The following is a 43205-nucleotide window of genomic DNA, read 5'->3' on the forward strand; positions in this document are numbered from 1 at the left end:
GACTTGCTCTACGTGCCTGGCGGCACTGACGTTCTGGAGGGCGGTATGAATGCCGTCTCGCTGGAAGCCGGTGCGGGCAATGACGTGCTGCGCGGCGGCAAGGGCTTCGATTCGATCGTTGGCGGCGATGGCGACGACACGCTGTATTCCGGGCTTGGCCAGGACACGCTGACCGGCGGCTCGGGGGCGGACGTGTTCGTGCTGCGCGGCGCGGATGCCAACTTCCCCGGCGCGCTGAAGACGCCGACCATCACCGACTTCGTGGCCGGCAGCGACCGTGTCGCCATCGAGGGGGCGAGCGATGCCGACATCACCACCGCGCTGGCGGGGCAGACCACGGTCGAGGGCGGCGTATCCTTCACGATCGCGGGGGCGACCATCACCGTGAAGGGCAGCGGCCTGACCACGCTGAGCACGGCCAATGTCGTGACCACCGCTACGGTGGACCAGGCGCCGGTCGCGGGGCAGACGCTGACGCTGACGACGGCGACCGACGTGATCACCGGCGGCGAGGGCAATGACACCATCATCGGCGAGTTCACCGGCACGACCACGGTGAACGCGGCCGACCAGATCGATGGCGGTGCGGGCACCGACACGCTGAAGCTCTATGGCACGCCGGGCAACTTCCCGGCCGGTACGAAGAATATCGAGGTGCTGAACTACGTCACCCCGGGCAACAACGACATCAATCTGGGCACGGCGAGCGCGCCCTCGGGCGTCACCCGGGTGCAGGTCGACCAGGTGAATGCGACCGGCGGCAAGTCGATCACCACGACCGGCTATAATGGCGTGACGCTGGACCTGGCGACGCTGAACAATGGCAGTGCGGGTGGCGCGCTGACCTGGGCGGCCAGCACCACCGACACGACGCTGAACCTGGAGCTGTCGGGCTACAGCAACGCGACGGCGCAGAACCTGACCATCACCGGGGCGGCGGCGACCACGCTGAACGTCACCACCGACACGGCGGCCAGCAAGATCGCCACGCTGACCGGTCCGGCGACGGCCACCACGGTGAACCTGACGGCGGGCTCGGGCGCCACCCTGTCGGTCACCTCGCTGGCGGCCTCGGCGGCCAAGACGGTGAATGTCTCGGGCGCGGGCAAGGCGACGATCTCCGGCTCCGACCTGGCGGCGACGGTGACAGTCGATGCCTCGGCCAACAGCGGCGGCGTTGCCTATACCGGCGAGGCCGGCTCGACCCTGACCTTCAAGGGCGGCTCGGGGTCGGACCAGGTGACGGCGGCGGTTGCCGACCTGACCACGGCGGACGCGCTGGATGGCGGGGCGGGCAGCGATGCGCTGGCCCTGTCGACGGCGGCGACGCTGACCTCCAAGTCTGCTGCGGCCGGCGTGAATGATGCGGTGAACTTCGAGAGCCTGGTCGTGACCACCGGCAACAACCAGGTCGATGTCGGGTTCATCACCAATGGCATCGCCAACTTCAAGACCAGCGGCAATGCCACGCTGACGGCGACCAACTCGCTGTCGACCACGACCTATACCGTCGATAACAGCGCGGGCAACACCGGCACGGTGTCGATCGGCAACAAGGTGGGCGAGATCAGCACCGCGATCACGCTGGATGCGGGCTCTGCGACGGCGGCGAAGACGCTGACCAACCTGACGCTGTCGGGGGCGACCAGCGTGTCGCTGGTGTCGACCGGTACCGGCACGGGGGCGGCGAACGTGATCACCACGCTGGCCAATGCCGACAACTCGGTAATCACCATCACCGGCTCGAAGGATCTGACGATCACCAACGCCATTGCCGGCACGGCGACCGGCTCGAAGGTGGATGCGTCTGCCTTCACCGGCAAGCTGACCCTCACCGGCTCGGCCCAGGCCGATGTGATCACCGGCGGCACCGCGGCGGACTCGCTGCTCGGCGGGGCCGGCGACGACACGATCAGCAGCGGCGATGGCAGCGACTATATCTCCAGCGGGGCCGGTGCCGATGTGATCACCACCGGGGCGGGCAATGACCTGGTGGAGCTGACGGCGAATGCGGCGGTGCTGACCTTCGCGACGGTGACGGACTTCGCGGCGGGCGATGCGCTGTCCTTCGCCAACAAGGGCACGGAGACCTTCAACAGCGCGGCGGTCAGCCTGGGCGGCGGCTCGACGCTGACCGACTATATGAACGCGGCGGCGGCCGGCAATGGCGGCACCAACGGCATCGTCCGCTGGTTCCAGTTCGAGGGGAACACCTATGTCGTGCAGGACCTCTCGGCCGGCGCCACCTTCGTGGCCAACACCGACCGCGCGATCAAGCTCACCGGCCTGATTGACCTCTCCACCGCCACACTCTCCACCGCCAACAACACACTCACAAACGGCAGCAGCAACACCGGCACCACCGCCCTCATCGTCAACCAGACCATCACAGGTACCGCAGGCGCCGACAACCTCAGCGGCGGTGCGGGCAACGACACCATTACCGGCCTTGGCGACAACGATACGCTGAGCGGCGGCGACGGCAATGACAGTATTGACGGCGGCACCGGGAATGATTCGATAAGCGGCGGCGATGGCAATGACACCATCATCGGTGGTGCCGGGATCGATGATATGAATGGCGACACCGGCGTCGACACCTTCGTCTATACGGGTGTGGACCAGGGCGGTGCCGTGGGTGCCGGCGGTGTGTTCGCGAACGGTGATAGCATCAGCAGCTTCACTGCCAGCGGCGCGGCCGGGGCGGTGGACCGGCTCGACTTCACCAACATCACGAACATCCAGAATGTGGTTGCCGGCCAGGCCTCGTTCGAATCGGTTGCCTCCGGCTCCGCGACGGGCACCAACACGGTCATCTTCATCAATAACGCCACCGCTGCTGACCTGACCAATACGGGCAACGTCATCGCCGCCATCGGCAATTTCAGCGGCAATGCGGCGGGCTTCGGGGCGGGCGATGTGCATATCTTCATCGTCGGCAATGGCGCCGGCACCCAGTTCGGCATCTATGCCTATACGGAAGCCGACGGCGCCGCGACGAACGACCAGTCCGACTACCGTCTGCTGGGTACGGTAAATAACAGCGTCGCCGGCTTCGACGGCGACAACATCGTCTAAGCGGTTTCCGTAAGGCTGGTTACACGAAGCGACGAAAGACGATCCCCGCCTCCTTGCCGGAGGCGGGGATTTTCTTTTGCAGAAAGCCTGCCTGTAGTTCCGCGCCCTTCCCTGAACCGGCGAAAGGGGCTAAGAGCGTTCGCACAGAACGACGCCAGAGGGAGCAACCAGACATGCGCCAGTACAAAATCGCCGCCATTCCCGCCGATGGCATCGGGCCGGAAGTCATCGAGGCCGGTGTTGCGGTGCTGCAGGCGCTGGCGCAGCGCGCGGGCGATTTCGCGCTCGCCGTCGAGAATTTCGACTGGGGTTCGGACTATTACAAGAAGCATGGCGTGATGATGCCGGCGGACGGGCTGGACCGGCTGAAGCCGTTCGACGCAATCTATTTCGGCGCGGTCGGCGCGCCTGACGTGCCGGATCACATCACCCTGTGGGGGCTGCGCCTGCCGATCTGCCAGGGCTTCGACCAGTACGCCAATGTTCGCCCGACGCGCATCCTGCCGGGCATCGCCTCGCCGCTGCGCAATGCCGGGCCGGGGGATCTGGACTGGGTGATCGTGCGCGAGAATTCGGAAGGCGAATATTCCGGCCATGGCGGGCGGGCGCACAAGGGCCTGCCGGAAGAGGTCGGCACGGAGGTTGCCATCTTCACGCGCGTCGGTGTGACCCGTATCATGCGCTATGCTTTCAAGCTGGCTCAGGCACGGCCGCGCAAGCTGCTGACCGTGGTGACCAAGTCGAACGCGCAGCGCCACGGCATGGTGATGTGGGATGAGATCGCCGCCGAAGTGGCGAAGGAATTCCCGGACGTGACCTGGGACAAGATGCTGGTCGATGCGATGACCGTGCGCATGACGCTGAAGCCGCAGAGCCTGGACACCATCGTCGCCACCAATCTGCATGCCGACATATTGTCCGATCTGGCGGGCGCGCTGGCCGGCAGCCTGGGCGTGGCGCCGACCGCGAACATCGACCCGGAGCGGCGCTTCCCCTCCATGTTCGAGCCGATCCACGGCTCCGCCTTCGACATCACCGGCAAGGGCATCGCCAACCCGGTCGCCACCTTCTGGACCGCAGCACAGATGCTGGAGCATCTGGGTGAAGGCGCTGCCGCCGCGCGGTTGATGACAGCGGTGGAGCAGGTCTGCGCGGCCGGCATCCTGACGCCGGATGTCGGCGGCAAGGCCACCACGCGGGAGGTCACCGACGCGGTGATTGGCGCGATCCGCGGGGCGAATGCCTGAGAAGGAGTAGCTTTCCTTCTTTTCTGTGACACTTGGTCACTCGGAATGCCAATGACTTGCACTTTCGTCGCGGCGGGTGCTATTCGGCAGGGGTAGGGCAGGCATCGGCCTGCCGTCCCGTCTTTCCAGGACAACCGCAAGTGACAGAAGGCATCGCGCCGGACCGGATCGTCCCCACCAGCACCCTTGCGCCGCAGGGCCGCACGGGACGGCTGCGCGGTAGCCTGTCGGTATGGCCGGTGATCTCGGTCGTGATCGCGCTGCTGGTGGCGGTGCCGGTTCTCGTGGTCGGCGGGCATGTGTTCCAGCCGGCCGGCGATGTCTGGCGGCATCTCGCCGATACCGTGCTGTGGGATTATGTGCGCAACACGCTGGTGCTGCTGCTGGGCGTCGGCGCCGGCGTCGCGGTGATCGGCGTCGGCACGGCCTGGCTGGTCACCATGTGCCGCTTCCCCGGCGGACGGCTGTTCGAGTGGCTTCTGCTGCTGCCGCTGGCCTTTCCCGCCTATGTGCTGGCCTATGTCTATACCTACCTGCTGCAGTCCGGCGGGCCGGCGCAGGTGGCGCTGCGCGAGATGACCGGCTGGCGCTATGGCGATTACTGGTTTCCGGAGGTCTATTCCATCGAGGGCGCCATCGCGATGTTCGCGCTGGTGCTCTACCCCTATGTCTACCTGCTGGCGCGGGCCGCCTTCCTGTCGCAGTCGATCTGCGTGCTGGAGGTCAGCCGCACGCTGGGCTGCGGGCCGTGGCGCAGCTTCTTCCGCGTGGCGATTCCGCTGGCACGGCCGGCGATCATCGGCGGCGTCACGCTGGCGCTGATGGAGACCATGGCCGATTTCGCCACGGTGCAGTATTTCGCGGTGAACACCTTCACCACCGGCATTTACCGCACCTGGTTCGGGCTGGGCGACCGGGTGGCGGCGGCGCAGCTGTCGGCGGTGCTGCTGGCGCTGGTGCTGGGGCTGCTGCTGCTGGAGCGGCTGTCGCGTGGCGAGGCGCGCTATCACCACACCTCGGGCCGTTACACCCATATCTCGCCGGTGTCCTTGCGCGGCTGGAAAGCGGCGCTGGCGATGCTGGCCTGTGCCCTGCCGATCCTGCTGGGCGCCGTGCTGCCGGCCGCCGTGCTGCTGGAGATGCATCTGTCGGTCGGCGACCCCTATTTCGGCAGCCGCTTCATCGGCTATGCCGTGAACAGCTTCGTCGTTGCCGGCCTGGCGGCGGTGCTGGCGGTCATGCTGTCGCTGCTGATCGCCTATGGCCAGCGCCTGAAGCCCTCGCCGTTGGTGCGCGGTGCGGCGCGGGTGGCCGCACTGGGCTATGCCGTGCCGGGGTCGGTCATCGCGGTCGGCATCCTGATTCCGCTGGCGACCTTTGATAATGCGCTGGATGGCTGGATGCGCTCCTCCTTCGGCCTTTCGACCGGCCTGCTGCTGAGCGGCACCATCGCGGCCCTGCTCTATGCCTATGTGGTGCGCTTCCTGGCGGTGTCGCTGAATGCGGTGGATGCGGGGCTGGCCAAGGTGACGCCCAGCATGGACCAGGCTGCGCGTACGCTGGGCAAGGGGCCGGGGCGCACGATCTGGCAGGTGCATGTGCCGATGATCAGCGGCAGCGTGCTGACCGCCGGTCTGATCGTCTTCGTCGATGTGATGAAGGAACTGCCGGCGACCCTGATCATCCGGCCGTTCAATTTCGATACGCTGGCGATCCGGGTCTATAATCTGGCCTCGGACGAGCGGCTGGAGCAGGCCTCCACCGGGTCGCTCGCCATCGTGCTGGTCGGCATGGTGCCTGTCATCCTGCTCAGCCTGATGATCGCCCGCTCCCGGCCCGGACAGCGGTAGGAAGACAAAAGAAAAGGGCGCGTCCCTGAGGACACGCCCTTTCCGGTACCGCAAGGATGGTAGGTTACTTCCAGCCGGCCTGATCGGTGATCTGCAGCGCCTTGGTGTTGTTCATCGCGAAGACATCGGCGTTCAGCTTGTCCTGCTTGAACTCGCCCCAGCTCTTCAGCGTGTCGTTCCAGGCCACACCCGGGACCGCGGGGTACTCGTAATTGCCCTCGGCGAAGTACTGCTGGGCTTCCGCCGTGGTCAGGTACTCCAGGAACTTGATGGCGTTTTCCTTGTTTGGCGCGGTCTTCACGACACCGGCGCCGCTGATGTTCACATGGGTACCGCGACCGTCCTGGTTCGGGAAGATCACGCCAACCTTGGAAGCAGCTTCCTGATCCTCAGGCTTGCCGTTGATCATCTGGCCCAGATAGTAGGTGTTCGAGACCGCGATGTCGGCTTCACCTGCCGCCACGGCGCGGATCTGGTCGCGGTCGCCGCCCTTCGGCGCGCGCGCCAGGTTGGCGACGACACCCTTCGACCATTCCAGCGTCTTTTCCGGGCCGTGCGCGGCCAGCATCGAGCCGACCAGCGACTGGTTATAGATGTTGGTAGAGGAGCGGATCGCCAGCTTGCCCTTCCATTTCGGGTCAGCCAGATCCTCATAGGTGCTGATATCCGTCGGCTTCACCCGGTCCTTGGCGTAGATGATGACGCGGGCGCGCGTGGACAGGCCGAACCAGTGGCCCTGCGGGTCGCGCAGATTGGCGGGGATCGCCTTCTCCAGCACCTCGGACTTGATCGGCTGCAGCACGCCGGCTTCCTCGGCACGGACCAGGCGACCGGCATCGACGGTGATCAGCAGGTCGGCCGGGCTGTTCTGGCCCTCGGCCTTGATGCGCTCGATCAGCTGGTCGGCCTTCGCCTCGATCAGATTGACCTTGATGCCGGTCTGCTTGGTGAAGTTCTGGTACAGCGCATCGTCGGTATCGTAATGCCGCGCGGAATAGACATTCACCTCGGCGGCCTGCGCCATGGACGGAACGAACCCGGTTCCCAGCGCAACGATGCCGACGCCGGCGCCCAGCGCCAGCTTGTGGAAGAGAGTACGCATGTGGCAGACCTCCTAACGTCTCGTCTGTCACCCGCAGTTTGCGAGTGACTTTCACTACCCTATAAAGGCGCAGCAAATACCAGTGCAAGCGCTATTCACTTGCGTTCTCGATTTCTGTCATTGCCCTCATTCCGGCGCATTCCCATCTCAGAAAATGACGGCACGGATTTTCCGTTCGACAGCAGGGGGATGGAGGCAGCATGCAGCGCCGGTTCCGGTTCTCTAATACCGTTCACATTTTCGTGATCACCCTGCTGGTGGGGCTGGCGGGCTGTGCCTCGACCGGCCCGACGGACAATCCGCTGCGCCGCAGCCTCACCTGGTTCAGCTATCTGGGCGGTGACGATCTGCGCACCACATGCCAGCCCGGATCGCCGGAGCGCTACCGCTTCGTCTATAACGCCCGCGCGGAAGAGCAGATCCGGACCTATGACATCATCGTCGGTCCGTCCGGTGCGGGGCGGCTCGAATCCCATGTCCTCACCAATGGCGATCTCGACAGGCTGTCGGTGGTCGATCCGCTGCGTCCCTGGCGCGGCGAGGAGGCGGAGGTGATGGTCGGCACGGCGGAAATCAATGCCCTGCGGTCGGCGCTGACGGCCAGCGGCTTCGACCAGCCGGCGCCGCGCGGGACCTTCCTGCGCTCCGACGATTTCTACTGGATTGTCAGCGCCTGCCGGGATGGCGCCTTCCGCTTCAACGCCTATCGCCGCGACATGCCGTCCTTTGAGGCCATCCGCTTCGATGCGCCGCTCTTCGCGATGGACCCGCTGACGCGGCAAGTGGCGGTGAACCCGCCGCGCGAACTGAATCTCGCCCCGTTCCTCAGCGCCCAGCAGAAGTCGCGCCTGGCGCCGGGCGTGCACGGCTCGCCGCCCTGGCAGGTGCAGGTTGGCGAGAACGGTCTGAAGACCGGGCTGTTCGATTAGGCTTGTGAATCTGAAAGGTCGCGCATCCGGGGCATGCAGCGGGAGGGGTTCGACAGGATAGGGCTTTTGCGCTATCGCATCCCTCGTGCCTGATTCATCTTCCGATAGTTCCGCTGCGGCGGAAACCCAGTACCGGCCCTTCGGCTCTGGTGCGCGTGCCTTCCGGGGCGGCGCCATCGATGCGCTCGGCTTGCCGGCGCTGGTGCTGGGGGCCTCCTATCTGGGCTTCGGCTCACTGGTGCGCGAAAGCGGCTACAGCCTGACCCTTGGATTGTTCTCCACCATGACCGGCTGGGCGCTGCCCGGTCAGGTGGTGCTGATCGAGCTGATGGCGCTGGGCAGTTCGCTGTTCGCCATCTGCCTTGCCGTGGCGATGACCAACATGCGCCTGCTGCCGATGGCGGTAACGCTGACGCCGGTGCTGCGCGTGCCGGGGCGGGCCAGTTGGCGCTATTACCTGGCGGCGCATTTCTGCGCGGTGACGGCCTGGGTGTTCACCATGCGGCGCGCACCCTCCCTGCCGCCGGAGGAGCGGCTGTCCTATTTCCTGGGCTTCGGGGCCATGGTGTGGGCGGCCTCCATGATCGGCACGGCGACGGGCTATCTGCTCTCTGCCACGGTGCCGATGCAGGTGTCGCTGGGGCTGGTGTTCCTGAACCCGATCTATTTCATGCTGATGTTCATGGGCGATCTGGGCCAGCGTTCGCGCGTGCTGTCGCTTCTGATCGGCGTTGCCGCCGGGCCGCTGCTGTTCCAGATCGATGCCGACTGGGGGCTTATGATCGCTGGCCTCGGCGCCGGCACGCTGGGCTTCTATATCGACCGCTGGCTGCCGCGGAAGGGCAGCGGGAAGGGCAGCCATGGCTGAGGCGCTCAGCACATACTGGCCCTATTTCGTGGTCCTGGCGGGCGGTCTCGTCACCTATGGCATCCGCGTGTTCGGCGTGGCGCTGGCCGGCCGCATCTCCGTGGACAGCCAGGTGTTCCAGTGGGTCGGCTGCATCGCCTACGGGCTGCTGGCGGCGCTGATCGCACGGATGATCCTGATGCCGGTCGGCGTTCTGCAGGAAGCGCCGCTGGTCTTCCGCATCGCCGGCACGGCGGCGGCGCTGGCGGCCTTCTTCCTGGTGCGGCGCAACGTGTTCGCCGGCTGCATCGCCGGTGTGGGAACGCTGATCGCGCTCACCGCCATCTTTGGCCTGGAGTAGCCGATGCCCTCGGCGCTTGCGTTGCGCATGGCGGCTTTCTATGGCGCTTATTTCACGGTGGCCGGCATCTATCTGCCGTTCTGGCCGGTCTGGCTTGCCCACCGCGAGATGAACCCGACGGAGATTGGCGTGCTGCTGGCCGTCGGCTCCATCGTGAAGATCGTCGCCAACCTGTTCTTCGCCCGCATCGCCGACCGTACCGGGCGGACGAAGCTGGTGGTGATCGGCCTCGGCGTTGCCAGCACGCTGACGCTGGCTGCCTTCGGGCTGGTCGGTGGCTTTGCCGCCTTCCTCCTGCTGTCGCTGCTGGTCGGCGCGGTGTTCTCGCCGATGATGCCGCTGGGCGAGAGCATCACCCTGCGGCAGGCCCGCGCCGGGCGCATCGATTACGGGCGGGTGCGGCTGTGGGGCTCGATCACCTTCATGGTCATCACGGTGATCGCCGGCTGGCTGATTGGCCTCTATGGGGCAGGCGTCATCCATGTGCTTGTGGTGGCTGCCGCGATTGCCACCTTCCTCACCACGCTGAGCCTGCCGGCTGATGCCGGCCGCATGGCGGCACCGCGCAAGGGGGCGGCGCTGGCACTGGCGCGGCATCCGTCATTCCTCCTGTTCCTGCTGGCGGCCTCGGCGGCGCAGGCGAGCCATGCCGTCTATTACGGCTTCTCCGCCCTGCACTGGCGGGCCAGCGGCCTGTCGGAGACGGTGATCGGGCTGCTCTGGGCCGAGGGGGTGATTGCCGAGATCCTGCTGTTCGCGGTCGGTGCGCGGGTGACCGCCCGCATCGGCCCGGCGGCACTGCTGGCACTGGCCGGCGCGGCGGGCCTGCTGCGCTGGGGCGTGTCGGCGGAGACGACGGCGCTGTGGGTGCTGGCCATCGTGCAGTTGCTGCACGCCGTTACCTTCGGTGCGGCGCATCTGGCGGCGATGGCCTTCCTGACCCGTGCCGTGCCGGACAACCTGTCGGCGACGGCGCAGAGCCTCTATGCCGGTATGGTGTCGGGCGTGGCCTTCGGCATGGCAATGCCGCTGTCCGGCTGGCTCTATGGCCAGACCGGCGGCGGTGCTTTCTACCTGTCGGTCGTGCTGTCGCTGCTGGCGCTGCTGGCGGCGCTCGCCCTGCGCCGCCGCTGGGACGGCAGGGCGTTGCTGAAGGAGGCCGACTGACCCGCGCCGGTTAGTGCGCAGCCTCCCAATCGTCGCCGACACCGGCCTCGGCGACCAGCGGCACGGACAGCTCCAGCACCGGGCGGGTGGCACCCTCCATGACTTCGCGCACCAGCGCCGAGGTCTTCTCGATCTCCGCCTCCGGTACCTCGAACAGCAGTTCGTCATGCACCTGCAGCAGCATGCGGGCCTTGAGACTGGCCTTCTCCAGTGCGGCGGGAAGGCGGATCATCGCGCGCTTGATGATGTCGGCCGCCGTGCCCTGGATCGGCGCGTTGATCGCCTGGCGTTCGGCGAAGGCGCGCCGGGCCGGGTTCTTGTCGGTGATGCCGGGCACGTGGCAGCGCCGGCCGAACAGGGTGGTGACGTAACCCTGCTTCTTCGCCTCCGCCTTGGCCCGGTCCATATAGTCGCGGATGCCCGGATAGCGCTCGAAATAGGCGCGGATATAGGCTGCCGCCTCGCCCTGCTCGACGCCAAGCTGGCGGGCCAAGCCGAAGCCCGAGATGCCGTAGATGATGCCGAAATTGATCGCCTTGGCCTTGCGCCGCGTCATCGGGTCCATCTGGTCGAGCGGCACGCCGAACACCTGGCTGGCGGTCATGGCGTGAATGTCGATGCCATCACGGAAGGCCTGGCGCAGCGCCTCGATGCCGCCGATATCGGCGACGATGCGCAGCTCGATCTGCGAGTAATCGACCGACAGCAGCCTGTGCCCCTTCTCGGCGACGAAGGCGCGGCGGATGCGCCGCCCTTCCTCGGTGCGGACCGGGATGTTCTGCACGTTCGGATCGGAGGAGGAAAGGCGCCCTGTACTGGTTGCCGCCATGGCGAAGGCGGTGTGCACACGCCCCGTCTCCGGGTTTATCTGCTCGACCAGCGTGTCGGCATAGGTGGATTTCAGCTTGGCAAGCTGGCGCCATTCCAGGATTTTCGCCGGCAGGTCGTGCTGCGTGGCCAGTGCCTCCAGCACCTCGGCGCCGGTAGCATAGGCGCCGGTCTTGCCCTTCTTGCCGCCCTGCAGTCCCAGCTCGTCGAACAGGATCTCGCCCAGCTGCTTGGGCGAGCCGATGTTGAACTCGCGGCCCGCCAGCTTGTAGATGTCCAGCTCGTATTCGCCCATGCGGCGCGCGAAATCCTTCGACAGGTCGGCCAGCACCTCGCGGTCCACCTTGATGCCGGCGCGTTCCATCTCGCCGATGATCGGCACCAGCGGGCGTTCCACCGTCTCGTACAGCGTCAGCACATGCGATTCGCGCAGGCGCGGCTTCAGCAGCCGGTGCAGCCGCCCGGTGATGTCGGCATCCTCGGCGGCATACTCGGTTGCCTTGTCCAGCGGCACCTTGTCGAAGGTCACCTGGTCCTTGCCGCTGCCCGCGACCTCCTTGAAGGGGATGGTCTTGTGGTCGAGATGCAGCTCCGCCAGCTCGTCCATGCCGTGGCCGTGCAGCCCGCCTTCCAGCACGTAGGAGATCAGCATGCTGTCATCCACCGGCGCCACCTCGATGCCGTGGCGGCGGAAGATCAGCCAGTCATATTTCATGTTATGGCCGACCTTCAGGACCGACGAATCCTCCAGCATCGGCTTCAGCAGCTCCAGCGCGCGCTTCTTGTCGATCTGCTTCGGCCGCTCGGTGGGGGCGTCCAGCAGATTGCCCTGATCCGCGCCATCGCCGGCCCCGTGCCCGACTGGGATGTAGCAGGCCTTGCCCGCCTCGACCGACAGCGAGATGCCGACCAGCTTCGCCGACATGGCATTCAGCGAGGTGGTCTCGGTATCGACCGCGACCGTGCCGGCCTCCATAGCGGCGGCGATCCAGCGCTTCAGGTCGGCCTCCTCGACCACGGTTTCATAGGCGGTCTCCGACGGGGCGATCTCGGCGGCCATGCCGAGGCTGGACGGGGCCTCGCCCTCCTGCACTTCCAGCGCCTGCAGCCGGGCGACCAGCCGCTTGAAGTTATTCTCCTCGAAGAAGGACAGCAGGGTGGCGTGCTCCGGGTCCTTCACCTCCAGCTGATCGACGCTCACTTCCAGCGGCACGTCGTCGCGCAGCTTCACCAGCTCGCGGGAGATGCGGGCCTGCTCGGCATACTCGATCAGGCTTTCGCGGCGCTTGGGCTGCTTGATTTCCGTGGCGCGCGCCAGCAGCGTTTCCAGGTCGCCATAGTCGGTGATGAGCTGCGCTGCCGTCTTCACGCCGATGCCCGGCACGCCCGGCACGTTATCGACCGAATCGCCAGCCAGCGACTGCACATCCACCACCTTGTCCGGGGCGACGCCGAATTTCTCCATCACCTCGTCCGGGCCGATGGGCCGGTTCTTGATCGGGTCCAGCATGGTGACACCGTCGCGCACCAGCTGCATGAGATCCTTGTCGGAGGAGACGATGACGACATCCATCCCCTTCGCGCGCGCCTCCTTCGCGTAGGTGGCGATAAGGTCGTCCGCCTCGAAGCCCGGCATCTCGATGGACGGCACGTTGAAGGCCCGCACCGCGTCGCGGATGATCGCGAACTGGGGGCGCAGATCCTCCGGCGGTTCCGGGCGCTGCGCCTTGTAGGCGGGGTAAATCTCGTTGCGGAAGGTCTCGCGTGCCGAATCGAAGATCACCGCCAGATGCTGCGCGTCGATCTCCTCCACCAGCTTCATCAGCATGGCGGTGAAGCCGAACACCGCGTTCACCGGCGTGCCGTCGCCCCGGTTCATCGGCGGCAGCGCGTGATAGGCGCGGAAGATGTAGCCCGACCCGTCGATCAGGTAGAGCGTGTTCTTCACCACCTCGGGCGAGAGAATGTCGGGCGTGGCGTCTGTCGATGCATCGGTCATGGGGCCGGCCGGCTTTCAGTCTGGCGGAAGAAGCGTCCTCAACTTTAGTCCGCTAATCACTGCAAGCAAGGCGTACGGCGTTTGTCGGGATCAACGGTTGTTGTCAAACCATTCTGTCATGCCCGGACTTGATCCCATGGGCGTCTTGGGCATCCAGAGGCGGTGCTCTGCCTGAAACGTCTCAGACCGTGGCCCCTGGATTGCCGGGTCAAGCCCGGCAATGACAGGTTGAGACGTCGCGCCGCCTTTCGCGATCTGCTATGAACGGCCATCATTCAATCAGGGAGGAGGGGAGCGATGCATCCCAAGGGGCATGTGGCGCTGGTGACCGGCGGCGGTTCCGGTCTGGGCGCGGCGACCGCGCGGCTGCTGGCGAAAGAGGGCGCGAAGGTCGCGGTGCTGGATGTGAATGCCGAAAGTGCGGCTAAGGTCGCCGCCGAGATCGGCGGCATCGGCATCGGCTGCGACGTCTCCAGCGCGGAGGCCGGCGAGAAGGCGGTGGCGGAAGTGGTCGCCAGGCTGGGCGCGCCGCGCATCGTGGTGAATTGCGCCGGTATCGTGCGCGGAGCGCGCATCGTCGGCAAGGACGGCCCGTCCGACCTCGACACCTTCCGCAAGGTGATCGAGGTGAACCTGATCGGCACCTACAACATGATCCGCCTGACCGCCGCCGAGATGGCGAAGCTGGAGCCGTTGGCGGATGGCGAGCGGGGTGTCATCACCATGACCTCCTCGGTTGCGGCCTATGACGGGCAGATCGGCCAGGCGGCCTATTCCGCCTCCAAGGGTGGCATCGCCGGGCTGGTGCTGCCGGCGGCGCGCGACCTGGCGCGCAGCGGCATCCGCGTGATGGCGATTGCCCCCGGCCTGTTCCAGACGCCGATGATGGCCAGCCTGCCGGCCGAGGTGCAGGAGAGCCTGGGCAAGTCCACGCCCTTCCCGCAGCGCCTGGGCACGGCCGAGGAATATGCCGATCTGGTGCTGGCGATCTGCAACAACATCATGCTGAATGGCGAGACCATCCGCCTCGACGGCGCGGTACGCCTCGCCCCGCGCTGATTTTCAGCGCTACGTCATCAGCCAGCCGCCGGCGACATCGACGGTCTGGCCGGTGACGAAGCGGGCCTGATCGGAGGTGAGGAACAGCGCCATGTCGGCGACCTCCGAGGGCTGGCCGAGGCGGCGCAGCGCCGTCTCGCCGGCAATGGCCTCGTTCACCGCCGGGTTGACGCCGCGCATCAGCGGCGTATCGATGCGGCCCGGCGCGATGGCATTCACGGTGATGCCATAGGGGCCAAGCTCCCCCGCCAGATGCCGGGTGAAACCGATCACCCCGGCCTTGGTGGTGGAGTAATGGACGCCGACGAAGTCGCAATAGGATTTCCCGGCGACCGAGGCCATGTTGACGATGCTGCCGCGCCCGCGCTGCTTCATGCCGGGCGTCACCAGCCGGGTGAGGTTGAAGCAGCCGGTCAGGTTCACATCCAGCACGCGGCGCCATTCCTCCGGGTCCATCTCCCAGACCTCATGGCGGCGGCCCTCATGCTTGGGCGAGATGCCGGCATTGTTTACCAGGATATCGACGGGGTCGAGCGCGCCCTCGATCTCGGTGACGGCTTCCCGCATCGCCTCAAAGTCGCCGACATCGCCGGCCAGCCCTATGGCGGTGGTACCTGCCGCCGCCAGCTTTCCGGCAGCCGCCGTGACATCCTCCTTTCCGAGATCGACCAGCGCGACTTTCGCGCCCTGCGCGGCGAAGGCTTCCGCGATGGCGAAGCCTATACCGCGCGCCGCCCCCGTCACCAGCACGGTGCGGTTCTTGTGACTGCCCATTTCCCCTCCCTTGCGCCCTTCCAGCAGGGCTTGCCGGCCCTGCATGGAGTGCTGTTGTACAGCGTCGTTCTATCGGTTTAGCATCGCCCCCGTAAGCGCCAACCCACAAGTGGAGAAAGCGAGCGCGATGGGAGGAGAAAAGGGGACGATTGCCGTCATCGGCAGCGGGCTGATCGGGCGGGCCTGGTCGATCTGCTTCGCGCGGGCCGGGCACAAGGTGAAGCTTCACGATGTCAGCAAGCCGGCGCTGGATGCCGCCCTCGGGCTGATCGACGGCGCGCTGAAGGAACTGCACGAGAGCGGGTTGCTGGACGACCCGGCCGCCGCGAAGGCGCGGATATCGACCGCCGCGACGCTGGAGGAGGCGCTGGAGGGCGCGGTCTTCGTACAGGAAAATGTGAAGGAGACGGAGGAGGCGAAGCAGGAAATCTTCGCCGCGATGGACCGCCTCGCCGATCCCGCCGCCATCCTTGCCTCATCCTCCTCCAACATCCGCGCCTCGCTCTTCACGGAAAATCTCGCGGGCCGGGCGCGCTGCCTGGTGGCGCATCCGGCCAACCCGCCGCATCTGGTGCCCATCGTCGAGCTGTCGCCGGCTCCCTGGACCGATCCCGATGTGGTGGCGCGCGCCCGCGCTCTGTACGAGCAGGCGGGCATGGTGCCGATCCTGGTGAAGAAGGAGATTCCCGGCTTCATCCTGAACCGGCTGCAGGGCGCCCTGCTGGCCGAGGCCTTCAAGCTGGTCGCCGATGGCTATGCCAGCACCGAGGATGTGGACAAGACGATCAAGGACGGCCTCGGCCTGCGCTGGTCCTTCATGGGGCCGTTCGAGACCATCGACCTGAACGCGCCTGCCGGCGTGGCCGACTATATCGCGCGCTATGCCCCGATGTACTGGGACATGCAGCATGAACAGGCGCAGCCCCGGCGCTGGGACAAGGCACTGTCCGACGTGCTGGAAGGCGAGCGCCGGCAGGCGCTGCCCGCCGACAGGCTGGGCGAACGGCAGGGCTGGCGCGACCGCCGGCTGATGGCGCTGGTCGCCCACAAGCGCGAGGCGGCGAAGAAGATAGGGGAGTAGGAGGAGCGGCGCTATTTTTCCATTCGTCATTCCCGGGCTTGTCCCCATGGGCGCCTGGGGAATCCAGGGGTCAGCTTACTCGACCGACGATCCAGCGGGCTGAAGCCTGGACCCCCGGCACAAGGCCGGGGGTGACGGTCTGGGGAGGTTGCTGCGGACAGGAAAGATATCTCCGCCATAACGCAACGGTTTGCCAAACCGTTATTGATACAGGGAAAGAGGGAAACGGGAACAATGGCCAACGCCAGGAAAGTCATCATTACCTGCGCCGTCACCGGCTCGATCCATACGCCGACGATGACGCCGCATCTGCCGATCACGCCGGACGAGAGCGCCGAGAACGCCAGCGGCGCGTGGGAGGCGGGGGCCTCGATCCTGCATCTGCATGCCCGCGACCCCAAGGACGGACGCCCGACACCGGACCCGAAGGTGTTCATGGAGTTCCTGCCGCGCATCAAGCAATCGACCGATGCGGTGGTGAACATCACCACCGGCGGCGGCCAGGGCATGAGCGTGCAGGAGCGCCTCGCCGGGCCGCTGCAGGCCAAGCCGGAAATGTGCTCGCTGAACATGGGCTCGATGAATTTCGGCTTGTTCCCGATGCTGGACCGCTATCCGAGCTTCAAGCACCAGTGGGAGGCCGATCATCTGGAGGCCAGCCGCGACGCGATCTTCCGCAAAACCTTCAAGGATATCGGCTGCGGCACGCGCTTCGAGTTCGAGTGCTACGATGTCGGGCATCTCTATAACCTCGCCCACTTCGTGGATCGCGGGCTGGTGAAGCCGCCCTTCTTCGTGCAGACCATCTTCGGCATTCTGGGCGGCATCGGCGCTGACCATAAGAACCTGATGCATATGCGCGAGATTGCCGACAAGCTGTTCGGCGATGCCTATCAGTGGTCGATCCTGGCTGCCGGCCGGCACCAGATGTCGCTGTGCACCATGGGCGCCATCATGGGCGGCAATGTGCGTGTCGGGCTGGAGGATTCGATCTATGCCGGCAAGGGCAAGCTGGCCGAGAACAATGCCGAGCAGGTGGCGAAGATCCGTCGTATTCTGGAAGAGCTGTCGCTGGAGATCGCCACGCCCGCCGAGGCGCGCCAGATGCTGGACCTCAAGGGCGGCGACCAGGTGAATTTCTGATGATCACGGGCAAGACAAAACTCTACGGCATCATCGCCGACCCGATCGGCCATGTGCGCGCGCCGATGCTGTTCAACCCGCTGTTCGCCGAGCGCGGCGTCGATGCCGTCATGGTGCCCTTCCATGTGAAGCCGGAGAAGCTGAAGGCCTGGGCCGACGGGTTGCGCGCCACCGAGAATTTCGGCGGCATCGTCATCACCGTGCCGCACAAGCTGGAGATCGCGAAACTGTGCGACGAGCTGGGCACGGCAGGCCGGCTGATCGGGGCGATCAATGCGCTGAGGCGCGACCCCGACGGGCGACTGATCGGCGACATGTTCGACGGCAAGGGCTTCGTTGCCGGCATGCGCCATCAGGGCTTCGAGGTGACCGGCAAGCGCATCCTGCTGCTGGGTGCCGGCGGGGCGGCGCGGGCGATTGCCTTCGAGCTGGCTGCGGAGGGCTGCGAGAGGCTGACGATCCAGAACCGCACCATGGTGAAGGCGGAGGAACTAGCCGCCGCCGTGAAATCGGCCTATCCGAAGGTCGATGTCCGTGCCGGCAGCGACGATCCGGCGGGGCACGACACCATCGTCAATTCCACCTCGCTTGGGCTGAAGCCGGGCGATGCGCTGCCGATGGATGTGTCAAGGCTCACGCCGGACATGCTGGTCGCTGAAATCATCATGGACCCGGTGGAGACGCCTTTGCTACAAGCAGCCAAACAGCGTGGCTGTCCGGTGCATTACGGGCGGCACATGCTGGACCAGCAGATCCTGCTTCTCGCCGATTTCCTGCGCGTAGGAAAGTGACTGGGGGCAGTAGCCAACAACGCATAGTCACAGGGACCGGGTTCCATGAAGCAGGTCGTTCCGCTCGAAATCGGTATCTGCACGCCGGATATCGACCGGCTGCTGCCATTCTATACCAAGCTGCTGGGCTGCGAGCCGGTGGGCGATGTGTCGGTGCCGACCGACAAGGCCAAGAGCGCCGGCCTGTCCACCGCCGGCTATCGCGTGGTGCGCCTGCAGACCCCCTATGGCGAACGGATCAAGCTGCTGCAGCCGCAGACCCCGGCGGAGGCGCCGACCATCAGCGCCTTCGTGCTGGACCGCTACGGCATGGCCTACATGACCTTCATCGTCTCCGACCTGGATGCGGTCGTGAAGAAGCTGAAAAAGGCGGAGATCAACATCCTGTCCGGCGAGGACAAGGTCGAGGTGCGGCCCGGCACTTTCCTCGTCTTCTGCGAGGACCCGGACGGCAATGTCGTCGAGTTCGTGCAGTATGACGATGTGAAGGCCTACCGCCCGGACGTGAAGTAGGGCTTAGCTCCTTAACCCGAAGTATATTCGGGCTTATTGACATGTGATGCACATGCACCCATGCTTAAGCCATGGGAACGATGATTCAGATTCGTAATGTGCCGGACACGCTGCATCGTCGCCTCAAGTCCCGGGCGGCGCTGGCCGGCATGTCGCTTTCCGACTATTTGCTTAGTGAACTCAGGCATGTGGCGGAACGTCCAACGCTTGATGAGTTGCGGGAACGGATGCGTAGCCGGCCGGAAACTGCGCTTCCCGTAACGCCGGCTGAAGCGCTGCGCGCAGAGCGCGACCGTGCGTGATTGTCGTCGATGCCTCCGTTCTGCTCGACGTGGTTCTGCGTACGCCGGAGGCGGCTGCTGCCGAGGCTAGGCTTTTTGCACCAGGCGAAACCTTTCATGCGCCGCATCTGCTGGATGTCGAAACTGCCCAGGTAATCCGGCGATTCGCTGCCGGCGGCCACATCGACCATGAGAGGGGGCGTCTCGCCTTGGTCGATCTCGCGGATTTCCCGATACAGAGATACCCGCACGATTTCCTGCTGCCGCGCATCTGGGAGCTGCGGAACAATCTGACTGCCTATGATGCGGCGTATGTCGCCCTCGCCGAGGCTCTGGACGCCCCGTTGCTGACACGCGACCAGCGTTTGACGAATGCTGCCGGGGTACGGGCGCGTATTGAGCTGATATAGCTTCCTGGCTATTGCCTACTCCACCGCCGCCGCGTCGCCCGGCGCGCCATAGGCGATCCAGCCGCCATCGACCGGCAGGGCGGCGCCGGTGATGTAGCCGGCCATGTCGGAGGCGAGGAACAGGATCGCCTTCGCCACATCCTCCGGCGTGCCGAGCCGGCCGGACGGGCAGCGGCGCGCCAGCACCTTCTGGTCCAGCTTGCCCTCGGCGATCAGCTTCTCGACGAAGGGGGTAAGGATATAGCCCGGCGTGACGGCGTTCACCCGTACGCCACCTTGTGCCCACTCGCAGGCCAGCGCGCGGGTCAGGCCCAGCGTGCCCGTCTTGGCCGCCGTATAGCCGTTGCGGCGTGGCAATGCGGTCCAGCTGGCGATGGAGCCGATATTCACGATGGCGCCCGCCCCCCGTGCCAGCATCGGCTTCGCCGCGTGGCGGCACATCGCATAGGTGCCGGTCAGGTGGATGTCGATGAGCCGCCGGAACTGCTCCAGCGGCTGCTCCAGCGTCGGGGTGAAGCTGTCGGAGATGCCGGCGCAGTTCACCAGCACGTCGATCCGACCGTGTTGTTTCTCCACGGCGGCGACGAAAGCCTCGCCGCTGTTCTCGTCGGTGACGTCCAGCGCAAGGCCCATATGGTCCGCGCCTAAGCTGGCCGCAGCAGACTCCGCCGCGCTGCCCGAGAGGTCACCGATGGCAACCGTCGCGCCGGCCCCGGAAAAGGCGCGGGCGGTGGCGAGCCCGATACCGCTTGCCCCGCCCGTGATGAGAACAATCTTGTCGGTGAAATCGATCATGGCGCCAAGAATGCGGCGCTAATCGGCGAAGATCAATCCTCTGCCGGCTTGGTGTGGAGCTGCACGTAATTCTGGATGCCCATGCGGCCGATCAGTTCCAGATGGGTTTCGAGGAAGTCGATATGCTCCTCCTCGCTCTCCAGGATATCGACCAGCAGCTCGCGGCTGACATAGTCGCGCACCTCCTCGCAATGCTTGATCGCGTCGCGCAGGTCGGGCACGCCGGCCAGCTCCAGCTTCAGGTCGCATTCGAGGACTTCTTTCACATCCTCGCCGATCAGCAGCTTGCCGAGATCCTGCAGGTTGGGCAGCCCTTCGAGGAACAGAATCCGTTCGATCAGCGCATCGGCATGCTTCATCTCGTCGATGGATTCCTCGTATTCCTTCTTCGCGAGGTACTCCATCCCCCAGTTGCGCAGCATACGCGAATGCAGGAAGTACTGGTTGATCGCCGTCAGCTCGTTGAACAGGATCTTGTTCAGATGCTGGATGACCTTCTTGTCGCCCTTCATGGCGGCCCTCTTGCGTTTGGTGATGCGGCAGAGGAAGATCATACACGAACAGGCCGCCTCCGGCAAATGCGGGCGGACAAAATATCAATAAATTCAACACCTAAGGGATAGTAATAATCACTTCCAAGGCAAGTGCGAGTTAATCGCCGCCGGCCATCGCCATCGCTGGCTGCATGAGGGTAGCGGTCGCCGCCTTCGCCTCGCCGAGCATCTCGCAAATGCTCTGCTTGCAACGCCCGCACTGCGGCTGGCTGCCGCAGGCGCGATACACCTTGCCGGCGGTCGTGGCGCCTTCGGCAATGGCGGTACGCACATGGCGTTCGGAGATCGCGTTGCAGATGCAGACATACATGGCGATTCGGGTCCCCAGCGGGCACGTCTTCAGCGTGCGGACCCCGATCATATGATAAGAGTGCGAATGAGTGTCAACGAAAATGCGAATCGTTCGTATTGGTTGGCGCGCTCAGTAATTTCTGCGTTGGTGATCAGGCCGGCCAGGTGACGATGTGGTCTTCCAGGTCGTCCTCATCCACCAGCATTTCCGGGATGACGCGGCGGCGCACCGAGATACCGGCGGAATGCACGGTGCTGGCATCGCCGGAGACCAGCGGGTGCCAGTCTGGCAGCTCTTTGCCTTCATGCAGCAGCCGGTAGGCGCAGGTAGATGGCATCCAGGGCAGATGTTCCAGCTTGCCGGGCGACAGCACGACGCAGCCCGGCACCAGCCGGTTGCGGTTCTTGTAGTCGCGGCAGCGGCAGGTTTCGATGTTCAGGAGCTTGCAGGCGACATCGGTGTAATCGACGGCGCCGCTATCCTCGTCCAGCAGTTTCAGCAGGCAGCATTTCCCGCAGCCATCGCACAGCGATTCCCATTCGGCGCGGGTCATCTCCCGCAGGCTCTTGCGTTTCCAGAAGGGCAGGTCGGTTGTCATCGCCCCAGCATAGTCCCGGACCCTTCAGGATGACAGGCACTAGCGTTTGCGGTTACTTTGTATGCGTTGTTTCTGATGGAGGGGCCGATGCGTCTTGCCGTGATCCTGCTGCTGGCATTTCCCGTCATGGCGGTCGCCACGCCCGCCGAGGCCGCCAAGCGCTTCACCGGTGCGGCCGCCCTGTCGGAGGCCGGCGCCTATATCTCCGCCAGCCTCGCCTATCCGAAAAGCTATTACGACCCGGGCCGGCTGGCGGTGCAGCTGGTGGAGGTCTATCGCGGCGCCTTCATGTCGAATGTCCGGTTCCGCCCCAGCCTTGGCCACCAGGTGGTGCTGAGCAAGGGCATGAACCAGCATGACGCGATGGAGGATGGCCAGTGCGCTGATTTCCGGCTGACGGTCGAGCGATTCAGCGCCAACAGCCTGGGCGCACTCGCTGCCGGCGAGACCGGACCGCTGGCCATCGACAGCATGGACACGATCTTTGGCAGCATCTGCCTGCGCAGCGCGCGGGATGTGACGGTTGATATCCAGAGTCTGTTGCTGGACCAGCCCTCCGAGGGGCGGGCCGCCTTCAACCGGCCGTTCGGCTTCGGCGGAGCAGGCGGCGACGAGGGGGGACGCTAAGGCTGGGTTCCGGCCTTTTCCAGCTCCGGGCGCAGCCGGCCGGTGGCCCACAGGAAGAACATGCGGAAATCGCTGTAAAGCGACCACAGCGGGTAGCGGAAGGTGGCCGGGCGGTTCCGCTCCACCCGGAAATGCGCGATCCAGGCGAAGAAGTAGCCGGCGATCAGCGCGGCCAGGAACAGCCAGCCCGTGCCGGTCAGAATGGCGGCGGCCAGCAGGAGCAATCCCAGCCCGGTGCCAGCATAATGCAGCGCCCTTGTCGCGGGCTTCGCATGTTCGCGCAGATAGAAGGGCCAGAACTCATTATAGGTCCGGATCGGCGCTTCAGGATTCTGCATGACGCCTCCTCGTCATTTGCACTGCGGCTAATGTTGCAATGCAGCTGATGAAAGCGTATTTCAACCAGTCCAGACGTTAACACGCTTTTTTCACGGGAGTCCGGTTATGGGCTATAAGGTTGCGGTTGTCGGTGCCACGGGGGCTGTCGGGCATGAGATGCTCACTACCCTGGCCGAGCGTAACTTCCCGGCCGACGAGGTTGTCGCGCTCGCCTCGGAGCGTTCGGCCGGCCAGCAGGTGTCCTATGGTGAGGACACCGTGCTGAAAGTCCAGAATCTGGAGACTTTCGACTTCAAGGGTACCGATATCGCGCTGTTTTCGCCGGGGGCGAAAATCTCCGCCGTGCACGCCCCGCGTGCCGGCAAGGCGGGTGCCATCGTCATCGACAACACCTCCCAGTTCCGCATGGACCCGGATGTGCCGCTGATCGTGCCGGAGGTGAACCCGCAGGCGATTGCCGGCTACACCAAGCGCAACATCATCGCCAATCCGAACTGCTCCACCATCCAGATGGTGGTGGCGCTGAAGCCGTTGCACGACCGCTTCAAGATCAAGCGCGTCGTGGTCTCGACCTACCAGTCGGTGTCCGGCGGCGGCAAGGAGGCGATGGACGAGCTGTTCAACCAGACCCGTGCGGTCTATGTGAACGATACGATTAACAAGGAGGTCTTCACCAAGCAGATCGCCTTCAACGTGATCCCGCACATCGACATCTTTATGGATGACGGCTCGACCAAGGAAGAATGGAAGATGCGCGTCGAGACCAAGAAGATCCTCGACCCGTCCATCGAGGTGTTTGCCACCTGCGTGCGCGTGCCGGTGTTCATCGGCCATGCCGAGGCGGTCACCATCGAGACCGAGAAGCCGATCGACGAGAACGAGGCGCGCGCCATCCTGCAGAAGGCCCCGGGCGTCACCGTGGTCGATCACCGCGCCAATGAAGGCTATGTCACGCCGCAGGAAAGCGCCGGCGAGGATGCGGTCTATATCAGCCGTATCCGCAAGGACCCGACCGTGAAGAACGGTCTGGGCTTCTGGTGCGTGTCGGACAATTTGCGCAAGGGGGCGGCACTGAACGCCATCCAGATCGCCGAGACGCTGATTGCCACGCATCTGCGCAAGGCCGCCTGATTACCGGCTGGCACCCAGACGCGAAAAGCCCCGCCAACTGGCGGGGCTTTTTTTGGTCTAGATAAGAATTCAGCCCGCGACCTTGCAGGCCTTGCTGATTTCCTCATAGGCCTTGGTGAAGCCGCTCAGCGAGTAGGTGTCCGTGGTCTCGGTGCCGCGAGAGGACACGCCCTTGATGACCATGCTGGAGCCCTTTTTCATGGCGTCCACAAGCTGCTTGTCCTCCTGCGCGGTAGCGGCCCAGGCATGGTCATCGACGGTGAACAGACGGTAGGTCGTGCCGCCGATATTCACGCTGATCTCGCTGCCTTCCTTGTACTGGTAGCCGGCGATAACGCTGACCACGCCGACCGACTTCTTGGAGGGCCGGTGCGTCACCAGCGTGTATATCTTGCCGCGCCTGGTGTAATCGCCTTCATCCTTGGTCGGTTCGCTGACCATGTAGCACACGATCCCGCCATTCTCCTGATAGGTGAAGGCGCTCCAGGCGTTGTAGGTGCCGATCTGCTTGGGCTGCTGGGCACTGGCCTGGCCGGTCGCTGCGGGCAGGGACGCCAGGGACAGGAAGGCTGTCCAGAGGGCGAGGCGAAAGAGCGGGGAGATGCGAATCGACTTCATCATGTCGGTAACCTAAGCGAGAGCCCTATGCCCTGCCAACCCAGGATTGCCCCGGTTGGCCGTCAATTTGATGCCAGCTGGCTTCTAGGCGGCAAATCGAACTTTTTTGAGGCGGCCGGTAATCCGGCAACGCCACCGCCCCCGTATAAGTTTTCATGCAGGGACAAATTGACATCAGTCTGAAGCTTCGACGCGACCGTTCGCCGGCCAGCCCTGCCTTGTCCTGCTTTGTGGTTCCCTCGCTTGCAGGGATGGGCGGAAACCCCCTACATAAGGGGGCGGGCGTGGCACGGCCCGCAAAAGGGGGCGGCGAAGCCGGATCGATGTCGGTAAAGACCCAGGAAGAACTCTTGATCGCCGTCGGGCGGAATCGTGACAGGGATGCGTTTGCGGCGCTGTTCTCGCACTTCGCCCCCCGGCTGAAATCCTTCCTGATGCGCCAGGGCACGGCGCCGGAAGGTGTCGAGGAACTGGTCCAGGAAGCCATGCTGATGGTGTGGCGCCGCGCCGAGACCTTCGATCCGTCGCAGGCCAGCGCCAGCACCTGGATATTCACCATCGCCCGCAACAAGCGGATTGATGCCCTGCGCCGCACGCGGCGGCCGGAACTCGATCCGGAGGACCCGGCGCTGGTGCCCAGTGCCCCGGCCGCTGCTGACGATGTGGTGTTCGAGACCCAGCGCGACGCGGTCGTGAAACAGGCCCTGAAGACCCTGCCGCCAGAACAGGCGGACCTGTTGCGCCTTGCCTATTTCGAGGACAAGTCGCACGGCACGATAGCGGCTGAGAGCGGTATCCCAATCGGGACAGTGAAGTCGCGTATCCGACTTGCCCTGGCGAAGCTGCGCCAGAGCCTAGCAAGTGAGTTGATGTGATGATGTTTCATGTAAGCGAAGAACATCTGATGGATTATGCGGCGGGCACGGCCAGTGAGCCGGTCAGCCTGCTGGTTGCAACCCATCTGGCATTGTGCCCGGAATGCCGGGCCAAGGTGGCGGATTACGAGCGTATCGGTGGCGCGATGCTGGCGGACAGCCAGCCGGCCGACCTGACCGATGCGGCGTTGGACGCGGTGCTGGCCCGGCTCGACGAGGAGCCTGCCGATCTGCCCGCGCATAAGCCGGCGGTTCGCTATGATGAGCAGACGCGGCGTGTCCTGCCGGAGCCGCTGCGCTCCTACCTCGGTGATAATCTGGGTGCGCTGCCTTGGCGCAACGTGACCCGGTCGCTGCAGGAGATCGAGCTGCCGATTGGCGACAGCGGCTACCGTACCCGTCTGCTGCGTATCAAGGCGGGGCAGGCGATGCCGGAACATACGCACGGCGGCAGCGAGATGACGCTGGTGCTGGCGGGCGGCTTCTCGGACGACACGGGTCATTACGGGCGCGGCGATGTCTCGATTGCCGATGATGAGCTGGTGCACACGCCGGTGGCCGATGCCGGCGAGGATTGCATCTGCCTTGCCGTCACGGATGCGCCGCTGAAGCTGACCGGTCCGGTGGGGCGGATCATCAACCTCTTCATGCGCTATTAATTTCGCTATCAGTTTCCGGCGCGGGCCAACAGTTCCTCGACCTTCGGCAGGATGCGCCCGACCACCTCGGCGACTCCTTGCTCGTTAGGGTGGATGCCGTCCGGCTGGTTCAGCGATGGCTCCGTTGCCACCCCATCCAGGAAGAAGGGGTAGAACACCACGTCGTGCTTCTCGGCGAGGCGGTGGTAGGCGGCGTGGAAGGCCTCGGTATAGTCGCGCCCGAAATTGGGCGGGGCATGCATGCCGGCAAGCAGCACGGGAATATTTTCCTGCTTCAGCCGGGTCAGGATGGCATCGAGGTTGGCGTAGAGCTGTTCGACCGGCTGGCCGCGCAGCCCGTCATTCGCCCCCAGCTCGACGATTGCGGCATCCGGCTTTTCGGCCAGCGCCCAGTCCAGGCGGGCGAGGCCGCCGGTCGAGGTGTCGCCGGACACGCCGGCATTTACCACCCGCACCTGCTTTCCGGCAGTACGCAGGGTTTCTTCCAGCTGCGCCGGGAAGCTCTTGCCGTCGGGCAGGCCATAGCCCGCCATCAGGCTGTCGCCCAGGCCCAGGATGACGGTCTCCGCTCGCGCCGCTGTGCTGGCTAACAGCAGGGCGGCCAGTAGCGCCGGCACGATCAGTCCGTTGAATATCTTGCGCAGCGGGCCATATCCGGATTGGGCCTGCCGCACTGCAGCAGCCCGGCGGTTTCCACAATCAGTCCCGGCAACAGCGCAGGCTTGCGACATGACAGCGCCCTCTTCCTCGGCTTCGGACTCGTCGCGCGATCCGATCATTCAGCTCGACGATGTGCGCCTTAACTTGAGAAGCGGGGCGGGCGAGGTCAACATCCTGCGCGGAATTGACCTCACCATCGCGGCGGGCGAGACGGTCAGCATTGTCGGTCCGTCCGGGGCCGGAAAATCCTCGCTGATGATGCTTATGGCGGGGCTGGAGCGCGCGACCGGCGGCTCGATCCGCGTTGCCGGCCATGATCTGGGCGGCATGAACGAGGACCGGCTGGCGCTGTTCCGCCGCGCCCATGTCGGGATCGTGTTCCAGGCCTTCCGGCTGGTGCCGACCATGAGCGCGCTGGAGAATGTCGCCATACCGCTGGAACTGGCTGGTGCGGCGGACGCCTTCGACCGGGCGGCGGAAGGGCTGGCGGCGGTCGGCCTCGGCCATCGTACCGGCCATTATCCCGACCAACTGTCCGGCGGTGAGCAGCAGCGCGTTGCGCTGGCCCGCGCCTTCGTCGCCGGCCCGTCGCTGCTGCTGGCGGACGAGCCGACCGGCAATCTGGACGGCCATACCGGCGAGCAGGTCATCGAACTGATGTTCGACCTGAAGCGCCGCTTCGGCACCACGCTGGTTCTCATCACCCACGACCTTGATCTTGCGCGGCGCTGCCAGCGCACCATCCATCTTTCGGACGGCCGCATCGTCTCTGACGAGCGCGCGGGCGAGGCCAGCCTCGCCGCTGCGGCCGGGGGCTGATATGCCAGTTTGGGGGATGCCGGTCTGGTTGCGCTTTGCCCGGCGCGAGCTGCGCGGCGGGCTGAAAGGCTTCCGCATCTTCCTCGCCTGCCTGATGCTGGGCGTGGCGGCGATTGCCGGCGTCGGCTCCGTCTCCGAATCGCTGCTGGCCGGCCTGCGTGCCGATGCCAGCCAGATCCTGGGCGGCAGTGTCGATGTCGAATCGGTGCACCGGCCGATCACGCCGGAGGCGCTGGCCTATCTGCAAACGCAAGGACGATTGTCGCATGTCGCCGACATGCGGGCGATGGCGCGCAATCCGAACGGTGACCAGCGCTCGCTCTCCGAACTGAAGGCGGTGGACGGCGCCTATCCGCTCATCGGCGCCATGGAACTCGACCCCGCCTTGCCGCTGGAAGAGGCGCTCGCCAATCGCGGCGGCGTCTGGGGGGCGGTCATCGAACCCAATTTGCTCGACCGTCTGGGACTTGCTCTGGGTGACCGGCTGCGCGTCGGCGAGCTGGATGTCGAGGTGCGGGCCACGATCCTGCGCGAGCCGGACCGCGCGGTCAGCTTCGCCAGCTTCGGGCCGCGTGTGATGATCGCCCGCGACGCGCTGGAGGCGACCGGTCTTATCCAGCCCGGCACGCTGATCGACTATCATTACCGCCTTGTGCTGCCCACAGGCACCGACCATGCCGCCTGGATGCGGGATTTCCGCGACCGTTATGCCGCCGATAATGGCTGGCGCGTGCGCGGCCTCAGCGAGGCGGCGCCGGGCCTGCGGCGCTTCATCGACCGGGTGGCGCAGTTCCTGACGCTGGTCGGGCTGACCGCGCTGCTGGTCGGCGGTGTCGGCGTCGGCAATGCGGTGAAGAGCTATCTGGACGGCAAATCCACCACCATCGCCACGCTGAAATGCCTGGGGGTCGAGGGGGCGGTGGTGTTCCGCACCTACCTGTCGCTGGTGATGATCCTGGCGCTGGCCGGCATCGCCGCCGGGCTGGTGCTGGGCGCAGCGCTGCCCTATGCCGCGGCGGCAGTGCTGAACCAGCTGATCCCGGTGCAGGTGGCGCCGGCACTCTATGCCGGTCCGTTGGCGCTCGCCGGCCTGTTCGGCCTGCTGACGGCGCTGGCCTTCTCGCTCTGGCCGCTGGCGAAGGCGAAGGATATCCGTCCTGCAGGCCTGTTCCGCCAGCTGGTCAGCGGCGAGGGCGGCCGGGTCGGCCTGCCCTATATCCTGGCGCTCGGCCTGTCGGCGGTGGCTTTGGCGGCGCTTGCCATCTTCTCCTCCAATGAGCGGGTGCTGGCCGGCTGGTTCGTGCTTGGCGCCATCGGTGCCGTCCTCATCTTCCTGGGGGCGGCGCGTTTGCTGATGCTGGGCGTCGCGGCGGCGGGGCGTCCGCGCCAGCCGACGCTGCGGCTGGCGCTGGCCAATCTGCACCGGCCGGGCGCGCCGACCGCCAGCATTGCGCTTTCGCTGGGGCTGGGCATCACCGTGCTGGTCGCGGTGGCGCTGACCCAGGCCAATATGGCGCGGCAGGTGACCGAGCAGTTGCCGGAGCAGGCACCCAGCTATTTCTTCATCGATATCCAGCCGAACCAGATCGACCGCTTCCAGCAGACCGTCGATGCGGTGCCGGGCATCAGCAAGGTCGAACGCACGCCGATGGTGCGCGGCCGCGTCTCTGCCATCAATGGCGTGCCTTCCGACCAGGTGACCGTCGATCCGGAGGTGCGCTGGGTGCTGCGCGGCGACCGTGGCCTGACCTATGCCGCCGCCCCGCCACCGGGAACGCAGATCGTCGCCGGCGACTGGTGGCCGGAGGATTACAAGGGGCCGCCGCTGATCTCCTTCGATGCGGAGATCGCCGCCGGCATGGGCATCGGCATCGGCGACACGCTGACGATCAATGTGCTGGGGCGGGACATCACCGCGACCATCGGCAATCTGCGCCGGATCGACTGGGGCAATCTGTCGATCAACTTCGTCATCATCTTCGCGCCGGGCACGATGGAGGCTGCACCCCATACCATCATTGCTACCGTGAACACCGATGGCCCGGCGGCCGAGGAGGCGGTGCAACGCGCCGTCACCGACGAGCTGCCGAATGTGAACGCGATCCGCGTGAAGGACGCGCTGGAGGCGGCGAACCAGATTCTGGAAGCGGTCGGGCAGGCGGTGCGGATCACCGCCTCGGTCGCGATCCTTGCCGGCACGCTGGTGCTGGGCGGGGCGGTGGTCGCCGGCCATCACCGCCGGGTCTATGACGCGGTGGTGCTGAAGGTGCTGGGGGCGACGCGGCGTGACGTGCTGGCGGCCTTTCTGCTGGAATACGGGCTGCTGGGGGCGATGGTGGCGCTGATTGCCTCGGTCGTCGGCACCATCGTCGCCTGGGCGGTGCTGGTCTTCGTCATGCGCTCTGACTTCGTGTTCGCGCCCGGTGTCGTGATTTGGACATCATTGCTGTGTACGGTCATTACCGTCGCACTGGGTCTTGCCGGGACCTGGCGGGCGCTGGGCCAGAAGGCGGCCCCGCTGCTGCGCAACGAATAAGGGAGGCGGACATGCGCGTTCTGATACTGGCGGCCCTGCTTCTGACAGCTGCTGTCCCGCAGGCGCGCGCCGAGGAACCTTCCGGCAATCCGGTGGAGACGCTGCGCGAAGGGATGACGAAGGCGGTCGAGGCCCTGCGCGATCTTGCCGAGGAAGTGCAGCGCTATGGCGTCCCCTATTTCGACAAGGACGGCAACATCGTCATTCCGCGCAAGGTGCCGGATGAGGGTGTGCCCGATACCGCCGATACACGGCAAGCGGAGGCCCGCTCGATCACACTCTGATCTGATCGCTGTCACCATTTTTTCTTAAAAAACAGTCAATTGCCTGCATTTTCCGGTTGCGATATGCTGCCCGCCATCATTGGCTTGAGGGCGAAAATCATCATGTCGCAGCAGAATTTCGAGAGCCTGAAGAAGGGTGTCGAAGCCGATCCGGCGCTGGTCCAGAAATTGTCCGGAATGAAGGAAGTGGGCGATGTCGCAGAGTTTCTGGCCGGCGTTGCCGCGCAGAAGGGCATTGCGCTGAATGCTGAGCAGATCAAGGCACAGATGACGGCCAGCAAGGCCGGCCCGGACGACGAGCTGGACGATGCAGCACTGGAAGCGGTGTCCGGCGGCGGCTCGCCCTATTGCATGTTCACCAAGGGCTGCTACTGCATTTTCACCAAGTGACGGTAGGCCAAAAAAGCCGACAGGGAGGAAGGTAATGGCAAATCAGGCATTCGAGGCGCTGAAGGCAGCCGTGAAATCCGACAAGGCACTGCTCGACAAGCTGTCCGGTCATAAGGAAATGGGCGACGCCGCCGAGGCGCTGGCCGGCATCGCCAAATCGAAGGGCATCGATATCTCCGCCGAGCAGATCAAGGCGCAGATGACGGCCAGCAAGGCCGGCCCTGATGACGAGCTGGACGATGCCGCGCTGGAAGCGGTGTCCGGCGGCGGCTCGCCCTACTGCATGACCACCAAGGGCTGCTATTGCATGTGCACCGGCAAGTTCACCGAAAACTGGTTCTGAGCCCGCATTTCCTTGCCGCCTGAGTGACAAAGCCGTTCGACGATATCCTCCAGCCGCTGTGCGACGGCGCGCTGGAGGAGTTGCATCTGGCCGCGGAAGTATCGGGGGTCGACGCGACAGTCGGGCGGGTGGTGTACGAGGGCATGCGTCCCTTTCTGCTGGAACGGCTGTGCACCCTTGCAGCGCCGGTTCTGTTCGCGGCGTTCGACAAGGCCCGTCCCGCGCCGCCGCCAATCTCTCTCCTGCTGGACGAACCGCCGGAGGATGTGTCCCGCGCCACCTACGCAGCCTTTGCCGCCGGCATGGAAGCTGGCGGTCTGGACGTTCTGCGGCGTTCCTATCCCGGCCTCGACACGGCGCTGACCCTTCTCATCAAGCATCATTCCGCCGCCGCGCTGGAACTGGCGGTGCGGCTGCAGGCGGATCGCGCCGCCATGCGCAGTTTCATGCCTAGCTGGTCGGCGGGCATGCCGCCACTCGTCTCCATCGGGTTTGGCCTGTCCGATCCGCATGCGCAGGGGCGCATGGTTGCCCGCCTCGGCTTCGCGGATGGTACGGTGCTGGCCTACAAACCACGCTCGCTGGCGGTCGAGTCCGGGTTCGCCGGTGTGTTGAACTGGCTGGCGGCGCGCAATCCCGCCTTGCCGGATCAGCGCCTGCCGCGCGTGCTGGATCGTGGCACGCATGGCTGGATGGAGTGGGTCTCTCCCGCCGATTGCCGCGACGAAGGCGAGGTGGCGGCATTCTACCGCCGACTCGGCATGCTGATGGCGGTGCTTGGCCTGATGCGCGGCACCGATATCCATTCCGAGAACCTGATCGCGGCGGGCGCCTATCCGGTTATCGTCGATCTGGAATGCCTGCTGGCGCCCGATGCGATGCCGGACTGGCTGAAACGCCTGTCAGACCTGCCGCCCTTCATGGAAAGCGGACTGCTGCCCTTCCTGCTGCCGCTGGGTGAGGGGCAGTGGCGCAATATCGGTTCCGGCGGGCCGCCGCTGCCGCCGGTGCCGCTGCCGGACCATGGTTTTCGCCATGCTGGCACCGACTGGATGCGCCGCGCGGACATTCTGCGCCAGCCGGAGGAACCTTGCCTGCCGCGTCTTGGCGGCGCGGAGCAGGATATACGCGCGCATCTGCCGGCACTGGAGGAAGGCTACCGGCAGGCGCAGGAGACAATGCTGGCGCACCGCGCCGATTTCCTTGCAGAGGACGGGCCGCTGGCCGGTTTTGCCGATGCGCGCTGCCGTTTCGTCGCTCTGCCCACCGACTCCTATCGACGGCTGCTGGCCCGGCTGCGCGAACCGGACATGATGGCCATGCCCGACGCGGTGGAGCGGCAGACGGCGCGCATCGCCCGTCCGGCCCTGCCGGGTATCGCGAAGGCCGACTGGCAACGGCTGCTGGCGGCAGAGGCGGCGGCGCTCGGCCGGGGAGATGTGCCGGCCTTCCTGTTCAGCCCGTCCGAGGGCATCCTCTCCGAATCCGCTGGCGCGCCGGTTGGAAGGCTGGGCGACCGGTCGCCGCTGGAGGCAGCACGGCAGGCCATAGGGGGGCTGGACGAAAAGACGTTGGCGCGACACACGGCCATCCTGCGCGGCGCCTTTGCCCCCACGCCTCTGCCTGTGGAGGGCGATCTGCTGGACCGGCTGGCGGGGTGGCTGGCGGCGGGAGCGATTCCGCGCGGCGATGGCGGGGTGGACTGGCTGCGCCCGCATGAGGAATTGCCGATTTCGTTTCGCGTCGCCGGCCACGGCCTCTACCACGGCAGTGCCGGTATCGCGCTGGCGCTGGTGGCGGCTGGCCGGCACCGGGGGCGGTCTGACTGGCTGAACCTTGCGGCCAAGGCGCTGCTGCCACTGCGCCATCTCGCGGCGGATGGGACAGCGCAATCGCTGGCGCAGGCGTTCGGTGCCGGTCATGCGGTCGGCCTGGGCGGCATGATCGCCGCGCTGGTCTGGGCCGGCGAACTGCTGGAAGAACCCGGTTATGTCGTGGCCGCACTGGCGCTGACGGGCCGGCTGGGTGATCCGGCGGCGATCTCCTCCTTCGATTTCTATGACGGTATCGCCGGGCTGTTGCCGGCGCTGCATCTGCTGGGACGGCGGACCGGGAATGCCGCGCCGCCCTCGCTGATGGCACGCTGGGCGGACCGGCTGCTCGCCTTGGCGACGGAAGAGGAGGACGCACTTCTCTGGCGTCCCCGGCGCGGTCAGCCGGTGGCGGGGTTGGCGCATGGCCAGTCCGGCATGGCGGTGGCGCTGGCCTCTGCCTTCAACGCGACGGGACAGCAGCGCTATCTCGCGGCGGCACAGGCCGCCCTGCTGCCGGAGGACCGGCTGTTCAATGCCGATACGGGGAACTGGCCGGACCCCAACGGGAAAGGCCGTCCTTCGACCGCCTGGTGCCATGGCGCGCCGGGTGTGGCGCTGGCGCGGGCCGCGCTGCTGAAACTGGCGCCGGAGGCCTTCGCGGACCGCCGGACGGAGCTGGCACGGGCGCTCGCAACCACCGCTGCCGATCCCGCCGGGGAAGCCGGCGATATGTGTTGCGGGCTGGCTGGCCGGCTGGCCGTACTAACGCTAGCCGGGGCAGAGGATGCGGCTCTGGCGGATGCGGTGCGGCTGCGCTGGTCCGGTGACAGGCCGGGCCTGTGGAGCGACGCGCTGCCCTTCGCGGCGCCCGACCCCTGCCTGTTCAAGGGCGTGGCGGGGATCGTCCTGGCGCTGGTGCAGGCGGAGGCGCCGGGGCTGGCGCCGCCCGTCCTGCTCCCCGCGCTGGGTTAGAGAACCGGCATCGGCTCCTCGTTCAGGATCGCCTCGATGCCCTTCAGTACCGTGTCCGACAGGGCAACATCGGCGCTGCCGATATTCTCGGCCAGCTGCTCGACGCTGGTGGAGCCAATGATGTTCGCGGTCACGAAGGGCCGGCTGTTCACATAGGCCAGTGCCATATGCGTCGGGCTGAGGCCGTTTTCCTTTGCCAGCGCCACCAGCTTCTCGGTCACCGCCATCGGCTTCGGCGCGATATAACGGCCATAGCGCGAGAAATACCGGTCCATGCGCGAGCCCTGCGGAATCGCACCGCCGAGATATTTGCCGCTGAGCGCGCCCATGGCGAGCGGCGAGAAGGCGAGCAGCCCGACATTCTCATGGATCGCCATTTCCGACAGGCCGATCTCGAACGGGCGGAACAGCAGGCTGTAGGCGTTCTGGATGCTGACAACGCGCGGCAGGTTCAGCTGCTCGGCGGCGCGCAGGAAGGCGTGCACACCCCAGGGCGTCTCGTTCGACAGGCCGACGGCGCGGACCTTGCCGGCCTTCACGATCTCGGCCAGCGCCTCCAGCGTTTCCTCGATCGGCGTGGCGCCGGGCGATTCCTTGTGGACATAACCGAACTGGCCGGCGGTGTTGGTCTGCCGGTCGGCCCAGTGCAGCTGGTACAGATCGACATAGTCGGTCTTCAGCCGGCGCAGCGAATCGTCGATGGCCTGATGAATATTCTTGCGGTCCAGCTTCGCCTGGCCGCCCCTTATATGCTCAAAGCCCTTGCGGCTGGCGCCCACCACCTTGGTTGCCAGCACGAATTGGTCGCGGTTCTTGCGGGCGGCAATCCAGTTGCCGACGATTTCCTCGGTGGCACCATAGGTCTTGCCGCTGGGCGGCACCGGATACATTTCCGCCGTGTCGATGAAGGTCACGCCGTGATCCAGCGCATAGTCGAGCTGGGTATGCCCCTCGGCCTCGGTGTTCTGTTCACCGAAAGTCATGGTGCCGAGGCAGATGACGCTGACCTCGATGTCGGTACGGCCAAGGCGGCGCTTTTCCATGGCGGATGGTCTCCTCACGGGATGAAGGCTGGCACGTCGGTACGGAAGGTCCGGCGCGGTAAGTCGGTATCCGGTATAGCGGCCTGAGGGCGGGTTGCAAGCGCCGAGAAAGCGGCGCGCCCTTAAATCGGCCTTCTGCGGTCCTATATCTATTGAAGCCGTGGAGCAATTCGCCTACATCAGATGCAGTTTGCGTCCACCGCATAGCAGAGGGAAGCGATGGATACTCAAAAGCAGTATATGAACCGGGCGGAAGCACTTTCGGCGGACATCGATGCCGGGCTTCGCGCCCATATGCTCAAGGTTTACAACTACATGGCCAGCGGCCTGGCGCTGACGGGTATCGTCGCCTACGCCGTCGCGCAGATGGCCGTGGAGAGCTGGAGCCCGCTGGCACTGACCGATCTGGGCATGACGCTGTATGCCTCGCCGCTGAAGTGGGTGGTGATGCTGGCGCCGCTGGCCTTCGTGTTCGGCCTGTCGATGGGCATCAACCGCATGTCCTACGCCACGGCGCAGATGGTGTTCTGGGCCTACGCAGCCGTGATGGGTCTGTCGCTGTCCTCGATCCTGCTGGTCTTCACCGGTGAGAGCGTGGCGCGCGTGTTCTTCATCACCGCCGGCATGTTCGCCGCGACCAGCCTGTATGGCTACACCACGAAGCGTGACCTGTCGCGCCTCGGCTCCTTCATGTTCATGGGGCTGATCGGCATCATCATCGCGTCGGTGGTCAACATCTTCGTCGGTTCGACGGCGCTGCAGTTCGCCATCTCGGTGATCGGCGTCATCGTGTTCACCGGCCTGACCGCCTGGGACACGCAGCGCATCAAGGAACTGTATGTCGAACTGGACGGCAGCGAGATCGCCGGAAAGAAGGCGCTAATGGGAGCTCTGTCGCTGTACCTCAACTTCATCAACATGTTCGTCATGTTGCTGCAGCTGTTCGGTACGCAGCGCGAGTAGCAGACCGCCAAAAGAAGAATCGGAAGGGGCCGTCCGGATATCCGGGCGGCCTCCTCTTTTCGGGCGGTGCTCAGAGGCTGTCGATGAAGCGCGCCAGCTTCAGGTCGCGCGCGCTGATCCCGCCGCCATCATGCGTCGTCAGCGTAATCTCCACCCGGTTATAGACGTTCGACCATTCCGGGTGATGATCCAGCTTCTCGGCCATCAGGGCGATCCTTGCCATGAAGCCGAAAGCCTGATTGAAATCGGCGAATTTGAAGCTTCGGGCGATTGCGGATCGCCCCTCGACCCGCCGCCACCCCGCCAGTTCCTTCAACGCCGCGTCGATTTCCGTATCCGTCAGTCGCTGTACCATCCGAAAAGACCTCCATGGCTGCTTCCAAACTCCTGAAATTCCCCGTCGGCGCCAGCTTGGCGGCCCAGCCCGGGCGCGCTATCGTCGATCACATGAAGACACCGATCCACACCACGGCGCCCAGCCTTGAGGATATCGAGGAGATGGCCCTGGCCGCGCTGCAGGTCATCCCTGATCCGCTGCGCCAGCATGTGCGCGATGTGCTGCTGCGGATCGAGGATTTTCCCGACGAGGATACCGAACTGGAGATGGGGGTGGAAACGCCCTTCGACCTGCTGGGCCTCTATCGCGGCGTGGCGATGACCAACCGCAGCCTGCTGGATGTGCCGCAGGATGTGGACATGATCTTCCTCTACCGCCGGCCGATCCTGGATTACTGGTGCGAGACCGGCGAGGATCTGCAGGACATCGTGCGCCATGTGCTGATCCATGAGATCGGCCATCATTTCGGCTATTCCGACGAGGATATGGAAGCCATCGAGGAGCAGGACTGAGGGGCGCTCTCGCGCTTTTCTGGCGAGACGACCGTTTTCCTGCCATGCTTTGCCTCTATCTCATGAGGCATGACGCGCTTGGTCCAATCCCGCTCCTGCCATTGTCTGCTGCTGGTCCTGCTGGCGCTTGGCCTGCTGCTGCCGTCCCGCGCGGCGCGGGCGGAGATTCCCGTCGATCTGCAGCTCGTGCTCGCCATCGACGCTTCCTCCTCGGTCGATTTCGACGAGTTCAACCTGATGGCCAACGGTCTGGCGCACGCCTTCCGCGACGAGCGCGTGAAGCAGGCCATTTCCAGCGGCGCGCTGGGGGCGATTGCCGTCACGGTGGTGCAATGGGCCAGCGCGGGCACCAACGCCCAGCATGTCTCCGTGCCCTGGCAGCTGGTCGATAGCCCGGCAGCCTCCGAGGCACTCGCCGATACTTTGCAGATGATGCCGCGCGACGTGGATGGCGGCGGAACCTCCATCGGCAATGCCATCCGCTATGCGTCACGGCAGTTCCCGGCCGGCCCCTATCGCGGGCTGCGGCAGGTGATCGACGTGTCGGGGGATGGCATCGACAATGGCGTCGATCCGGTGCGCGAGGCACGTGACGAGGCGGTCGGGCAGGGCATTACGGTGAATGGTCTTGCCATCCTGAACGAGGAAAAGAACCTCGACCGGCACTATCAGGATTATGTCATCGGCGGGCCCGGTGCTTTCGTCATCGATGCCGCCGACTATGCCGACTTCTCCCGCGCCATCCTGCAGAAGCTGATCCGCGAGATCAGCGACGTGCCCATCGCCCGGAATGATCGGGTGCCTGCCGCTATCCTGGCCGCGCGCTAGATCTTGCTGAGCGGGAAATAGCGCGTCAGCAGGAAGGGCGTCTCCCGGCTGTCCTGGCGGAACAGGGCGACCGCCTCGACGCGCAGCGGTTCCGCCGCGAAACGTGCCACCATCGGCTCCAGCGCCTGACGGAAGGCGGCTCGCTCAGCCTCGTCGGGCAGGCGGCAGGTCAGCGTCAGGTGGAAGCGGAACTGGTCCATCACATAGGGATAGCCCCAGCGCACCAGCATCTCTTCCTGCCGGTCGCTCAGCCCGGCGGCGCGGCGTTTCGCCAGTTCCGATTCCGTGGCCGGTGCGCGGAAACGGTCCAGTGCGGTGACGGCGGCAGCGGCCAGCGTATCGATCTCCGGCGATGGCGTGGCGCAGTGCAGGGCCAGGAAGCCCGACAGCTCCTTCAGCACCAGCGGTGGCGCGATGAAGGGGCGCAGCTGTGCGGCGAACCGCCCGACGCTGCTGACAAGCTGCGCCTCCGCCGCCTTGGGATGCAGCCGGAAGGGCGGCTTCAGCGTGCCGTGAAAGCCGTAATGCCGGGCGTCGCTGGTGACGTTGGCGAGGCGCGCCGGCGTGACGCCGGCCACCGCCGGCTGTTCGCGCAGTGCACCGCTGACGGCATCGCGCCCCAGCCAGCGGCAGCCGAAACGGTACAGGTCACTGTCCTCGGGCGGGCAGTAATACAGGGCGTAGCGCGGTTCACTCATGCTGGCCGGGTCTTCAGTTTGGGCGGGTCTTCAGTCGGTGGAATTGTGCCTGGGCGACGCCGGCCAGCACCACCAGCCCACCGATGATCTGGCCGGTGGTCGGGATGGCGCCGATCAGCATCGAGATAAGCACGGCGAAGATCGGCAGCAAGTTCATATAGAGGGCAGCCACCGGCACGCCGACGATGCCGATGCCGCTATGCCACAGGAAGGTGCCGAACAGGGTGGGCAGCAGCGCCACATAGACGAGGCCGACCACAATGGTCAGCGGCGGCAGCGCGTCGGGCAGCTGGGCGATGCCGGCGAGGCAGAGCAGTGGATAGAGCAGCACCATACCGGTGCCCGCCGCCGTCATGGTGAAGCTGGTGATCTGCAGCTGCGAATAGCCGGCCAGCCAACGCTGCGCGAAGACCGAATAGCTGCTCCAGCAGATCATGCCGCAGACCAGCAGCACTTCGCCCAGCACCGGCACGCGGTGATCCTGGCCCGGCCCCGCCGGCTCGCGGCTGAACACGGCGATCAGCCCGCCGGTGACGGCGAAGGCCATGGCCAGCCACATCTCCCGGCCGGGCCTTGTGCCGCTGATGATCCAGTTCACCAGCGTTGCCACGACGGGCGAACAGGTGGCGATGATGGCGGCGGAGATCGGTCCGGCGAAATAGATGCCGGAGGAATAGAACAGCGCGAAACCCAGCACGCCGGGGATGCCCAGGATCGCGATCCGGCGCAGCGGGAAGCGCGCCGGGGTGCCGGCATCTGCCTCTGCATCCTTTGGCGGGGTAGGACGGAAGGGCTGCGCGGTCGAGAGGGTGAGCCAGCACATCGCCACCGGAATCAGGATCAGGTAGCGGAACAGCGCCACCGTCCAGACGTCCAGCGTGCCCAGCAGCACATCCAGCACCGGGATGTGCGATCCCCACAGGATCGCCACACCCAGCAGCAGCATGTTGGCAAACAGAACGCGGCCGAGCGGAAGGTCCGCCCGGCCGCTGCCTGTCACCGGATTTGGGGTTTCGGTCACGTCCCCCGGATCATTTCATCGTCGGCATGATGAATTCGGCACCGGAGCGGATGCCGGTCGGCCAGCGCTGGGTGATCGCCTTCATGCGGGTGTAGAAGCGCACGCCTTCCGGCCCGTGCATGTGGTGATCGCCGAACAGCGAGCGCTTCCAGCCGCCGAAGGAATGGAAGGCCATCGGCACCGGGATCGGCACATTGATGCCGACCATGCCGACCTTGATCTGGCTGGCGAATTCGCGCGCCGCATCGCCGTCGCGGGTAAAGATCGCGGTGCCGTTGCCGAATTCGTGGTCATTGACCATCTTCACAGCGCTTTCATAGTCCGGCGCGCGCACGACGGAGAGGACCGGGCCGAAAATCTCCTCCTTGTAGATCGTCATGTCGGTGGTGACATTGTCGAACAGGCAGCCGCCCATGAAGAAGCCGTTCTCATAGCCCTGCAGCTTCAGGTCACGGCCATCGACCACCAGCTTCGCGCCTTCCTTCACGCCCTGATCGACGTAGCCGCGCACCTTCTCAATGTGCTGGCGGGTGACCAGCGGCCCCATCTCCACTTCCTTGTCCATGCCGGGGCCGACCTTCAGCGAGCGCACCTTCGGCGTCAGCCGGTCGATCAGCGCATCGCCCACCTTGTCGCCGATGGCGACGGCGACGGAGACCGCCATGCAGCGCTCACCGGCGGAGCCGTAGCCGGCCCCCATCAGCGCGTCGGTCGCCTGGTCGAGATCGGCGTCGGGCATGACGATCATGTGGTTCTTGGCACCGCCCAGCGCCTGCACCCGCTTATTGTGCGCGGTGCCGGTGTGATAGACATATTCGGCGATCGGGGTGGAGCCGACGAAGCTGACCGCCTCGATGCCCGGATGGGTGAGGATCGCGTCCACCGCCTGCTTGTCGCCATGCACGACGTTGAACACGCCGTCCGGCAGGCCCGCTTCCTTCAGCAGCTCGGCCAGGATCAGGCCGGCCGAGGGATCGCGCTCCGACGGCTTCAGGATGAAGCAGTTGCCGCAGGCAATCGCCACCGGGAACATCCACATCGGCACCATGGCCGGGAAGTTGAACGGGGTGATGCCGGCGACCACGCCCAGCGGCTGGCGGATGGTCCAGGCGTCGATGCCACCGCCCACCTGCTCGGTATATTCACCCTTCAGCAGCTGCGGAATGCCGCAGGCGAACTCGACCACTTCCAGCCCACGGGTCACCTCGCCCTGCGCGTCGGGGAAGGTCTTGCCATGCTCCGCGGTGATCGCGGCGGCAAGCCGGTCCATGTTCTTCTCGATCAGTTCCTTGAACTTGAACATGACGCGCGCGCGGCGCAGCGGCGTGGCGGCGGCCCATGCCGGGAAGGCGGCCTGCGCGGCAGAGACGACCTTGTCCACCTCGGCCGGGGTGGCCAGCGGCACGCGGGCCTGCACCTCACCGGTCGCCGGGTTGAACACGTCGCTGAACCGGCCGCTGGCGCCGTCCACCGGCGCGCCGTTCACATAATGCTGCAGCGTCTTGGTCATGGGGTTCCTCCGAGTTGTCGTCACGCCGGGTTCGATCCGGGGATCGCCGTGCGGCCTGCCTGTTTGACTGTCCGGGCTTGGTTATAGCGCCCCATGATGGGGAAGAACAACGGGCCGATAAGCACCGTTTGGCGATCCGCGGCAAACCGCCTTATCCTGCTGGCAAAGAACAAACCGGGAGAGGACGCCATGATCGCGCAGATACTGACACCCCGCATGATGCTGATCGGCGGCGATGCCGCCAAGGAGATCGCGCTGGTCATGCACAAGCTGGGGGTGCACCGGCCGCTGATCGTGACCGACCCGTTCATGCGCGATTCCGGCATGCAGGCGAATGTGACCGACCCGCTGGATTCCGCTGGCATCCGCTGGGATGTCTTCGCCGATACCGTGCCCGACCCGACGACGGATGTGGTGGAGGCCGGGCTGGGCCGGCTGCGCCTCGGCACCTTCGACTGCCTGATCGCCTTCGGCGGCGGCAGCCCGATGGACACCGCCAAGGCGATGAACGCGCTGGCCGCGCTGGGCGGCAAGATGCGCGACCACAAGGTGCCGAAGGCCGCCGACAAGGCAGCGGTACCGCTGATCTGCATCCCGACCACGGCGGGTACCGGCTCGGAGGTGACGAAATTCTGCGTCATCACCGACACCGAAACCGACGAGAAGATGCTGGTCATGGGGCTGGGCTGCCTGCCGACGGTGGCGCTGGTCGATTACAAGCTGACGATGAAGAAGCCGTTCCGGCTGACCGCCGACACCGGCATCGACAGCATCACCCATGCGGTCGAGGCCTATGTCTCGAAGAAGCGCAACCCGATGTCGGATGTCTATGCGCTGACCGCCATGCGGCGGCTCTACACCCACATCCGCACCGCCTGCTTCGAGCCAGAGAATGAGCAGGCGCGCGAGCAGATGATGCTGGGCGCGACGCAGGCAGGCCTGGCCTTCTCCAACGCCTCGGTGGCGCTGGTGCATGGCATGAGCCGCCCGATCGGCGCCTTCTTCCATGTGCCGCACGGCCTGTCCAACGCCATGCTGCTGCCCGCCGTGACGGAATTCTCGGCCGAGGCGGCGATGGACCGCTATGCCGATTGCGCGCGCGCCATGGGCATAGCGCCAGAGGATGAGGGCAACCAGTCGGCGGTGAACCGGCTGCTCGATGCGCTGCGCCGGTTGAATAAGGATCTGAAGGTGCCGACTCCGAAGGATTATGGCATCGACGAGGGGCGCTACATGGAACTGCTGGACACCATGGCCAGCCAGGCCATCGCTTCCGGCTCGCCGGGCAACAACCCGCGCGTGCCCGACGCGGCGGAGATCGTCGATCTCTACAAGCGGGTTTACGCCTAGCTTTTCGCGGGCGGCAGGGCGGTCGGCGGCTCTGTGTTGCCGCCCGCAGGGCCGGTTCCGGCGCTCTTCAGGGATTCGGGCGACCACAGGGGCTCGTCCGGCCCTGGGTTATTCGCGCCCGCGCTGTTTTCCGCGCCGTCGTTGGGCCAGCGCTGCAGCGCCAGCGCCCAGATCAGCGCGATGTTCAGCACCGGCACGAAGCTGGCCAGCACCCACCAGCCGGAATGGCCGATCCGGTGCAGGACGCGCACCGATGCCCAGATGGTGACGGCGAATACCGCCAGGCCCAGCAGGCCGGCGGGCACCAGGATCACCTCCATGCCGGCCATCATTATTCGCGGGTCCGGGATTCGGAAGCCCGGGGCCTGTTCGGCCAGTCCATGAAGGCCAGCGGCAGCAGCGCCAGCAGCCAGCCAATGCCGGGCACGAAGACCAGCAGGGCGAACAGCGGGTTCAGGCCCGTGCGCTCATAGATGCGCCACATGGGGTAGATGATCAGCAGCGCGAAGATGATGTTCCAGCCGAACATGCCCATGCCGGAATACTCCCTCAGGATGCGTCGGTGCGGAGGCTCTTCTTGAGCTTTTCGGAGGCGGATTTCAGCTGCCCGCAGGCGGCCATGATATCCGCACCGCGCGTCGTGCGCACCGGCGAGGCATAGCCCGCCGCCATAAGGATCTTGGAGAATTTGTCGATCCGCGTGTTGCTGGACCGCTCATAGGGCGAGCCCGGCCAGGGGTTGAACGGGATCAGGTTCATCTTCGCCGGAATACCCTCCAGCAGCTTGACCAGCGCGTGCGCATCCTCGTCGCTGTCGTTCACGCCCTTCAGCATCACGTACTCGAACGTGATGCGCCGCGCGTTGGAGAGGCCCGGATAGTTCCGGCACGCGTCCATCAGCTGGGCGATCGGGTACTTGCGGTTGATCGGCACCAGCACGTCGCGCAGCTCGTCCCGCACGGCGTGGAGGGAGATCGCGAGGAGGACGCCCATCTCGGCGCCGACGCGCTCGATGGTCGGGACCACGCCCGAGGTCGACAGCGTGATGCGGCGCTTGGAGAGGGACAGCCCGTCGCCGTCCGACACCACCGCCATCGCGGCCTTCACGTTGTCGAAATTGTAGAGCGGCTCGCCCATGCCCATCATCACCAGATTGGTCACGCGCCGGCCCTCGCGG

46 protein-coding genes are annotated in these 43205 nt (G+C 65.6%); 28 read left to right on the forward strand and 18 right to left on the reverse strand.

Annotation, left to right across the window (positions count from 1 at the left end; translation table 11 throughout):
- The 3 genes from MK313_RS09900 to MK313_RS09910 form a co-directional block, all read left to right on the forward strand.
- Positions 1–3078 (forward strand): beta strand repeat-containing protein (locus tag MK313_RS09900; RefSeq protein WP_287781248.1); only part of this gene is annotated, 3078 nt, incomplete at its 5' end.
- 173 nt (positions 3079–3251) lie between these two features.
- A complete protein-coding gene (locus MK313_RS09905) occupies positions 3252–4325 on the forward strand; it encodes a tartrate dehydrogenase (RefSeq protein ID WP_287781250.1) in 1074 nt (357 codons plus the stop codon).
- 140 nt (positions 4326–4465) lie between these two features.
- Positions 4466–6175 carry an ABC transporter permease gene (locus MK313_RS09910; RefSeq protein WP_287781252.1) on the forward strand — a complete coding sequence of 570 codons (1710 nt, stop codon included), beginning with the start codon at positions 4466–4468 and terminating at the stop codon, positions 6173–6175.
- A gap of 64 nt (positions 6176–6239) precedes the next feature.
- Here the strand turns inward: MK313_RS09910 and MK313_RS09915 are convergent, their stop codons facing one another.
- On the reverse strand, positions 6240–7277 hold the full coding sequence (locus MK313_RS09915; protein WP_008943715.1) for a Fe(3+) ABC transporter substrate-binding protein: 1038 nt from the start codon (positions 7275–7277) through the stop codon (positions 6240–6242).
- A 200-nt stretch (positions 7278–7477) separates the two neighbouring features.
- Here MK313_RS09915 and MK313_RS09920 point away from each other — a divergent pair, with 200 nt between their 5' ends.
- The 4 genes from MK313_RS09920 (at position 7478) to MK313_RS09935 (ending at position 10581) form a co-directional block, all read left to right on the forward strand.
- Positions 7478–8206 carry a hypothetical protein gene (locus MK313_RS09920; RefSeq protein ID WP_287781254.1) on the forward strand — a complete coding sequence of 243 codons (729 nt, stop codon included), beginning with the start codon at positions 7478–7480 and terminating at the stop codon, positions 8204–8206.
- Positions 8207–8291: 85 nt separating this feature from the next.
- Positions 8292–9074, forward strand: coding sequence for an AzlC family ABC transporter permease (locus MK313_RS09925; RefSeq protein WP_121221688.1), 783 nt, complete (start codon positions 8292–8294; stop codon positions 9072–9074).
- Positions 9067–9414 (forward strand): AzlD domain-containing protein, encoded by a 348-nt coding sequence (locus MK313_RS09930; protein ID WP_121221690.1) that lies wholly within the window; start codon positions 9067–9069, stop codon positions 9412–9414. Before MK313_RS09925 ends, MK313_RS09930 begins: the two co-directional genes overlap by 8 nt.
- A 3-nt stretch (positions 9415–9417) precedes the next feature.
- Positions 9418–10581 (forward strand): MFS transporter, encoded by a 1164-nt coding sequence (locus tag MK313_RS09935; protein ID WP_287781258.1) that lies wholly within the window; start codon positions 9418–9420, stop codon positions 10579–10581.
- 10 nt (positions 10582–10591) lie between these two features.
- On the opposite strand, the gene polA is transcribed toward MK313_RS09935, so the two are convergent.
- A complete protein-coding gene (gene polA / locus MK313_RS09940) occupies positions 10592–13408 on the reverse strand; it encodes a DNA polymerase I (protein WP_287781260.1) in 2817 nt (938 codons plus the stop codon).
- Between the two features lie 297 nt (positions 13409–13705).
- Between polA and MK313_RS09945 the strand changes: the two genes are divergently transcribed.
- Complete coding sequence (locus tag MK313_RS09945) at positions 13706–14467, forward strand: SDR family NAD(P)-dependent oxidoreductase (RefSeq protein ID WP_287781261.1); 762 nt, start codon at positions 13706–13708, stop codon at positions 14465–14467.
- 9 nt (positions 14468–14476) lie between these two features.
- On the opposite strand, the gene MK313_RS09950 is transcribed toward MK313_RS09945, so the two are convergent.
- Positions 14477–15241 (reverse strand): SDR family oxidoreductase, encoded by a 765-nt coding sequence (locus MK313_RS09950; protein WP_287781262.1) that lies wholly within the window; start codon positions 15239–15241, stop codon positions 14477–14479.
- A 127-nt stretch (positions 15242–15368) separates the two neighbouring features.
- On the opposite strand from MK313_RS09950, the gene MK313_RS09955 reads away from it, so the two are divergent.
- The 6 genes from MK313_RS09955 (at position 15369) to MK313_RS09980 (ending at position 19460) form a co-directional block, all read left to right on the forward strand.
- Positions 15369–16322: a 3-hydroxyacyl-CoA dehydrogenase gene (locus MK313_RS09955; RefSeq protein WP_287781264.1), complete on the forward strand. Its 954-nt coding sequence runs from the start codon at positions 15369–15371 to the stop codon at positions 16320–16322.
- 234 nt (positions 16323–16556) lie between these two features.
- Positions 16557–17465, forward strand: a complete 909-nt coding sequence (locus tag MK313_RS09960) for a 3-keto-5-aminohexanoate cleavage protein (RefSeq protein WP_287781266.1) — start codon at positions 16557–16559, stop codon at positions 17463–17465.
- Positions 17465–18256: a shikimate dehydrogenase family protein gene (locus tag MK313_RS09965; RefSeq protein WP_287781268.1), complete on the forward strand. Its 792-nt coding sequence runs from the start codon at positions 17465–17467 to the stop codon at positions 18254–18256. The genes MK313_RS09960 and MK313_RS09965 overlap by 1 nt, the downstream gene beginning before the upstream one ends.
- 45 nt (positions 18257–18301) lie before the next feature.
- Positions 18302–18769: a VOC family protein gene (locus tag MK313_RS09970; protein WP_287781270.1), complete on the forward strand. Its 468-nt coding sequence runs from the start codon at positions 18302–18304 to the stop codon at positions 18767–18769.
- An 80-nt stretch (positions 18770–18849) separates the two neighbouring features.
- Positions 18850–19071 (forward strand): FitA-like ribbon-helix-helix domain-containing protein, encoded by a 222-nt coding sequence (locus MK313_RS09975; protein ID WP_220660280.1) that lies wholly within the window; start codon positions 18850–18852, stop codon positions 19069–19071.
- Positions 19068–19460, forward strand: coding sequence for a type II toxin-antitoxin system VapC family toxin (locus MK313_RS09980; RefSeq protein WP_121221705.1), 393 nt, complete (start codon positions 19068–19070; stop codon positions 19458–19460). Before MK313_RS09975 ends, MK313_RS09980 begins: the two co-directional genes overlap by 4 nt.
- A 15-nt stretch (positions 19461–19475) precedes the next feature.
- Here MK313_RS09980 and MK313_RS09985 read toward each other — a convergent pair whose 3' ends face one another.
- From MK313_RS09985 to MK313_RS10000, 4 genes are all read right to left on the reverse strand, one after another.
- Complete coding sequence (locus MK313_RS09985; protein ID WP_287781274.1) at positions 19476–20255, reverse strand: SDR family NAD(P)-dependent oxidoreductase; 780 nt, start codon at positions 20253–20255, stop codon at positions 19476–19478.
- Positions 20256–20287: 32 nt separating this feature from the next.
- Entirely contained in the window at positions 20288–20767 is a 480-nt protein-coding gene (bfr, locus tag MK313_RS09990; protein ID WP_008943729.1) for a bacterioferritin, read from the reverse strand.
- Positions 20768–20906: 139 nt separating this feature from the next.
- Positions 20907–21170 carry a bacterioferritin-associated ferredoxin gene (locus tag MK313_RS09995; protein ID WP_287781276.1) on the reverse strand — a complete coding sequence of 88 codons (264 nt, stop codon included), beginning with the start codon at positions 21168–21170 and terminating at the stop codon, positions 20907–20909.
- 82 nt (positions 21171–21252) lie between these two features.
- A complete protein-coding gene (locus tag MK313_RS10000) occupies positions 21253–21699 on the reverse strand; it encodes a YcgN family cysteine cluster protein (protein WP_008943731.1) in 447 nt (148 codons plus the stop codon).
- Between the two features lie 87 nt (positions 21700–21786).
- Between MK313_RS10000 and MK313_RS10005 the strand changes: the two genes are divergently transcribed.
- Positions 21787–22326: a hypothetical protein gene (locus MK313_RS10005; protein WP_121221709.1), complete on the forward strand. Its 540-nt coding sequence runs from the start codon at positions 21787–21789 to the stop codon at positions 22324–22326.
- Here MK313_RS10005 and MK313_RS10010 read toward each other — a convergent pair.
- Positions 22323–22664 carry a DUF962 domain-containing protein gene (locus tag MK313_RS10010; protein WP_287781279.1) on the reverse strand — a complete coding sequence of 114 codons (342 nt, stop codon included), beginning with the start codon at positions 22662–22664 and terminating at the stop codon, positions 22323–22325. The two genes, MK313_RS10005 and MK313_RS10010, sit on opposite strands and share 4 nt — an antisense overlap.
- A 106-nt stretch (positions 22665–22770) precedes the next feature.
- On the opposite strand from MK313_RS10010, the gene MK313_RS10015 reads away from it, so the two are divergent.
- Positions 22771–23796, forward strand: coding sequence for an aspartate-semialdehyde dehydrogenase (locus MK313_RS10015; protein ID WP_008943734.1), 1026 nt, complete (start codon positions 22771–22773; stop codon positions 23794–23796).
- Between the two features lie 69 nt (positions 23797–23865).
- Here the strand turns inward: MK313_RS10015 and MK313_RS10020 are convergent, their stop codons facing one another.
- Positions 23866–24417, reverse strand: a complete 552-nt coding sequence (locus MK313_RS10020) for an invasion associated locus B family protein (protein ID WP_008943735.1) — start codon at positions 24415–24417, stop codon at positions 23866–23868.
- Positions 24418–24737: 320 nt separating this feature from the next.
- Between MK313_RS10020 and MK313_RS10025 the strand changes: the two genes are divergently transcribed.
- Together MK313_RS10025 and MK313_RS10030 are read left to right on the forward strand one after the other, a co-directional pair.
- Positions 24738–25289 carry a sigma-70 family RNA polymerase sigma factor gene (locus tag MK313_RS10025; protein ID WP_008943736.1) on the forward strand — a complete coding sequence of 184 codons (552 nt, stop codon included), beginning with the start codon at positions 24738–24740 and terminating at the stop codon, positions 25287–25289.
- Positions 25289–25948: a ChrR family anti-sigma-E factor gene (locus MK313_RS10030; RefSeq protein WP_287781283.1), complete on the forward strand. Its 660-nt coding sequence runs from the start codon at positions 25289–25291 to the stop codon at positions 25946–25948. The genes MK313_RS10025 and MK313_RS10030 overlap by 1 nt, the downstream gene beginning before the upstream one ends.
- An 8-nt stretch (positions 25949–25956) precedes the next feature.
- Here the strand turns inward: MK313_RS10030 and MK313_RS10035 are convergent, their stop codons facing one another.
- Positions 25957–26622 (reverse strand): arylesterase, encoded by a 666-nt coding sequence (locus MK313_RS10035; protein WP_287781285.1) that lies wholly within the window; start codon positions 26620–26622, stop codon positions 25957–25959.
- Between the two features lie 55 nt (positions 26623–26677).
- Between MK313_RS10035 and MK313_RS10040 the strand changes: the two genes are divergently transcribed.
- The 6 genes from MK313_RS10040 to MK313_RS10065 all read left to right on the forward strand — a co-directional run bounded on the left by MK313_RS10040 (position 26678) and on the right by MK313_RS10065 (position 33766).
- Positions 26678–27427: an ABC transporter ATP-binding protein gene (locus MK313_RS10040; RefSeq protein WP_183078018.1), complete on the forward strand. Its 750-nt coding sequence runs from the start codon at positions 26678–26680 to the stop codon at positions 27425–27427.
- Position 27428: 1 nt separating this feature from the next.
- Positions 27429–29963: an ABC transporter permease gene (locus tag MK313_RS10045; protein WP_287781288.1), complete on the forward strand. Its 2535-nt coding sequence runs from the start codon at positions 27429–27431 to the stop codon at positions 29961–29963.
- A gap of 11 nt (positions 29964–29974) precedes the next feature.
- Positions 29975–30247: a hypothetical protein gene (locus tag MK313_RS10050; protein ID WP_287781290.1), complete on the forward strand. Its 273-nt coding sequence runs from the start codon at positions 29975–29977 to the stop codon at positions 30245–30247.
- Between the two features lie 102 nt (positions 30248–30349).
- Positions 30350–30637 (forward strand): Nif11-like leader peptide family natural product precursor, encoded by a 288-nt coding sequence (locus MK313_RS10055; RefSeq protein WP_287781292.1) that lies wholly within the window; start codon positions 30350–30352, stop codon positions 30635–30637.
- A 34-nt stretch (positions 30638–30671) separates the two neighbouring features.
- Complete coding sequence (locus MK313_RS10060) at positions 30672–30980, forward strand: Nif11-like leader peptide family RiPP precursor (RefSeq protein WP_008943743.1); 309 nt, start codon at positions 30672–30674, stop codon at positions 30978–30980.
- A 23-nt stretch (positions 30981–31003) separates the two neighbouring features.
- Positions 31004–33766 carry a type 2 lanthipeptide synthetase LanM family protein gene (locus MK313_RS10065; RefSeq protein ID WP_287781295.1) on the forward strand — a complete coding sequence of 921 codons (2763 nt, stop codon included), beginning with the start codon at positions 31004–31006 and terminating at the stop codon, positions 33764–33766.
- Here MK313_RS10065 and MK313_RS10070 read toward each other — a convergent pair.
- The gene (locus MK313_RS10070; RefSeq protein WP_287781297.1) at positions 33763–34809 is read right to left on the reverse strand and encodes an NADP(H)-dependent aldo-keto reductase; all 1047 of its coding nucleotides are present in this window, start codon (positions 34807–34809) and stop codon (positions 33763–33765) included. The two genes, MK313_RS10065 and MK313_RS10070, sit on opposite strands and share 4 nt — an antisense overlap.
- Before the next feature lie 219 nt (positions 34810–35028).
- On the opposite strand from MK313_RS10070, the gene MK313_RS10075 reads away from it, so the two are divergent.
- Positions 35029–35772, forward strand: coding sequence for a Bax inhibitor-1/YccA family protein (locus MK313_RS10075; RefSeq protein ID WP_121221729.1), 744 nt, complete (start codon positions 35029–35031; stop codon positions 35770–35772).
- Positions 35773–35842: 70 nt separating this feature from the next.
- Here MK313_RS10075 and MK313_RS10080 read toward each other — a convergent pair whose 3' ends face one another.
- On the reverse strand, positions 35843–36127 hold the full coding sequence (locus MK313_RS10080; RefSeq protein WP_287781300.1) for a 4a-hydroxytetrahydrobiopterin dehydratase: 285 nt from the start codon (positions 36125–36127) through the stop codon (positions 35843–35845).
- Positions 36128–36141: 14 nt separating this feature from the next.
- On the opposite strand from MK313_RS10080, the gene MK313_RS10085 reads away from it, so the two are divergent.
- Together MK313_RS10085 and MK313_RS10090 are read left to right on the forward strand one after the other, a co-directional pair.
- Positions 36142–36621 carry a metallopeptidase family protein gene (locus MK313_RS10085; RefSeq protein WP_008943748.1) on the forward strand — a complete coding sequence of 160 codons (480 nt, stop codon included), beginning with the start codon at positions 36142–36144 and terminating at the stop codon, positions 36619–36621.
- A 69-nt stretch (positions 36622–36690) separates the two neighbouring features.
- Complete coding sequence (locus MK313_RS10090) at positions 36691–37449, forward strand: DUF1194 domain-containing protein (protein WP_008943749.1); 759 nt, start codon at positions 36691–36693, stop codon at positions 37447–37449.
- On the opposite strand, the gene MK313_RS10095 is transcribed toward MK313_RS10090, so the two are convergent.
- The 3 genes from MK313_RS10095 to MK313_RS10105 are packed head-to-tail and all read right to left on the reverse strand — an operon-like array spanning position 37446 to position 40678.
- Entirely contained in the window at positions 37446–38147 is a 702-nt protein-coding gene (locus MK313_RS10095; protein WP_287781303.1) for a DUF1045 domain-containing protein, read from the reverse strand. The genes MK313_RS10090 and MK313_RS10095 overlap by 4 nt on opposite strands.
- A gap of 13 nt (positions 38148–38160) precedes the next feature.
- A complete protein-coding gene (locus MK313_RS10100; RefSeq protein WP_287781305.1) occupies positions 38161–39168 on the reverse strand; it encodes a DMT family transporter in 1008 nt (335 codons plus the stop codon).
- Positions 39169–39178: 10 nt separating this feature from the next.
- On the reverse strand, positions 39179–40678 hold the full coding sequence (locus MK313_RS10105; RefSeq protein WP_287781306.1) for a CoA-acylating methylmalonate-semialdehyde dehydrogenase: 1500 nt from the start codon (positions 40676–40678) through the stop codon (positions 39179–39181).
- 189 nt (positions 40679–40867) lie between these two features.
- On the opposite strand from MK313_RS10105, the gene MK313_RS10110 reads away from it, so the two are divergent.
- Complete coding sequence (locus MK313_RS10110; RefSeq protein ID WP_287781308.1) at positions 40868–42028, forward strand: iron-containing alcohol dehydrogenase; 1161 nt, start codon at positions 40868–40870, stop codon at positions 42026–42028.
- Here the strand turns inward: MK313_RS10110 and MK313_RS10115 are convergent.
- The 3 genes from MK313_RS10115 to rlmN all read right to left on the reverse strand — a co-directional run.
- Positions 42025–42348, reverse strand: a complete 324-nt coding sequence (locus tag MK313_RS10115; protein WP_083859585.1) for a DUF805 domain-containing protein — start codon at positions 42346–42348, stop codon at positions 42025–42027. The two genes, MK313_RS10110 and MK313_RS10115, sit on opposite strands and share 4 nt — an antisense overlap.
- Before the next feature lie 11 nt (positions 42349–42359).
- The gene (locus MK313_RS10120) at positions 42360–42563 is read right to left on the reverse strand and encodes a hypothetical protein (protein WP_008943755.1); all 204 of its coding nucleotides are present in this window, start codon (positions 42561–42563) and stop codon (positions 42360–42362) included.
- Between the two features lie 14 nt (positions 42564–42577).
- The coding region (gene rlmN, locus MK313_RS10125; RefSeq protein WP_287781311.1) for a 23S rRNA (adenine(2503)-C(2))-methyltransferase RlmN at positions 42578–43205 on the reverse strand (628 nt) is incomplete at its 5' end.

The organism is Oceanibaculum sp., from assembly GCF_022449305.1.
GTDB classification, from domain to species: Bacteria; Pseudomonadota; Alphaproteobacteria; order Oceanibaculales; family Oceanibaculaceae; genus Oceanibaculum; species Oceanibaculum indicum.

Excerpts from the sequence above, each read along its gene's own strand:
- MK313_RS09935 (WP_287781258.1), top strand. The coding sequence starts at position 9,418 with ATGCCCTCGGCGCTTGCGTTGCGCATGGCGGCTTTCTATGGCGCTTAT.
- polA (WP_287781260.1), bottom strand. The coding sequence starts at position 13,408 with ATGACCGATGCATCGACAGACGCCACGCCCGACATTCTCTCGCCCGAG.
- MK313_RS10115 (WP_083859585.1), bottom strand. The coding sequence starts at position 42,348 with ATGGAGGTGATCCTGGTGCCCGCCGGCCTGCTGGGCCTGGCGGTATTC.
- MK313_RS10020 (WP_008943735.1), bottom strand. The coding sequence starts at position 24,417 with ATGATGAAGTCGATTCGCATCTCCCCGCTCTTTCGCCTCGCCCTCTGG.
- MK313_RS10060 (WP_008943743.1), top strand. The coding sequence starts at position 30,672 with ATGGCAAATCAGGCATTCGAGGCGCTGAAGGCAGCCGTGAAATCCGAC.
- MK313_RS10000 (WP_008943731.1), bottom strand. The coding sequence starts at position 21,699 with ATGACAACCGACCTGCCCTTCTGGAAACGCAAGAGCCTGCGGGAGATG.
- MK313_RS09970 (WP_287781270.1), top strand. The coding sequence starts at position 18,302 with ATGAAGCAGGTCGTTCCGCTCGAAATCGGTATCTGCACGCCGGATATC.
- MK313_RS10120 (WP_008943755.1), bottom strand. The coding sequence starts at position 42,563 with ATGGGCATGTTCGGCTGGAACATCATCTTCGCGCTGCTGATCATCTAC.
- MK313_RS09995 (WP_287781276.1), bottom strand. The coding sequence starts at position 21,170 with ATGATCGGGGTCCGCACGCTGAAGACGTGCCCGCTGGGGACCCGAATC.
- MK313_RS10030 (WP_287781283.1), top strand. The coding sequence starts at position 25,289 with ATGATGTTTCATGTAAGCGAAGAACATCTGATGGATTATGCGGCGGGC.
- MK313_RS10010 (WP_287781279.1), bottom strand. The coding sequence starts at position 22,664 with ATGCAGAATCCTGAAGCGCCGATCCGGACCTATAATGAGTTCTGGCCC.
- MK313_RS09950 (WP_287781262.1), bottom strand. The coding sequence starts at position 15,241 with ATGGGCAGTCACAAGAACCGCACCGTGCTGGTGACGGGGGCGGCGCGC.
- MK313_RS10005 (WP_121221709.1), top strand. The coding sequence starts at position 21,787 with ATGCGTCTTGCCGTGATCCTGCTGCTGGCATTTCCCGTCATGGCGGTC.
- MK313_RS09920 (WP_287781254.1), top strand. The coding sequence starts at position 7,478 with ATGCAGCGCCGGTTCCGGTTCTCTAATACCGTTCACATTTTCGTGATC.
- MK313_RS09915 (WP_008943715.1), bottom strand. The coding sequence starts at position 7,277 with ATGCGTACTCTCTTCCACAAGCTGGCGCTGGGCGCCGGCGTCGGCATC.
- MK313_RS09985 (WP_287781274.1), bottom strand. The coding sequence starts at position 20,255 with ATGATCGATTTCACCGACAAGATTGTTCTCATCACGGGCGGGGCAAGC.
- MK313_RS09975 (WP_220660280.1), top strand. The coding sequence starts at position 18,850 with ATGATTCAGATTCGTAATGTGCCGGACACGCTGCATCGTCGCCTCAAG.
- MK313_RS10085 (WP_008943748.1), top strand. The coding sequence starts at position 36,142 with ATGGCTGCTTCCAAACTCCTGAAATTCCCCGTCGGCGCCAGCTTGGCG.
- MK313_RS09930 (WP_121221690.1), top strand. The coding sequence starts at position 9,067 with ATGGCTGAGGCGCTCAGCACATACTGGCCCTATTTCGTGGTCCTGGCG.
- MK313_RS10095 (WP_287781303.1), bottom strand. The coding sequence starts at position 38,147 with ATGAGTGAACCGCGCTACGCCCTGTATTACTGCCCGCCCGAGGACAGT.
- MK313_RS10075 (WP_121221729.1), top strand. The coding sequence starts at position 35,029 with ATGGATACTCAAAAGCAGTATATGAACCGGGCGGAAGCACTTTCGGCG.
- MK313_RS10105 (WP_287781306.1), bottom strand. The coding sequence starts at position 40,678 with ATGACCAAGACGCTGCAGCATTATGTGAACGGCGCGCCGGTGGACGGC.
- MK313_RS09965 (WP_287781268.1), top strand. The coding sequence starts at position 17,465 with ATGATCACGGGCAAGACAAAACTCTACGGCATCATCGCCGACCCGATC.
- MK313_RS10080 (WP_287781300.1), bottom strand. The coding sequence starts at position 36,127 with ATGGTACAGCGACTGACGGATACGGAAATCGACGCGGCGTTGAAGGAA.
- bfr (WP_008943729.1), bottom strand. The coding sequence starts at position 20,767 with ATGAAGGGCGACAAGAAGGTCATCCAGCATCTGAACAAGATCCTGTTC.
- MK313_RS10025 (WP_008943736.1), top strand. The coding sequence starts at position 24,738 with ATGTCGGTAAAGACCCAGGAAGAACTCTTGATCGCCGTCGGGCGGAAT.
- MK313_RS09955 (WP_287781264.1), top strand. The coding sequence starts at position 15,369 with ATGGGAGGAGAAAAGGGGACGATTGCCGTCATCGGCAGCGGGCTGATC.
- MK313_RS10015 (WP_008943734.1), top strand. The coding sequence starts at position 22,771 with ATGGGCTATAAGGTTGCGGTTGTCGGTGCCACGGGGGCTGTCGGGCAT.
- MK313_RS09945 (WP_287781261.1), top strand. The coding sequence starts at position 13,706 with ATGCATCCCAAGGGGCATGTGGCGCTGGTGACCGGCGGCGGTTCCGGT.
- MK313_RS10110 (WP_287781308.1), top strand. The coding sequence starts at position 40,868 with ATGATCGCGCAGATACTGACACCCCGCATGATGCTGATCGGCGGCGAT.
- MK313_RS09905 (WP_287781250.1), top strand. The coding sequence starts at position 3,252 with ATGCGCCAGTACAAAATCGCCGCCATTCCCGCCGATGGCATCGGGCCG.
- MK313_RS09960 (WP_287781266.1), top strand. The coding sequence starts at position 16,557 with ATGGCCAACGCCAGGAAAGTCATCATTACCTGCGCCGTCACCGGCTCG.
- MK313_RS10045 (WP_287781288.1), top strand. The coding sequence starts at position 27,429 with ATGCCAGTTTGGGGGATGCCGGTCTGGTTGCGCTTTGCCCGGCGCGAG.
- MK313_RS10055 (WP_287781292.1), top strand. The coding sequence starts at position 30,350 with ATGTCGCAGCAGAATTTCGAGAGCCTGAAGAAGGGTGTCGAAGCCGAT.
- MK313_RS10040 (WP_183078018.1), top strand. The coding sequence starts at position 26,678 with ATGACAGCGCCCTCTTCCTCGGCTTCGGACTCGTCGCGCGATCCGATC.
- MK313_RS10070 (WP_287781297.1), bottom strand. The coding sequence starts at position 34,809 with ATGGAAAAGCGCCGCCTTGGCCGTACCGACATCGAGGTCAGCGTCATC.
- MK313_RS10050 (WP_287781290.1), top strand. The coding sequence starts at position 29,975 with ATGCGCGTTCTGATACTGGCGGCCCTGCTTCTGACAGCTGCTGTCCCG.
- MK313_RS10090 (WP_008943749.1), top strand. The coding sequence starts at position 36,691 with ATGACGCGCTTGGTCCAATCCCGCTCCTGCCATTGTCTGCTGCTGGTC.